The organism is Limimaricola hongkongensis DSM 17492 (assembly GCF_000600975.2).
Lineage (GTDB): Bacteria > Pseudomonadota > Alphaproteobacteria > Rhodobacterales > Rhodobacteraceae > Limimaricola > Limimaricola hongkongensis.
Window position 1 is genome coordinate 1 of sequence record NZ_KK088653.1, and the last position, 57,500, is coordinate 57,500.

Annotated in this window: 40 protein-coding genes, 1 tRNA gene, 1 rRNA gene and 6 pseudogenes (1 of these 48 running past the window's edge); 20 read left to right on the top strand and 28 right to left on the bottom strand. The window is 64.6% G+C overall.

Annotated elements, in window-relative coordinates:
• Together rrf and LOKHON_RS10555 are read left to right on the top strand one after the other, a co-directional pair.
• Positions 1 to 88 (top strand): 5S ribosomal RNA (gene rrf, locus LOKHON_RS10550); the annotation flags it as partial.
• 51 nt (positions 89 to 139) lie between these two features.
• A tRNA-Met gene (locus LOKHON_RS10555) sits at positions 140 to 216 on the top strand.
• A gap of 257 nt (positions 217 to 473) precedes the next feature.
• On the opposite strand, the gene LOKHON_RS10560 is transcribed toward LOKHON_RS10555, so the two are convergent.
• Positions 474 to 1,511, bottom strand: coding sequence for a calcium-binding protein (locus LOKHON_RS10560; RefSeq protein ID WP_017929902.1), 1,038 nt, complete (start codon positions 1,509 to 1,511; stop codon positions 474 to 476).
• 227 nt (positions 1,512 to 1,738) lie between these two features.
• Between LOKHON_RS10560 and LOKHON_RS10565 the strand changes: the two genes are divergently transcribed.
• The gene (locus tag LOKHON_RS10565) at positions 1,739 to 3,112 is read left to right on the top strand and encodes a DUF1800 domain-containing protein (RefSeq protein WP_026147637.1); all 1,374 of its coding nucleotides are present in this window, start codon (positions 1,739 to 1,741) and stop codon (positions 3,110 to 3,112) included.
• Positions 3,113 to 3,114: 2 nt separating this feature from the next.
• Entirely contained in the window at positions 3,115 to 4,299 is a 1,185-nt protein-coding gene (locus LOKHON_RS10570) for a DUF1501 domain-containing protein (RefSeq protein WP_017929904.1), read from the top strand.
• Between the two features lie 55 nt (positions 4,300 to 4,354).
• Here LOKHON_RS10570 and rfbA read toward each other — a convergent pair whose 3' ends face one another.
• From rfbA to LOKHON_RS10600, 6 genes are all read right to left on the bottom strand, one after another.
• Complete coding sequence (rfbA, locus tag LOKHON_RS10575; protein ID WP_017929905.1) at positions 4,355 to 5,251, bottom strand: glucose-1-phosphate thymidylyltransferase RfbA; 897 nt, start codon at positions 5,249 to 5,251, stop codon at positions 4,355 to 4,357.
• A gap of 37 nt (positions 5,252 to 5,288) precedes the next feature.
• Positions 5,289 to 5,846 (bottom strand): dTDP-4-dehydrorhamnose 3,5-epimerase, encoded by a 558-nt coding sequence (gene rfbC / locus LOKHON_RS10580; protein WP_017929906.1) that lies wholly within the window; start codon positions 5,844 to 5,846, stop codon positions 5,289 to 5,291.
• Positions 5,843 to 6,712 (bottom strand): dTDP-4-dehydrorhamnose reductase, encoded by an 870-nt coding sequence (gene rfbD, locus LOKHON_RS10585; RefSeq protein WP_017929907.1) that lies wholly within the window; start codon positions 6,710 to 6,712, stop codon positions 5,843 to 5,845. The genes rfbC and rfbD overlap by 4 nt, the downstream gene beginning before the upstream one ends.
• Complete coding sequence (gene rfbB / locus LOKHON_RS10590; protein ID WP_017929908.1) at positions 6,712 to 7,782, bottom strand: dTDP-glucose 4,6-dehydratase; 1,071 nt, start codon at positions 7,780 to 7,782, stop codon at positions 6,712 to 6,714. The genes rfbD and rfbB overlap by 1 nt, the downstream gene beginning before the upstream one ends.
• Before the next feature lie 599 nt (positions 7,783 to 8,381).
• Positions 8,382 to 8,963, bottom strand: coding sequence for an SMC-Scp complex subunit ScpB (gene scpB / locus LOKHON_RS10595; RefSeq protein WP_017929909.1), 582 nt, complete (start codon positions 8,961 to 8,963; stop codon positions 8,382 to 8,384).
• Between the two features lie 2 nt (positions 8,964 to 8,965).
• Complete coding sequence (locus LOKHON_RS10600) at positions 8,966 to 9,877, bottom strand: DUF1403 family protein (RefSeq protein WP_017929910.1); 912 nt, start codon at positions 9,875 to 9,877, stop codon at positions 8,966 to 8,968.
• A gap of 127 nt (positions 9,878 to 10,004) precedes the next feature.
• Between LOKHON_RS10600 and LOKHON_RS10605 the strand changes: the two genes are divergently transcribed.
• Both LOKHON_RS10605 and LOKHON_RS10615 read left to right on the top strand, forming a co-directional pair.
• Positions 10,005 to 11,039, top strand: a complete 1,035-nt coding sequence (locus LOKHON_RS10605; RefSeq protein WP_017929911.1) for a tyrosine-type recombinase/integrase — start codon at positions 10,005 to 10,007, stop codon at positions 11,037 to 11,039.
• 104 nt (positions 11,040 to 11,143) lie between these two features.
• Positions 11,144 to 12,321: pseudogene (locus tag LOKHON_RS10615) on the top strand (IS3 family transposase).
• 21 nt (positions 12,322 to 12,342) lie between these two features.
• Here the strand turns inward: LOKHON_RS10615 and LOKHON_RS15540 are convergent.
• The 6 genes and pseudogenes from LOKHON_RS15540 to LOKHON_RS10630 form a co-directional block, all read right to left on the bottom strand.
• A pseudogene (locus tag LOKHON_RS15540) lies at positions 12,343 to 13,043 on the bottom strand (transposase); the annotation flags it as partial.
• 73 nt (positions 13,044 to 13,116) lie between these two features.
• Positions 13,117 to 13,495: pseudogene (locus LOKHON_RS15700) on the bottom strand (transposase); the annotation flags it as partial.
• Between the two features lie 67 nt (positions 13,496 to 13,562).
• Positions 13,563 to 14,381, bottom strand: coding sequence for a class I SAM-dependent methyltransferase (locus LOKHON_RS16645; RefSeq protein ID WP_081610648.1), 819 nt, complete (start codon positions 14,379 to 14,381; stop codon positions 13,563 to 13,565).
• On the bottom strand, positions 14,308 to 16,242 hold the full coding sequence (locus LOKHON_RS15710; protein ID WP_162561790.1) for a polysaccharide pyruvyl transferase family protein: 1,935 nt from the start codon (positions 16,240 to 16,242) through the stop codon (positions 14,308 to 14,310). Before LOKHON_RS15710 ends, LOKHON_RS16645 begins: the two co-directional genes overlap by 74 nt.
• A 127-nt stretch (positions 16,243 to 16,369) precedes the next feature.
• Positions 16,370 to 19,426, bottom strand: coding sequence for a glycosyltransferase (locus LOKHON_RS15715; RefSeq protein WP_162561791.1), 3,057 nt, complete (start codon positions 19,424 to 19,426; stop codon positions 16,370 to 16,372).
• 157 nt (positions 19,427 to 19,583) lie between these two features.
• A pseudogene (locus LOKHON_RS10630) lies at positions 19,584 to 19,808 on the bottom strand (transposase); the annotation flags it as partial.
• 216 nt (positions 19,809 to 20,024) lie between these two features.
• Here LOKHON_RS10630 and LOKHON_RS10640 point away from each other — a divergent pair.
• A pseudogene (locus tag LOKHON_RS10640) lies at positions 20,025 to 21,180 on the top strand (IS3 family transposase); the annotation flags it as partial.
• Between the two features lie 30 nt (positions 21,181 to 21,210).
• Positions 21,211 to 22,080, top strand: a pseudogene (locus LOKHON_RS10645) (IS481 family transposase); the annotation flags it as partial.
• 62 nt (positions 22,081 to 22,142) lie between these two features.
• Here LOKHON_RS10645 and LOKHON_RS16185 read toward each other — a convergent pair.
• Positions 22,143 to 22,853 (bottom strand): hypothetical protein, encoded by a 711-nt coding sequence (locus LOKHON_RS16185; protein WP_162561792.1) that lies wholly within the window; start codon positions 22,851 to 22,853, stop codon positions 22,143 to 22,145.
• Positions 22,854 to 23,234: 381 nt separating this feature from the next.
• Positions 23,235 to 25,178, bottom strand: a complete 1,944-nt coding sequence (locus LOKHON_RS10650) for a glycosyltransferase family 2 protein (protein ID WP_017929921.1) — start codon at positions 25,176 to 25,178, stop codon at positions 23,235 to 23,237.
• A 293-nt stretch (positions 25,179 to 25,471) separates the two neighbouring features.
• Between LOKHON_RS10650 and LOKHON_RS10655 the strand changes: the two genes are divergently transcribed.
• From LOKHON_RS10655 to LOKHON_RS10695, 9 genes are all read left to right on the top strand, one after another.
• Positions 25,472 to 25,939 (top strand): hypothetical protein, encoded by a 468-nt coding sequence (locus tag LOKHON_RS10655; RefSeq protein WP_017929922.1) that lies wholly within the window; start codon positions 25,472 to 25,474, stop codon positions 25,937 to 25,939.
• A gap of 473 nt (positions 25,940 to 26,412) precedes the next feature.
• Positions 26,413 to 27,786, top strand: a complete 1,374-nt coding sequence (locus LOKHON_RS16585) for a calcium-binding protein (protein WP_017929923.1) — start codon at positions 26,413 to 26,415, stop codon at positions 27,784 to 27,786.
• Positions 27,787 to 27,979: 193 nt separating this feature from the next.
• A complete protein-coding gene (locus tag LOKHON_RS10665; RefSeq protein WP_017929924.1) occupies positions 27,980 to 28,882 on the top strand; it encodes a calcium-binding protein in 903 nt (300 codons plus the stop codon).
• Positions 28,883 to 29,211: 329 nt separating this feature from the next.
• Positions 29,212 to 29,739, top strand: a complete 528-nt coding sequence (locus LOKHON_RS10670; RefSeq protein WP_017929925.1) for a hypothetical protein — start codon at positions 29,212 to 29,214, stop codon at positions 29,737 to 29,739.
• Positions 29,736 to 30,752: a glycosyltransferase family 2 protein gene (locus tag LOKHON_RS10675; protein WP_017929926.1), complete on the top strand. Its 1,017-nt coding sequence runs from the start codon at positions 29,736 to 29,738 to the stop codon at positions 30,750 to 30,752. The genes LOKHON_RS10670 and LOKHON_RS10675 overlap by 4 nt, the downstream gene beginning before the upstream one ends.
• Complete coding sequence (locus LOKHON_RS10680) at positions 30,749 to 31,918, top strand: glycosyltransferase family 2 protein (protein ID WP_017929927.1); 1,170 nt, start codon at positions 30,749 to 30,751, stop codon at positions 31,916 to 31,918. The genes LOKHON_RS10675 and LOKHON_RS10680 overlap by 4 nt, the downstream gene beginning before the upstream one ends.
• 113 nt (positions 31,919 to 32,031) lie before the next feature.
• Positions 32,032 to 32,889, top strand: coding sequence for a hypothetical protein (locus LOKHON_RS10685; RefSeq protein WP_162561793.1), 858 nt, complete (start codon positions 32,032 to 32,034; stop codon positions 32,887 to 32,889).
• 134 nt (positions 32,890 to 33,023) lie between these two features.
• Positions 33,024 to 34,412 carry an AAA family ATPase gene (locus tag LOKHON_RS10690; protein ID WP_017929929.1) on the top strand — a complete coding sequence of 463 codons (1,389 nt, stop codon included), beginning with the start codon at positions 33,024 to 33,026 and terminating at the stop codon, positions 34,410 to 34,412.
• Positions 34,413 to 34,547: 135 nt separating this feature from the next.
• Positions 34,548 to 35,594: a ParB/RepB/Spo0J family partition protein gene (locus LOKHON_RS10695; protein ID WP_017929930.1), complete on the top strand. Its 1,047-nt coding sequence runs from the start codon at positions 34,548 to 34,550 to the stop codon at positions 35,592 to 35,594.
• Between the two features lie 60 nt (positions 35,595 to 35,654).
• Here the strand turns inward: LOKHON_RS10695 and LOKHON_RS10700 are convergent, their stop codons facing one another.
• The 4 genes from LOKHON_RS10700 to LOKHON_RS10715 are packed head-to-tail and all read right to left on the bottom strand — an operon-like array spanning position 35,655 to position 39,863.
• The gene (locus tag LOKHON_RS10700; RefSeq protein WP_017929931.1) at positions 35,655 to 36,323 is read right to left on the bottom strand and encodes an ABC transporter ATP-binding protein; all 669 of its coding nucleotides are present in this window, start codon (positions 36,321 to 36,323) and stop codon (positions 35,655 to 35,657) included.
• Between the two features lie 10 nt (positions 36,324 to 36,333).
• Positions 36,334 to 37,698, bottom strand: coding sequence for a KpsE/RkpR family capsule polysaccharide export protein (locus LOKHON_RS10705; RefSeq protein WP_017929932.1), 1,365 nt, complete (start codon positions 37,696 to 37,698; stop codon positions 36,334 to 36,336).
• A gap of 35 nt (positions 37,699 to 37,733) precedes the next feature.
• Positions 37,734 to 38,708: a glycosyltransferase gene (locus LOKHON_RS10710; protein WP_017929933.1), complete on the bottom strand. Its 975-nt coding sequence runs from the start codon at positions 38,706 to 38,708 to the stop codon at positions 37,734 to 37,736.
• A 3-nt stretch (positions 38,709 to 38,711) separates the two neighbouring features.
• A complete protein-coding gene (locus LOKHON_RS10715) occupies positions 38,712 to 39,863 on the bottom strand; it encodes a UDP-galactopyranose/dTDP-fucopyranose mutase family protein (RefSeq protein ID WP_017929934.1) in 1,152 nt (383 codons plus the stop codon).
• A 193-nt stretch (positions 39,864 to 40,056) separates the two neighbouring features.
• Here LOKHON_RS10715 and LOKHON_RS10720 point away from each other — a divergent pair, with 193 nt between their 5' ends.
• Both LOKHON_RS10720 and LOKHON_RS10725 read left to right on the top strand, forming a co-directional pair.
• Complete coding sequence (locus tag LOKHON_RS10720) at positions 40,057 to 42,195, top strand: ELWxxDGT repeat protein (protein WP_162561794.1); 2,139 nt, start codon at positions 40,057 to 40,059, stop codon at positions 42,193 to 42,195.
• 158 nt (positions 42,196 to 42,353) lie between these two features.
• On the top strand, positions 42,354 to 43,451 hold the full coding sequence (locus tag LOKHON_RS10725; protein WP_017929936.1) for a calcium-binding protein: 1,098 nt from the start codon (positions 42,354 to 42,356) through the stop codon (positions 43,449 to 43,451).
• Positions 43,452 to 43,457: 6 nt separating this feature from the next.
• Here LOKHON_RS10725 and LOKHON_RS10730 read toward each other — a convergent pair whose 3' ends face one another.
• On the bottom strand, positions 43,458 to 45,548 hold the full coding sequence (locus LOKHON_RS10730) for a calcium-binding protein (protein WP_017929937.1): 2,091 nt from the start codon (positions 45,546 to 45,548) through the stop codon (positions 43,458 to 43,460).
• 263 nt (positions 45,549 to 45,811) lie between these two features.
• Here LOKHON_RS10730 and LOKHON_RS10735 point away from each other — a divergent pair, with 263 nt between their 5' ends.
• The gene (locus LOKHON_RS10735) at positions 45,812 to 46,978 is read left to right on the top strand and encodes a nucleotide sugar dehydrogenase (protein ID WP_017929938.1); all 1,167 of its coding nucleotides are present in this window, start codon (positions 45,812 to 45,814) and stop codon (positions 46,976 to 46,978) included.
• A gap of 39 nt (positions 46,979 to 47,017) precedes the next feature.
• Here the strand turns inward: LOKHON_RS10735 and LOKHON_RS10740 are convergent, their stop codons facing one another.
• The 8 genes from LOKHON_RS10740 to rarD form a co-directional block, all read right to left on the bottom strand.
• Positions 47,018 to 48,247 (bottom strand): hypothetical protein, encoded by a 1,230-nt coding sequence (locus tag LOKHON_RS10740; RefSeq protein ID WP_017929939.1) that lies wholly within the window; start codon positions 48,245 to 48,247, stop codon positions 47,018 to 47,020.
• Positions 48,248 to 48,328: 81 nt separating this feature from the next.
• A complete protein-coding gene (locus tag LOKHON_RS10745; protein ID WP_017929940.1) occupies positions 48,329 to 50,182 on the bottom strand; it encodes a glycosyltransferase family protein in 1,854 nt (617 codons plus the stop codon).
• Between the two features lie 76 nt (positions 50,183 to 50,258).
• Positions 50,259 to 51,050 (bottom strand): ABC transporter permease, encoded by a 792-nt coding sequence (locus LOKHON_RS10750; RefSeq protein ID WP_017929941.1) that lies wholly within the window; start codon positions 51,048 to 51,050, stop codon positions 50,259 to 50,261.
• 25 nt (positions 51,051 to 51,075) lie between these two features.
• Positions 51,076 to 52,089 (bottom strand): hypothetical protein, encoded by a 1,014-nt coding sequence (locus tag LOKHON_RS10755; RefSeq protein WP_017929942.1) that lies wholly within the window; start codon positions 52,087 to 52,089, stop codon positions 51,076 to 51,078.
• A gap of 109 nt (positions 52,090 to 52,198) precedes the next feature.
• On the bottom strand, positions 52,199 to 54,019 hold the full coding sequence (locus LOKHON_RS10760) for a M10 family metallopeptidase (protein ID WP_017929943.1): 1,821 nt from the start codon (positions 54,017 to 54,019) through the stop codon (positions 52,199 to 52,201).
• Between the two features lie 246 nt (positions 54,020 to 54,265).
• Positions 54,266 to 54,958, bottom strand: a complete 693-nt coding sequence (locus LOKHON_RS10765) for a hypothetical protein (RefSeq protein ID WP_017929944.1) — start codon at positions 54,956 to 54,958, stop codon at positions 54,266 to 54,268.
• A gap of 29 nt (positions 54,959 to 54,987) precedes the next feature.
• A complete protein-coding gene (locus LOKHON_RS10770; RefSeq protein ID WP_017929945.1) occupies positions 54,988 to 56,052 on the bottom strand; it encodes a replication initiator protein A in 1,065 nt (354 codons plus the stop codon).
• Between the two features lie 714 nt (positions 56,053 to 56,766).
• Positions 56,767 to 57,500: the 3' portion of an EamA family transporter RarD gene (gene rarD, locus LOKHON_RS10775; protein ID WP_017929946.1), read on the bottom strand. It continues 163 nt past the right edge of the window; only the last 734 of its 897 coding nucleotides appear in the window; the start codon falls outside the window, past its right edge; it ends in the stop codon at positions 56,767 to 56,769.

Genomic DNA, 57,500 nt, shown 5'->3' on the forward strand with positions numbered 1-57,500 from the left:
CCCGATCCCATTCCGAACTCGGCCGTTAAGCGCCGTCGCGCTGATGGTACTGCGTCTCAAGACGTGGGAGAGTAAGTCACCGCCAGACCTAGAAAAGAACATCACAAACATTCTCTCTGAACGATGCAAAACATCCTGTCGCGGGATGGAGCAGCCCGGTAGCTCGTCAGGCTCATAACCTGAAGGTCGCAGGTTCAAATCCTGCTCCCGCAACCAATACCCCCACATCGACACCGCGCTCGTCAGGCTCATAACCTGAAGGGCCAAGGCCGTCTCGGAAACGCTCCAGTGGAGCGGTTCAGGCCGTGGCGGGCGGAGCCCAGGCGCAGGGGCCAATCGGCATTCCGCGACCAGTCCCCACACCGCCGCAATCCGACAAGACGCCGCCATGGCGGTTTTCTGCATTGGCCCGTGCCTCGTGCACAAAGGCGTACAGGACCACGGGCCGCCCCGACGAGCGGCCCGGCGCCGGGTCAGATGAAGGCGATGTCGTCGGCCAGCCCGCGAAGACCGTCCACGTCCTCGAGCAGGATCGAGCCCTTGCGGCCGAAATCGAACAGGACGCCCTCCTCGGTCACATCGGCAAAGCGCCGGATCACCTGGTTCTCCGACAGATCGCCCCGCCACAGATTGTCGTTGAGCACGAGCGTGTCGCGGCCTTCGAAGTCGCGGATGACGTCGTCGCCGTCCCGGCGGCCGAACACGAAACGATCGGCGCCGCCGCCGCCCTCGAGCAGGTCGTCGCCCCGGTTGCCGCGCAGCATGTCGCGCCCGGCCCCGCCGCGCAGCTCGTCATCGCCGCCCTGGCCCCAGATCCGGTCATTGCCGTCATGGCCGTTGAGGAAATCGCCGCCGCCGCCGCCCTTGACCTTGTCGTTGCCAAGACCGGCAAGAACGGTGTCCGCGCCGCCGCGGCCGATCAGCGTGTCGTTGCCGCCCAGGCCCGCGATCAGCTCGGCATTGCCGTCGCCCCTGAGCGTGTTGCGGCCATCGCCGCCCTGGATCAGCTCGCCGCCGGTGGCGTCGGTGAACAGGTCGGCCACCTTGATACGGCCCGGCTGCAGCGGGCCTTCGTCGATCACGCGGTCGCGGACCGGCTCGTCGATGACGGTCGAGAAGAACTCCTCGAACAGCGCGGTGTTGTTCTGCCCGGCGACGAAATCGGGCAGCGTGTCCCCCCCGAGCGGCAGCACGAACCCATCGTCGCCGTCGAGGATCTGGGTCTCGCGGCCGGCGCCCCAGCGCAGCGTGCCGAGATAGACATCCGCCTCGCCGTCATCGTCGTCGAACTCTTCCGACGGGTCCTCATGCGCCATCATGTCCTCGCCGTTCGCGAGGAAATGATAGGGCATGGGCATGTTGTCGATATCCGCGCCGGGCAGGATGTCGTCCTTGCGGGTCGAGGCGATCCTGTAGGAGGTAGAGGTGGCCGATACCCCCACCTCGATATGGATCGGGGCGACCTTGCCGCGGCCGATGAAGGCAAAGCCGTCATTTTCGTAGATGGGCATGCTCGAACTCTCGGTTGTGTTTGTTATTTCGAGTAAACTCCAAGTTTAAGATTGCGCAATATTAATGGCATGACCTTGTCGTTTTTTGGCATTCGCCCCGGCGCATGCGCCTTGCCGGGGCGGGCGGCGCGGACAGGGCCGAAAACCGCCGCCCGCCGCTGATGGCCCTGACATGCGCCGGCGACCGCCCCTATATTGCGGCCAACGCATCAAGGGAGCCCGACCGCGTGGCCTTCGATCCCACCCGCGCCGCCATCCGGTTCGGCACCGGCCTGTCGCCGCGCCTGCCGGCGCCAGACAGCACCGCCGCGATGCTGGCCGAGCTGCTGGCGCCGGACGAGATGGCGCGCCGCCATCCGATCCCGGCCTTTGCCGCCGCGCGGCCCGGTCTCGCCGAGTGGCGCGCGGCGCAGCGCGCGTTTCGGCAAGGCCGCGGCAAGCCGGGCGAGGCGGCGGCGCGCGGGGCCTATGACGCGCTGCGCCGCGATGCGGCCGCGCTGGGGCGGCGCGGCTTCATGGCCAGCCTCGCGCGCGGCATCGAGGCGCCGCAGGGCGGGCTGCGCGAGCGGCTGAGCTGGTTCTGGGCCGATCACTTCACGGTCCGGTCGCGCCAGCCCGCGACCCGGCACCTCGTCACCCCCTATGTCGAGGAGGCGATCCGCCCGCATGTTTCGGGGCGGTTCGAAACGATGCTGATCGCGGTGACGACGCATCCGATGATGCTTGGCTATCTCGACCAGAGCGGATCGGTCGGGCCGGGCAGCAAGGCCGCGCAACCGGGCGACGGGCTGAACGAGAACCTCGCGCGCGAGCTTCTGGAGCTGCACACGGTGGGGGTGGGCGGCCCCTATGCGCAGGCCGATGTGCGCGAGCTGGCCGAGCTTCTGACCGGGCTTGGCGCGGGGCCGCGCGGGATGCGCTATCGCCGCGACCGGGCCGAGCCGGGGGCCGAGACGGTGCTGGGCACGCGGTTCGACGCGGCGCCCCGGCTCGGGACGATCCACGACGCCCTGCGGATGCTGGCCCGGCACCCGGCCACGGCGGCGCATCTGGCGCGCAAGATCGCCGTGCATTTCGTGGCCGACGATCCCGACCCGGCGCTGGTCGCGGCGCTCGAGGCGGCATGGCGCGACAGCGATGGCGATCTCGGCGTGGTGACCGGCGCGCTGCTGGCGCATCCCGCCGCCTGGTCCTCCGCGCCGGGCAAGGTCAAGCCACCCTTCGATTTCGTGGTGTCGGGCCTGCGCGCGCTCGGCCTGCCGTCCGCGGCGCTGCGCGCCGACCGGCCACGGTGGATGAACCGGGTGTTGCGAGCGCCGCTGGAGCGGATGGGGCAGGGCTGGGAGCAGCCGCCCGGCCCCGATGGCTGGCCCGAGACGGCGGCGGCCTGGATCACGCCGCCGGGCATGGCCGGGCGGATCGACTGGGCGATGACCGCGCCGGAGGCGCTGATGGACCGGCTGCCGGACCCGCGCGATTTCGCGCGCGCGGCGCTCGGGGAGACGCTGCCCGAACCGGTCGCCTTCGCCGCCCGCGCCGCCGAAAGCCGGGCCGAGGCGATCGGCGTGGTGCTTTCGGCCCCCGCCTTCCAGAGGAGATGAGCATGACAGGCATCGATCGGCGCGGCGTGCTGCGCGGCGGGCTGGCGCTGGGATGTTCGGCGGCGGCGAGCCCGCTGATGACGCCGGTGGCCTTCGCGCGGGCGCCTTGGGACAACCGGCTCGTGGTGATCGTGCTGCGCGGCGCGATGGACGGGATCGACGCGATCCGCCCGGTCGGCGATCCGGCCTATGCCGCGCTGCGCCCGACCCTGTTGCGGGGCGGCGCGGCCACGGGGCCGGGGTTCTTCGCGCTGCACCCCGCGCTCGACCGGCTCGGGCCGATGTGGGCGCGCGGCGAATTCGGCGCGGTGCATGCCGTCTCCACCCCCTACCGCGACAAGCGCAGCCATTTCGACGGGCAGGACATCCTCGAGGCCGGCCTGCCGGGGCTGGGGGGCGGCACCGATGGCTGGCTCAACCGGATGCTGCAGGCGGTGCCGGGGCTGGGGGGCGAAACCGCCTATGCGGTCGGGCGCGAGCGGATGCTGATCCTGTCGGGCACCGCAACGGTGCAGCGCTGGTCGCCCGAGGCGCGGATGCGGCTGACCCCGCAGGGCCGCCGCCTGCTCGAGCTCGTCACCCATGACGACCCGCTGTTTCGCGACGCCACCGCCCGCGCCGCCGATCTGGTCGAGGTGCTGGCCCGCGAGACGGAAACGGACGGCCCGGCCATGCAGGGCGCCAGGCGGGTCGACGACCACGTGCAGCTGGCCCAGTTCGCCGCCGCCCGGCTGCGCGGCGACACCCGGATCGCCAGCTTTTCGATCAATGGCTGGGACACGCATGACCGGCAGGCGGCGGACCTGTCAAAGGCGCTGGAGCGTCTGGCCGACACGCTTCTGGCGCTGGAGTCGGGGCTTGGCGCGGCCTGGGGCAAGACGGCGGTGCTCTGCGTCACCGAGTTCGGCCGCACCGCGCGCGAGAACGGCACCGGCGGGACCGATCACGGCACCGGCGGCGCGATGCTGTTCGCCGGCGGCGCGCTGCGCGGGGGCCGTGTGCTGGGCGACTGGCCGGGCCTGTCGGAGGCCGATCTCTACGACCGCCGCGACCTGATGCCGACCCGCGACGTGCGCGCCCATGCGGGCTGGGTCATGCGCGGGCTGTTCGGGCTCGAGCGCGGGGTGATCGAGGGATCGGTGTTTCCGGGGCTCGACATGGGGGGCGATCCGGGGCTGGTGGCGTAGGGCGGCTGGGGAAACCGCGAGAGAGCGGGGGATCTTCCCGCACTTTTTACCGCTGTCAGATCAGGTCCAGCAAATACCGCCCATAGGCGTTCTTGCCGAACAGCGCGGCGCGGTCGCGCAGCGCGCTGGCGTCGATCCAGCCCTGCCCGTAGGCGACCTCGTCGGGGCTGCCGGTCTGCAGGCCCTGACGGCGCTCCAGCGTGCGCACGAAATTGCCCGCGTCGAGCAGGCTGTCATGCGTGCCGGTGTCGAGCCAGGCATAGCCGCGGCCCATCCGTTTGACCTGAAGCGCATCCTCGCCGAGATACATCTCCAGAAGCGAGGTGATCTCCAGCTCGCCGCGGGCCGAAGGCTCGACCCGGCGGGCGCGCTCGGGCGCGCTGCCATCGAGGAAATACAACCCCGTGACGGCATAGTTCGACGGCGGAACGGCGGGTTTCTCGATGATCGACCGGGCCCGGCCACCCTCGTCGAAATCGACCACGCCATAGCGCTCGGGATCGGCGACGTGATAGCCGAAGACGGTGCCGCCCGACGGCGCCGCATCGGCCTCGGCCAGAAGCTCGGGCAGGCCATGGCCGAAGAAGATGTTGTCGCCCAGGACCATCGCCGAGGCCGCGCCCGCGAGGAAATCCTCGGCCAGGATATAGGCCTGCGCCAGGCCGTCGGGGCTGGGCTGTTCGATATAGGTGAGCGCGATGCCCCACTGGCTGCCATCGCCCAGCATCCGCTCGAACTGGGCCCGGTCGTCGGGGGTGGTGATCATCGCGATCTCGCGGATGCCTGCCAGCATCAGCACGGTGATCGGGTAGTAGATCATCGGCTTGTCGAAGATCGGCAGAAGCTGCTTCGACACCCCTTGGGTGATCGGGTAGAGCCGCGTGCCCGAGCCGCCGGCGAGGATGATGCCCTTGCGGGCGCTGGTCCGGGTGGGAAGGGCGGCTGCGTTCATGAAAACCTCGGAATCGTCTCTGAATTGGGGGTATGGATCAGGCGCTGAAGGGGCTGGTCCAGTCGGCAAGGCGCGGGGCCACGGCGTCCTTGGCCGAGAGTGTCTCCTCGCCCGGCGCGACGCCCCAGTCGATGCCCAGATCGGGATCGTCCCAGGCCACGGCGCCGTCGCAGTCGGGCGCGTAGACGTCCGAGCATTTGTAGAGCAGCTCGACATCCGGCGTCAGCGTCGCAAAGCCGTGCAAGAAGCCCGCCGGGACCAGAAGCTGGCGGCCGTTCTCGGCCGAGAGGTCCACCGCGACATGCCGCCCATAGGTCGTCGATCCGCGCCGCGCATCGACCGCCACGTCGCGCACCGTGCCGCGCCCGACCCGGACCAGCTTGGCCTGCGCATGCGGCGGGCTCTGGTAATGCAGGCCGCGCACCGTGCCCCTCTGGGCCGAATAGGAATGGTTGTCCTGCACGAAGTCGATCTCGATGCCGTGGCCGCGCAGCGTCTCGCGGTTCCAGCTTTCCATGAACCAGCCGCGATCGTCGCCGAAGCGGCGCGGCTCGAGGATCAGCACGCCGGGCAGCGCGGTCTCGGTGATCTTCATGCGGTCTCTCCCAGATCGGTCAGAACCGCATCCAGCCCGGCGCGCCAGTCGGGGCGCGCGATGCCGAAGGCGGCGTGAATGGCGGCGCAATCGAGCCGCGAATTGAGCGGGCGCGGCGCGGGCGTCGGCCAGTCGGCGGTGGGGATCTCGCCGATCTCGCAACCGCGCCCGCCGCGCGCCATGATCTCGCGCGCAAAGCCCGCCCAGCTGGTGTCCGGCGCGCCCGCGAAGTGGAACGTGCCGCCCGGGGCGCCCTCGGCCATGGCGCGCGCCATCTTCAGCAATGCGGCGGCGATGTCGGCGGCGGGGGTCGGGCCGCCGATCTGGTCGGCCACGACGTTGAGGCGCGCGCGCTCGGCCCCGAGCCGCAGCATGGTCTTGGCGAAATTCGCGCCATGCGCCGAGAACACCCACGAGGTGCGCAGGATCGCGTGGCGCCCGCCTGCCGCGCGCACCGCCTCTTCGCCGTCGCGCTTGGTGCGCCCATAGGCCGAGAGCGGCGCGGTCGGGGCCGCCTCATCGCGCGCCGTCTCGCCGGAGCCGTCGAAGACGTAATCGGTCGAGACATGCAAAAACGGCAGCCCCGCCTTCGCGCAGAGCCGCGCCATTTCGTCCGGCGCCACGGCGTTGACGGCGCGCGCCGTCTCTTCCTCGGCCTCGGCGGCATCCACGGCGGTCCAGGCGGTGGCGTTGATCACCGCCTCCGCGCCCGCGATCCGCTCTGCCAGCGCCGGGGCGACGCTGGCCGGGTCCGACAGATCGGCCACCGCGCGGTCGATCACGTCGAGCTTGACGCCCGCCGCCTCCGCCTGCCGCGCGATCTCGGTGGCGACCTGACCCGAGCGTCCGAACAGCACGATCCGCATCAGCGCGCCCCCGACATCGTCTTCGTATCGGTTCCGAGCCTCTCGCCGACGCCATGGCGCGCCTGCAGCGGCCGCCACCAATCCTCGTTGTCGAGATACCATTCGACGGTGCGGCGCAGCCCCTCCTCGACCGTCACCGAAGGCCGCCAGCCCAGTTCGTCACGGATGCGGGTGGGGTCGATCGCGTAGCGTGCGTCATGGCCGGGGCGGTCGGCGACGAAGGCGATCTGGTCGACATAGGTGCCGCTGGCCTTGGGCCGGATCTCGTCCATGAGGCCGCAGATCATGCGCACCAGGTCGAGATTGGTCCGCTCGTTCTCGCCGCCGATATTGTAGCTGCGCCCCGGCGCGCCGCGCTCCAGAACGCATAGCAGCGCGTCGGCGTGATCCTCGACATAGAGCCAGTCGCGGATGTTCTCGCCCGCGCCGTAGATCGGCAGTTCCTTGCCCGCCAGCGCGTTGAGGATCACCACCGGCACCAGCTTTTCGGGAAAGTGGTAGGGGCCGTAATTGTTCGAGCAGTTGGTGAGCACCACCGGCAGGCCATAGGTCTCGTGCCAGGCGCGCACCAGGTGGTCGGAGGCCGCCTTCGACGCCGAATAGGGCGAGCGCGGATCGTAGGGCGTGGCTTCGGTGAACTTCACCTGCGGGTCCATCGGCAGCGAGCCGAACACCTCGTCGGTCGAGATGTGATGGAAGCGGAAGCTTTCGGGACGGCCCCGCCCGACCCAGTGGGCCCGCGCGGCTTCGAGCATGTTGTAGGTGCCGGTGATGTTGGTCTCGACGAAATCGCCCGGCCCGTCGATCGAGCGGTCGACATGGCTTTCGGCGGCGAGATGCATCACCGCGTCGGGCGCATGTTCGGCAAAGATCCGGTCGAGCGCCGCGCGGTCGCGGATATCGGCCTCTTCGAAGGCATAGAGCGGGCTGTTCGACACCTGCGCCACGTTGTCGAGACAGGCGGCATAGGTCAGCACGTCGAGATTGACGACCGAATGCCCCCGCGCGACGGCGAGCCGCACCACCGCCGAACCGATGAACCCGGCGCCGCCGGTGACGAGGAGTTTCATGTTTCGTCTGTGCCAGCCGGGACACCACGGCGGCCGCAAAAGCCGGGGATTGCGGCATTGTCCATGGACGACGCCGCTCCGTGCCGGCCCGGCGATCGGTAGCTGACGGGGCCCACGGTCCGGCAGGGACCGCGCGTGATCGGCGTCGGGCCGCCACGCCCGGGGTTCTCCATTCGCATCTGTCTTTTCCTCTTGTCCGGCCGTTCCTTTTGAATCGGCTGTAATCAGGGCTTTCCAGTTTTCGAACCCAAAGCATAAGGACCACTGCCAAGGCGATGGCCGAAAGGAACACCATCGGCCGACGCGCCGCCATTGTGTTGCGGGTGGGTTTTATGCCGGTCTGATCACTGATCTGACCGCCGGGTCCGGCCGTCTTGGCTGTCGCCCAGATATCCTTCGACCGCTTGAATATTGACGCGCATTTCTGGGTGCCAATCCAAAAGGTTCTCCCGCTTGCGAAGTTTCAAGATGGTGGCCGTGCGATCTTTGAGCATTGAGCCGTGCAACAGGTTCAAGAAAGCCCAAATTTCTTCAGACGCGCGGGGCGGCGGTCATCAGCAACTGCGCAAGTACATCGTGGAGTTTTGCCGAAACGCTACCTACCCCGGCGCCAGACCGGCATCGCGCAGCGCTTCGGCATCGGGCAGGTCGCGCAGATCCTCGAGGTCGAAGGTGGCGAGAAAGCCCGGCGTGGTGACGTAGCTGTGGGGCGCGCCGCGGCGCGGCGCCCGCGGCCCCGGCGCGATCAGATCCCGCGCCGCCAGCCGGCCGATCAGATCGCGGGACACCTCGTGCCCGAAGATCTCCCCGAGCCCGTCACGCGTGATCGGCTGGTGATAGGCGATGGCGGCGAGCACCGAAAGATCGCGGTCCGACAGGCCGATCTCCCGGTCCCCGACACCGGCGGCGGCGCGGATCGCCGCCCCGTAGGCGGGCCGGGTGCGCAGCATCCAGGCCCCGCCCACCCGCGTCACCTCATAGGGCCGGTCGGCCAGCTCCGCGGCGAGATCGTCGATCAGCAGGTCGATCGGCGCCCCCTGCCCCACGACGCGCGCCAGATCGGCGCGCGGCACCGGCTTGGCGCTGGCGAACAGCACCGCCTCGATCCGCCGCATCCATTCGCGCCAGCGCAGCTCGCGCGGCAGCTCGGACAGCTCGCGGTCGATGCCGTCCCGCGCCATGCTCAGAGCCCGTAAAGCCGGAAACTGTCGCGCCCGGTCAGCTCGCGCAGCGCGCCCAAGCTCACCAGCCGGTCGCAAAGCCGCCGCGCCGCGCGATCCGACATCATCGGGCGCAGCGCGGCGGGCGCCAGCGCGTCATGGGTCAGGAACAGCGCGACCGCCTCCCCGGCCCGCCGCGCCCGCAGCTTCGGCGCCACGGCGCGCAGCCGCGCGGCGCCGCGCGTCAGCTCCTGCGCCAGACCGGCCGCCCGCGCGGCCGCCAGCGCCACCGCCCGGTGGCAGGCATGCCGCAGCTCCTCGCCGTCGCGGCGCAGGTCGCGCGGCGCCAGCTCCGTCGCCAGCAGCGGCACGATCCGGTCCCAGCCAAGCGCCCTGGCCAGCGCCGCATCGGCGAGGATCAGCGCCGCCGTCTCGGCGCGGGGGGCCTCGGTGAGCACCGTCTCCAGCATCCCCGCCGCCCGCGCCACGGGCGGCCCCGACCGCATCAGCCCCGGCGCGACCACATCCGACGCGGCCCCGGGCAGCCCGGGCAGCCCGGGCGCCAGCGCGCGCAGCGTCAGCGGCCGTGTCACCGCGCGCCGCCAGGCCCGGTAGATTTCGCCGGCGGGGCCGGGCCGGTCGCCCGGCCGCGCCAGATGCAGCGCGTCGCGCAGATCCGGCAGACCCTCCCTGCGCCCCGAGATCCCGGCATTCGCCGTGGCCGCCCCGAGCGCCAGCCGGTCGCGCCACAGCGCCAGTGGCAGGTCGGGCCGGGCCATCACCATGTGCAGATGCGCCAGCGCCGCCCCGGCCCGAAACGCCGCCTCCTCGGCGGTCGCGTCATCGCCCCCGCCCTTCCCTGCGCCCCCGCCCGCCCAGCCGGGCGCGGCGGGCCAGTCGAAGGCGGAAAGATCGGAAGGCAAAGGCGCGGGCATGCCCCGAGCGCTATGCCGGGGCGGCGCTTTTGTCCAGATCGGAGCGCCTTGACCGCCGCGCTGTCCGGCGCCCCACCGCGTCCGATAATCTTGGCTTATCGGACGCGGTGGCGTTACACCGGGCCGCATGTCGAACCCGCCCGACCCCCCCGCCCCGATTGCCCTGCCCGCCGAACTCGCGGGCTCGGGCACGCTCGACCGGCTCGTCGACCGCGCGCGCGGCTATGCCGACCACGCCGTCTCCGGCAACACCCGCCTCGCCTATGGCCGCGACTGGGCCGCCTTTGCCCGCTGGTGCCGGATCAAGGGCGCCGACCCGCTGCCGCCCTCGCCCGAGCTGGTCGGGCTCTACATCGCCGATCTCGCGGCGCCGTCGGGCAAGACCCGCGCCCTCTCGGTCGCCTCGATCGAACGCCGCCTGGCGGGGCTGTGCTGGAACTATGCGCAGCGCGGGGACCGGCTCGACCGGCGCGACCGGCACATCGCGTCGGTTCTCGCGGGCATCCGCCGCCGCCACGCCCGGCCGCCCATGCGCAAGGACGCGATCGGCCCCGACGATCTGCGCGCGATGCTCGCCACGCTCGGCCACGACCTGCGGGGCCTGCGCGACCGGGCGATGCTGCTGACGGGGTTCGCGGGCGCGTTGCGGCGTTCGGAGGTCGTCGGTCTGGACCGGGACCGGGACGACACCATCGACGGCGCCGGCTGGATCGAGCTTCTCGACCAAGGCGCGCTGGTGACCCTGCGCGGCAAGACCGGCTGGCGCGAGATCGAGATCGCGCGCGGCTCGAGCGACCGGACCTGCCCGGTGCACGCGCTCGAACAATGGCTGCACTTCGCAAAGATCGAAACCGGCCCGCTGTTCACCGGCATCTCGCGCGATGGCCGCCGCGCGCTGCCGCGCCGTCTCAACGACCGTCACGTCGCGCGGCTGGTGCAGCGCACGGCGCTGGCCGCCGGGCTTCGGCCCGAGCTGCCCGAGGCCGAGCGCCGGGCGCTGTTCGCCGGCCATTCGCTGCGCGCGGGTCTGGCGACCTCGGCGGAGATCGACGAGCGCCACGTGCAAAAGCACCTGGGCCACGCCTCCGCCGAGATGACCCGGCGCTACCAGCGCAGTCGGGACCGGTTCAAAGTGAACCTGACCAAGGCGGCGGGGTTGTGAGACCTTGCTGAAAGCTTCGACGTCTTGGAAATCCAAGAGGCTCACTGAATAGCCCCGTGTCTTGTGGACGCCTTCTTCGCTAATTTTGAGGCAAGGAGGCCATGATGAGCAGCAGCAAGTTCAGCGACGAGTTCAAGCGGGACGCGGTCGCGCAGATCACCGAGCGAGGCTACCCGGTCAGGGAGGTGTCGCAGCGGCTTGGGGTCAGCCCGTATTCGCTCTACGCTTGGAAGAAGAAGTTCGCGAAGAACTCTTCGGGCGAGGTGGAGAAGGACACCGAGATCCGGCGCCTCAAGAAGGAGCTGGCGCGGATTTCGGAGGAGCGCGACATCTTAAAAAAGGGCGAGCCATTGTCCGCCATCGGTCCGAGGACGATGGCGAGCGCGTATTTCGCCAGGGATGCAAAGTGAGATACGCGTTCGTGGCCGAGCATCGCAGCCAGTTCTCCGTGTGGGCGATGTGTCGGTGCCTGCGCATCCAGCCGAGCGGCTTCTATGCTTGGCTGAAGGCGCCGTTGAGCAAACGCGCTCGGGAGGACAAACGGCAGATTGAGCTTCGGAAGGAAGCGTGGGTCGAGAGCGGTAAGGTCTATGGGCAGCGGAAGTTGCACGATGACTTGGTCGAACAGGGCGAAAGCATCTGCCTGAACCGCGTCTCCCGCCTGACCAAGCTGGCCGGGATTTCGGCGCAGATCGGCTACAAGCGCCGCCCTGGCAAGTATGGCGGCAAGCCGTCGATCGTGGTCGACAACACCCTGGATCGGCAATTTGATGTCGAGGCTCCAGATACGGTCTGGGTCACCGACATCACCTACATCCGGACGCAGGAAGGCTTCGCTTACCTCGCTGTGGTGATTGATCTCTTCTCTCGGCGCGTGGTCGGATGGTCCATGCAGTCGCGCCAGGCGACCGACGTCGTCCTCCAGGCTCTGCTCATGGCCATATGGCGGAGGAAGCCGAAGGCTAAGGTGCTGATCCACTCCGATCAGGGAAGTCAGTTCACCAGCATGGACTGGGCCGCTTTCCTAAAAGCCCACGACCTTGAGCATTCCATGAGCCGTCGAGGCAACTGCCATGACAATGCCGTCGCAGAGAGCTTCTTCAACCTGCTCAAGCGCGAGCGGATCAGGCGCCGGACCTACCGGACGCGCGAGGAAGCCCGCCGGGACGTGTTCGACTAAATCGAGATGTTCTACAACCCGAAGCGCAAGCACGCGCGGAACGGAATGCTGTCGCCCCTCGACTTCGAGTGGCAGCAGAAACTGAGGCACGAGGGCGTCTAAGAAACGCGGGGCTATTCACTCCATGAGCGTTCCGCTGACGTATTCCGGGCCGCTGTCGACTTGAATTACCATGGGTGCGCCGCGCCATTCGATGATCTGGTTCAGCGCGCGCACGACCCGTTCAGCCGGTAGCGAAAAGTCCACCTCTATGCCCAGACCCTCTCGGTTAGAATCATCCAAGACTTTCAGTAGCCGGAACTAGCGGCCGTCCTCCAGACGATCCGCCATGAAATCCATCGACCAGACCTCGTTTGGCACTTCTAAAACCGCCAGTTCGTCCGGCTTCTCCCGCTTCAGACGCTTGCGTGGCTTTATACGCAGGTTCAGCTCCAGCTCGCAGTAGATCCAGTAGACACGCTTGTGGTTCAAGGGTGGCCTTGGACATTGCGCAGATACAGAAAGCATAGGCCGAAGCCCTAGGTCTTCTTCGCTGTCGTCAGCCCAAGGAGCAGGTCGGATCACTTTTTTCCGAGCGCCTCCTTCAGCAGGTCGTTCTGCATGCTGACGTCCGCGTACATGCGATTCAGCCGCCGGTTCTCCTCGGCCATCGCCTTCATCTCGCTGATAAGGTTGGCGTCCATGCCGCCATACTTCGCCCACCACTTGTACAGCGTAGCGCTGCTCATCCCGTGCTCGCGGCACAGCTAGGACACCGACACACCGCCCTCCATCTGGCGCAGTACACCCAGGATCTGGACCTCAGTGAATCGTGTCTTCTTCATCGGAATCTCCTCGTTCATCCTGCCGAGAAAATTCTACTTCCGCATCCCCTTAAGATCGGGGGGATTACCCCATGCCACTCACCCTCACCTTGATGCCGGTGCTGTCGATCAGTAGATTCAGCGGCCCTTCGACCCGCGGCAAGAGATGTCCACAGCGAGAATCCTCTGCCGCCAGCCAAGCGTGCTGAAATCCGGTACGGTCCAGTCGAGGTCAACCAGACGCAGAAGGCTTTCCACGAAGCCTGTTGTCTACCAGAGGGCCAAGCCGAACAGAACTTTCAGTGCCAAACACGCCTGGATCGCGGCGTCGTTGAATTGCGGTTGCCAGTAGGCGGCGGCACCCAGACCATATTCGGACCGAACCAGACCGTAAGGTAGCCCCGCTGCTTCAAGGCTTCGTTGTAGATCGGCCAGTTTCTTGACTTGTAGCTCGGCGGAATAGGGCTGCTCATGCGCCCCGGCTACCATGCTGGATTTACGAGATGAATACTATCACAGCCTTCGCGCAATAAATCCTATCTAATATGCCAAAACACCAAGTCTTCCATTTACACTGGCTGCAAATCCAAACTCTTCATCCCGAACAAGCTTCCGCCAAGCATACTTGGAGGATTCAGAATATGAAATATCATCCACCACGATCATAGCTTTGGAGCTTAGCCACCCTTTCAGGTTCTTGTGCCCCCTAAGAATACTGTCCGCATCATGCTTGGCATCTATAAAAGCAAAGTCGACATTAGAGTCAGCGCTCAGGTGCGAATTGAAGTAATTAAAATCAGCATTTATTACTCGGCTTTTCGGACATATTAATGAAACCGAATCCCTAGCAATATCTGCATACTGAGCGATTTCAAAAGAAAAAAGAATCCCGCCGCAACTTCGAGCAGCGGCGGCGAGATACATAGACGATACTCCAAACCCGGAGCCAGCTTCCACAAGCAAGTGTGCCTTCGACATGGAGGCAAGAAGGTAAAGGACTTTTCCGTAAGAAGGGGGTAATGAAATTATCTTTGATCGAACAGATTTTGGACCGCCCCCCCCACTTTTTGCTTGGTAAGAGGAATGCAAATTTTGGGCTGGCATATCATTTAGTTCAGAGCGCCGCCTCGATATTTCGGGCAAGAGAGGGTTCTTAGGTGATCCATGAATAGCATCAATAAATTTAGATCGACTCCACCTCTCCGATCGGCACCTATTAAAAAATACATCAAACTTTGCGTCGACCGATTTATTCATACCCCCTCCTGCGCGCTTGAAATATAGCCTACGTTTTTTTGACCTTCCCCCTGAATTCAGGCAGAATTTCGAAGGGCGCAGCCTCCAAAATGGCGCCCACATCTACTTCCCCTACTGGAGTAAAGTCATCTGGATTGAATGACTCATGGTTAACCTTCGAAAGATTGCTGAGGTCGACTGGCACAGGGGGATTATTAACTCCGACAGATGCATAATAATCGGCAAACTTCACTCCATCACCGTGTATTTGCCGATCGGCCTGACTGACCGTAGCCAAACAAGCTGGAATACCATAGGCATTTGCGATAATGACCCCATGCAGAGAGGTAGATACGATACGCTCACAAGAAAGCATTTCATCAATAAATTCCTCAATTTCAGAGTACCCAACCCTCTTGATGGGAATTAATTTAATACCCGGATCAACATCCAAATCAGACTCCTCATGTGTGAAATGAAGAATTAGTCCTGTCCGAAACTTCTTTGAAACAGTGGGGGCGTAGATAAGGGGGAGAATCCAAGCAGCATCTCCGTAAACTTCCGGACAAGTTCCACCGTTTTGAAGGACTAAGTTTCTAGTATGGGGCCCTCTAACACTATGATAATGTGCCTGTGGATGGAGCGCATCACTACTATGAGGAGATCCGCTTCCCCAAACCGGTGTTCCTTCTCGGGCGAACTTGATAACCGAGCCGATCGCACACATTCCATCACCAGCAGGCGCATACATCGGAGGTTTTCCGGTCAATTTCTCTACAATATAGGGGTTAATTATATCCCCCAAGTTTCCTGGGTAAGGCTCTTCCCACCAGAAGAGTTTGACACGATCCTCATCTGGTACGCCCGCCGCCTCCGCCCGGCGATCCAAGTCGTACCTAAAACATCTGCTTTTGAAAAAAGCTATAAGCTTTTCGTCGCCACTGCTCAAAACTTCCTGAAAAATTTCATCTGCCCGCTTCCACTTTCGCTCTTCTAAAGCCCTCAATAGCTTGAAGCGCAGAACTTGAGACGCGAGATAATCACTCTCCGATCCACGCTTCAATTCCGCCTTGAGCTGCGCCTCTTCGCCATACTTCTTCAAAAGATTCAGAAGCTTTGCATAGCTTTCCACATCCTTAGGGTTTATCGCAACAAGATGCCGCAGAAGAAATATGACTTGCTCCTTTTTTCCTTGACGAGCGGCTTTTGAAATTAGTTCACGAAGAACTGTTTTTTGTGTCTCCGACTCCAGTGCACGCGGCTGATGCTGAAGAACCTTACGCTTAAATTCTTTAACGTTCCCGCTATCTCCATGTCTAAAAAGAGCTTCGGGTTTCTTCTCGTCACCTGGCTTAGCAATATCCTGCGGTGACAGAAGAAGCAGCCTTGGCATAGCCGAGGATGTTCGAAAAGCTTCTTCAAGTACGAAATCATCAGTAAATTCACCTTCCGTACCTCTCTCAATTTTCACAGCATCGTCTAGAAAATGTATTGTGGTAGAGGTATACTTAAAGAGAAGATATCCGGGATGAAAACTACGAGAAAGGCTGCTTGAATTGAATTGAGGAAGATACTTGAAATTCCTCATAAAGAGGGCAATGTCAAAATCGCCAACAGCAAGGCCGTTGATATTCTTCAGCAAATCCGTATCCACATCCACCCACATGATAGATGATTTATGTTTCTCCAGCATTTCACGGTAGAAAGATATTTTTCTTCTACAAATAGAAGACCAGCTCTCGCCTTCCTGCGTTTCAATCCGCACGATATCATGAGCTACCCCCAGACTATCGCATTTCTCACGCAACTCACCCGCTTTTTCTTCGTAGTAGGCAGCCCCTCCATAATAGCTTACTAGCGTAAGTTTTTCACCCCCATGAGGGGATCCAGAGCCATAGGCATTTCTTTTGACAGGAGTACTTTTCTTGTAGATCTTTCCGCCAATCTCCCTCCTAAAAAAGTCATATTTCTTTTTAATTTCCATCATACATCCACCATCCAGATCATTTATATCTTCAATCGAACTTCTCATCAAATAACACAATCTCTTACAGGCATTTCAGCCGATGATTGCGCCATACAGATCTAAAATCGAGCGGCCACGCATCGAATTATAGGTATTTTTCTTGCACACGAAACGGCGCAGAACTTATCAACTTCTCACAATCTACAGGTCGCGCTGGATTATGCGTGCATCTAGAAAAAAGAGACGCATCTATTTCACTTTCGGATGCCAAGTTCAATGGAGAAATTTTCTCGATGCCAACACTCATGGCGTAATCCATAAACTTCATTCCGTCACCATGAATTTGCTGCGGCGAGTTGGTGTCTATAGCCCAGCAAGCAGGAATTCCATATGCGTTAGCTATTATAAGCCCATGAAGTGACGTTGAGACAATGGCCTCGCAAGAGTTCACTTCATCCAGAAATCTTTCAACTTCGCCAATCGACCCACGGATAATATCTATCTCTCGCACCCCCGGCCCAACACTTATACGCCTAGATGCATGAGCAAAATGTCGTATTATTCCAACTTTATGAGTCTTACCCAAGTTCTTGCCGGGATATATTTTTGGCAGAATCCAAGCCGGGTCGCCATACACTTCTGGGCAGTCTGCTCCAGCTTGAAGTACAAGTCGCCGAGTTAATGGCCCTCTGACTGCACGAAAGTCGCAGCTAGTATCAATCCTCTGGCTGGCTGCCGCTGCTCCTGCCCCCCACACCGTATCACCTTGGCGCGCAAATTTAATAATAGATCCCACCGACAGAACACGCGGAGATTTCTTGGTATAGCGAGGTGGCACACCTGTAAGAGCTCGAACTATGTAGGGACCAATGATATCCCCCAAGTTGCCTGGGAAAGGTTGCTCCCACCACATCATTGGAACCCGCTCATCCGCGCTGCATCCTAAGAGAAGAGCCTCACGATCAAATCCATATCTGTATTCTCGACTTTTTATAAAAGAAACATCATCAGAGCCACCTTCACTCAGAATCTTTGCGGATATTGACGCTGCTGCATCAAACTCTCCATTTGAACTACGCCTATCAAACTCAGAGCGAAGAGCGGCCATTCTCAAGTTAGGATTCTTTTTTGCTAAGTCGAAATGATAGAGAAACTTCTTATTCTCTCCGAGACGTGCATAGAGTGACAGAAGACGAACTAACGAATCAGCGTCATCAGGCATGACTTGCCTAATACGCTTATAGAATGAGGTTGCGTCTCGTAGTTCACCGCGTTTCATCGCGGCTTTGGCTGCCTCTTGTAGAACTGGAAGCTGACGGCTAGCTTCCAGTGTCCGCGCTTGATGTTGGTCTACCACCTGACTTACGCTAGACACGTGGCCACTATCTAGATGTTGAAAAAATTTTCCCTTTACAACCCTCGAGGACCCTCTTGAATCAATTGCGTCTGGAGGGAAAATTTGGAAGGAGAGATTCTCAGGAAAGGTGAGTAAACTTTCCTGAAGGACATAGTCGTCTGTGGCATTTTGAGACGTTTCAGAATCTACACGGAGCATATGCGCAATGAAGCGGCTGGTCTTTTCTGTTTTTCCTAACAACAAGTACCCTGGATGCAATAGCCTTGAGTACTTTAATGGATCAAACTCCGGGAGATAAGAAAAGTTTCGCAAGAAAGCGCCTAGGTCCACATTTGAGCCAAGCATAGAACTCGGATCTTCAAGAACTACGCTATCCGCATCTATCCAGAAAATTGGGCGATCATGCCGATAGTATTGAGCCGCATAGTAAGAAATTTTCTTCCGACACACATTCTTCCAGTCCATATCTTCTTCTGGAAGAAACTCGCAGATTTGGTAATCTAAACCCAATTCGGAAAGTTTTTGCGCCAGCCTCTCTGCGCACTCTTTATAATAAACAGGTCCAGAAAAGAAACTGACATAAATGGGAGATTTCTTACAGGTAAGTTTTGAAAATGCCGGCACAAATCTACCAGCGAAAGTCATAGAATCACTCCAACTGGAGTTCACATCAGAGAGCTTGTGGGGTCGAGACCAATCAAGATGATTCAAACCAATAACGCCTGAAGAATCCCTGAATATCTCGTACTCTGCCAAAACAGCATTACCCTGCTTGAGCGAGGTAATTCGCAACATACTCGCCCCTTGCATGTAAGCAGACAATATATTTGAAACGGGCATCTCATAGCCACCCGGCTTTTCTATAAAATTATCTAACTGATAAGTGGCATCTCCCTCAGGACTCACCCAATCTCCACCTATGATAACTGCATCAGGCTCTTCCAGTAGAACTCTACTTTCCCCTTTGGGGAGAGATCGAGTGAGTTCAGAAGAAACACCTTCACCGGCCGGGTTTTGAAGAGACGCGTCACCTCGTGCAGCCTCCAAAGAAAACTTGGATATGTAGGAAAGCCACTTTCTTTGAAATTCAGCCTGCGCATCGACCCCAGCATCAGACAGCACTTCACCGTTTTTTCTCAGAACCTTGCGATTGGCGTCAGCCACTTCATCTCGAAAAGATTTATCGAAAGACTGAAAGTACAATACATCTTCTGCGCGGGTCCATTCAGAGGTAAGAACTTGACCTCTTTGCGCCAAGAATCTTAGTAGAAAATCAAAGTCCTCGGCCCAGTTGAGACCCGTATCAAATCCGGTATTTCGAAAGCTCTCTACTGGACCAGCGAGGGATTGCAGCTGAATAGTACGAGGGCCCTCGAGCTCATTGTACAGGTCAGAAATGGAATCAATTCTTCGACCTCTGAAAACTCTTTTTACGTGAATTCTGGACACTTGACATGCCGTGTAAGGAGTAGAAATGAGCCAAGGCCTTGATGCCTGGGATGTCTCTAGCTCCGCCAATGCCATATTCAGATTATATATCCGACCTGGACCATATAAGTCATCTATATCTAGCCACGTAACATATCGTGTATCGACCACCTCTAAAGCTGCTTGGCGGGCCGCGCCACGACCTTTGTTCACGTCATGATCGACAATTTTGCAAACTACACCTATAGCCTCAAAACGGCTGCATGCTTCGCAAAGGTGTTTTCCTGTCTCATCAGTAGAGCCGTCATTGACGAATATAACGGCATTAGGCCTTTCAGTCTGACTTAGTATACACTCTACAAATTGCCGGACCAGCATTTTACCGTTGAAAACGGGCGCAATGACGGAAATTGACATGTAAGACCTACAGGGATAGAGAATGGGCATCCGAACGCATTTGAAACCGATACTTCAAAGCACTGGGCTTCTCGTGGCAGAATCCTGCGCTGGTCGCAACTAGAACTCGACAACGCTCAGATTCTTGCACGGAGCTAGGCTCCCGACTCATTGAGTTTCAGATCCAGAAGATGACGGTTACTGCGAGAGTGACAGCGGACAGGAAGACTTCGGGACATCTATCGTAGCGAGTGGCGACGCGTCTCCAGTCCTTGAGCCTGCCGAACATGATCTCGATGCGGTTGCGACGCTTGTCGTGTTTCGCCAATGTGTCACGGGACTTCCGGCCCGGGATGCAGGGCTTGATACCCTTGTCCTTCAGGGCTTCGCGAAACCAGCTGGCGTAATTGTATAGCCCCACAAAGAGGCGGTACGATATCTTCTGCTGAAATGGAGACGGTATGGGGCAGGTTCTACACAGCAGCGCCCGAACGACAGCGGCAGTTCGTCGAGCAATCCAAGGTAGTGAAGAGAGCGTAAGGCAGCCTCCCCGGTGAGCTGCTCCCCTCGCGATCCCTCAGTCTGATGTAGAGTTTGCTCAATTGCGAAGGAGCAGACGATGCGAAAGAGCCGCTTCACCGAGGCGCAGATCATTGGGATGATCAAGGAGCAGGAAGCCGGGATGCCAACTGCCGAAGTCTGTCGCCGTCATGGGCTCAGCCCGGCGACGTTCTACAAGCTGAAGGCCCGGTATGGCGGCATGGAAGTGTCCGAGGCCGCGAAGCTGAAGGCGCTGGCGGATGAGAATGCCAAGCTCAAGCGCCTGCTGGCCGATACCATGCTGGACAACGTGGTTCTGAAAGACCTGCTGGGAAAGAACTGACGACATTGACCAGGCGGCGAGAAGCAGCGCTGCGGGCGATGCGGGATCACAAGATCTCGCAACGCCGTGCCTGCCAGCTTGTCGGTGTCGATCCCAAGACAGTCCGGCGCCCACGCCCCCCGGACTGCCTCGAGATCCGCAAGGAGATGCAGGAGATCGCCGGGAAGCGGCGTCGGTTCGGCTACCGCCGGATCGGCATCTTGCTGGAACGCAAAGGCACGATCATGAACCACAAGAAGCTGTATCGGCTCTACCGCGAGGAAGGGCTGTCGGTGAAGCGACGATGTGGCCGCAAGCGGGCTCGAGGCACGCGCACGCCGAGGCCGGAGGCGGCGCATCCCAATGCCCGCTGGTCGCTCGACTTCCTGTCGGACAGCTTCGGCGCCTCACGCAAGTTCCGCATTCTCGCGGTGATCGACGATTGCTGCCGCGAGAACCTGTGCCTGATCGCCGACACCAGCATCTCGGGTGCCCGTGTGGCCCGCGAGCTGGACGCGCTGGTGCGGATCTACGGGAAGCCCGCTTGCATTGTCAGCGACAACGGAACGGAGTTCACCAGCCGGGCCATTCTGAAATGGGCCGATCAGAACGCGGTGCCCTGGCACTATATCGACCCCGGAAAGCCGCAGCAGAATGCCTTCATCGAGTCATGCAACGGCAGCGTGCGCGACGAGCTGCTGAACGAGGAGATCTTCGACACCCTGGACGATGCCCGGCGAAAGCTGGCCCTCTGGCGCTACGACTACAACGCCGTCAGGCCGCACTCCTCACTCGGGAACCAGACGCCGCTGGAAGCGCGCCGGGCGCTTGAGCAATTTGAAGGCGCCGCCCCAGGTACGCTTGCCCGAACGACCAGTCCAACTACCAATCTCAAACCCGCAAACTCTCGTTATGACCGAGGGACCGGCGGGGAGCAACTCACCGGCGCTACGGGATCAATCCGACGACGGTGCAGAAAGAGCGCAAGCGCTCCTCCACGGCCGACCTGCCGATGGGGCCCTCGGATCCCCGCTCGACGGTACTGACCCCTGAGGACGAAGCGATTATCGTCGCCTTCCGGCGGCATTCTCTGCTGCCCCTCGATGATTGCCTCTATGCCTTGCAGCCGACCATTCCGCAGCTGACGCGCTCTTCGCTGCACCGTTGCTTGCAGCGGCATGGCGTCAGCCGCCTACCCGACATGGAGAGTGACAAGCCGAAACGGCAGAAGTTCAAGCAATACCGGATCGGCTTCTTCCACATGGACATTGCCGAGCTACGGACCGCCGAAGGAAAGCTATACCTCTTCGTAGCCATTGATCGAACCAGCAAGTTCGTGGTGGCCCGGCTCTTCACTGAGGCCAGTAGGAAAACCGCTTGGGAGTTTCTGGAGTTGCTTCTTTCGGCGGTGCCTTACCGTATTCATACGATCCTCACCGATAACGGCATCCAGTTCGCTGACCAGCCTCGCAATCGCAACACCGCCACCTCCCGGCTCATGCGGTTCGACATGATCTGCCAAGCCAACGGAATAGAGCACCGGCTGACCAAACCGAACCACCCCTGGACCAACGGACGGGTCGAACGAATGAACCGGACCATCAAGAACGCCACGGTGAAACGCTTCCACTACGATGATCACGCGCAGCTCGAGCGCCACCTCGCTCTGTTCGTCGAGGCCTACAACACCGCGCGGCGTCTGAAGACGCTCAAGGGGCTAACGCCGACGCAATTTATCTGGCGAGAATGGCAGACCGATCCCGACCTGTTTCACCGAGAGCCGTGTCACTTGACCTCGGGACCATACACCTAGAAAACCCTACTATAGAAAATCACCCTGCTCTTGGATCCAGAAACAGGTTGAGAATCGCAGCGTCAATCATTCAGATTCGACATGGCGCATTCAAAAGCCTCCCTGCTTTCAGCCTTTGAGTGGCCAGCTCTATCTGAAAAAATTATAGAACTAAAGCCATCTTTATTAATACTGGAGGCAATCCTACTGCCATTCAAACCACAAGGATGGAGTGGGATCACTCCCATGGCCAAACAAAATGGCACATAGTGCTTATCGTAATGATGGCGATCCATTTCATTTTGTATGTACATTATTCGACGCCCCAACATACTACCCGAATGATGTATAAGATTTACTCTCTCAGGAAAATCCTTCATGATTTGCTTTCTTGACCTGCCGCCGAAGCAAGTGCTCAGGAACTTTCCCACAGATCCATTATTGTATGCGGTTACATCAGTTTGTGGGTTGATGCAGACAGCGCTCGCTTCTGGCATGAAAGTAAGAATCCTGAGGGCCGCAAATCCACCGCCACTAGACCCATACGTATAAACACTACCTAATTTCACCCCGAGGCTTCTGGAAAATCCGGAAATTGTATCCGAGATAACACTCAAAGGATCAAACTCTTCAGTACCTGCATACCATGCCAAGCCAAGGGAATCATCAACCTGCAATGTAGGATCAGATATATACAAACAGCTTCCCGGAAAAAATTCGCTCCAAGTCCACCTCTGAAATACAGGAGGGGTGAATTTCTGCCTAGGAGCATCTCCAGAGAAGAAAACGAACAAGCGATCGCTCCCAGGTTTGGGAGAGAGAAGATAGTCATACCGCATCCCCATACGGACATCCGTATACAAGCAAGGATATCCTTTCAAAGGCGCGGATAAGTTCAAAGGCATACGCGGAATTTCAGCCAGGCTCTCAAGCCCAGACTTTCCAGTGTACTTAGGTATATAGGCACTTTTACGCCTCACACCCCCCCCTTTTCCTGTTCAGGACTTCCACCAGAACGGTGAGATACGATTTCCCCGAAGGAAACAGGTATTTTAGAAGCTTTCTGCATCGAAATCCTCTGAAAACTGCCCCCCTGATTCAATTACATTCAGAACTATGCGTTTCTTTTCCGAGGCAAGCGCGCGCTATATTTTTGACCAAACCATATCCTCTACTCAGATCATACCATTTACATTGGGCATGTATCTTTGCTGGAAATTTATGGACTTGTCGCTTATATGCAAAACCTCTTTAGCCGACGCGCAGTCGCCATATACAATTGCCACCACATTTTCCCCGTCAATTAAGTCTCGAACAGCATGCACCATTCTTTTCTCTTTCAAGTTCACATCAAAGGAATGCTGTTCAACCAAACCGATGCGCCGTCCTTCATCCTTCATACGCGATATTTGCTCCACCAACGCGGCCACCTCTTCTGTCATGACTCGGAAGTCACCGACGAAGATCGTGTCGAACCTGTGATGATCTTCTCCGAAGGCTGCCTTTTGTGGCTGCATCATGACAGGCACGGGAAAAGGCCTGCTCTCGATGTGGTTTTGGTATTTCAACGACTTCCCCGAAGCGTGATGATGCATCTGGGCGTCGAAATACTCCTTTCGAACACCGAAATAAAAGCCATTCATGCCTTTGATATCGTCCGTGATCACAGAGGTTTCGCTGTCGCGCTGAAACGATAGCGGGCCGGTCGGCAGGGGCACCACCGCCCCCTTGCCGAACACCTGCGTGACGCGGCGTATGAACTCGCTGTCGGCCGCGAAGCGTACCGTGTCCCAGTAGCCCAGCTCCGCGCGGACTGGCGCGCGCCGGAACATGAACGAAGAGGTGTTCTGGATCACGAGCCGTCCCTGACCAGTCCAGCGGCGGAAGCTTAGGTCGCTCTGGGCCCGCGCTTGTTCGGATGTGCACCCCACGACCGAGGAGTTCGCCTGAAGATAGCGCACCTGCGTCTCGATCTTCACGGGGTGCGACCAGTCATCGGCATCGTGGATCGTGACGAATTCGCCCGTCGCCGCATCGAGGCCGTGGTTCCGCGCGACATAGGCCCCGCCATTGCGGTGCATCCGGATCAGTCGGATGCGCGGATCACCGGCTGCGACATGCTCGACCTTAGCACAGGTGGCACCATCGTCGGGGCTGCAGTCGTCGATCACGATGATCTCGAGGTTACGCCAGCTCTGCGCTTGGAGCGAGCGCAGCGCGGTGCCGATCACGTCAGCGGCGTCATAGGCAGCCAAAAGAACCGTGACCCTCGGCCCGTCATCGATATCGAGCGGCAGATCCCTGGTAGCCAATCGGTCGTAAGGAAGCTGATCTTCTCCCGGCAGGAGCCGAAGCGCCGGAATCCGATATCGGCGCAGCACTTGGTTGATCCAGAAACAGCGCGCCTGCGGCGTGATCTCGAAATTGCCCCGCGCCAGCATGGCGTCCGCACCGGCCTCGCCGTTCAGCGCGCCTTGCTCATAACAGGCCAGCCCGGAAGAGTCCTGACCCAGCGCAAAATGACACAGAAGCTCGGCCGTGGTCAGCCTCTTTCGAAATTCGAGATCATGGGCGCCCGGCCGGGCCTCGGCAATGTACGCCAGCGCCGCCCGATAGCCGTCGTCGGTCTTCTGGCGCATGTGCCAAAGTGCCAGTTCGCGGGCGGCTGCGGCGCAAGCAGCCGGCTCCGCGCTGTCTGCAACCATGGTCTCCAGCGCGGCCAGCGGCGGCTCGGTAAAGCCGAGCGTCAGCAGATGGGTCCGCAAAGCGGCCACTTCGCGATTGGCCTGCCGAACCGGATCACTGCAGCCCGGAAGAGGGCTGTACCCTTTTTCCTGTCCCTCTAGGACAAAGTGCAAAAGCGGGTTCATGCCGCGCTCAGCAACTTCGGGATAGGCCTCGAGATAGCACTTGGTGCTGAAATTCTTTCCTGGATTTCGCCCGAGCGCCGCTCCGTACCGCACGAAGTGCTCAACAGGCGAAAGCCCGGTCTTGGCCACATCGGGATAGCGCTGGCGATACCAGCTGCTATGAACATATCCAGACTTCTTCAGGATCTTACGAACGGTCTTGTCGTCAATTCCGGTCATACTGTCTTCCTGCGCGACCTTCTGCCGCATGCCTCTTTTGGGTCCCGGCTCTAGGATGGCATCTTCTGCTTGCCTTGCCCGATGCCCGTGATCAAAGGATCATGTGCCCCATTCCCGCCGAGACGAAAACGGCCTGTCTCTAAAAGGGTTCACGTTACCATGTCGCCTATTTCGCAGGTCCTGCCCCCCCTCTCAAGCTGCTTCGTCCGCATCTTTGAAAACTGACCAAGGGTCACACCGAGCCATGGCCGAGATAGGGTGTCGTGCCGCCCCCGCCCTAGTGCTACACCCCCCCCATCCAAACATCGCCGGAGTTTCGCCTCATGACCAAAGCTTGGCTCTTGCCACAAGACACGCCCGACCCCGACGAGTTCGAAGATCTTTCTTTTTTTCGGGAACCGCGCAAAGCGCCTAGGGCTGATAATCAGCCGCTCCACAGGTCAGCCGCCCTGCACGAGAAAACCCTCGAACTTTTGGCTCACCGGGATGTCAGAATTGCAGAACTGGTGGCCGCACTTGAGCGCGAGCGGCTGGCTCATCAGGAGACGAGGCAGGAAGTCGCTCCCCGTATCGAGGAGATCGCGCAGCTCACGCTTCGGACGTATGAGAACGAAACCGAGCTCCAAGCGGTCCGGACCCAGCTTGACGAGGCCACCACCGAACGCGACACGCTGCGTGCCAAGTGCGATGAGCTACAGGCCGAGCGCGATGCCTTACGCACCAGCACCTCTTGGAAACTGACAGCTCCGGTTCGATGGGTCAGGCTCCGCTTCCAGACCCATCAAGACTGATCCACGCAGCGGAACTGGCGCCGAAATATCGAACGAACCGCCTGCTCGCTGCACAACAGGCCCTTCGGTCCTATGACTGGGTTAAAGCCCGCACCATCGCGGGCTGCCCTCCATGTGGCAACGGATCGCATAGTTTTCCGGCCGGTTCGACCTGTCCGATTCGACTTGAGCTGTACATTCAGCTGAGGTCATCACGAAGCGCCAAGTAAGGGTCTTTTCGCGCGGCAAAGCCATATTCGCCCAAGACACACCGAATGGCTCCTTAACTGCGCCACGGCATTTATTCGCGCAACCACTTGTTTATGAAGGAAATTCAAACTATCAACCCGGTCATCTCGAACAATCTTTAATAGATTCGAAACCTGTGTTAATCTCCGGGCAGGGCAGCACTTGAACGTGCGAATAACCGACTGACTGACGCACCTTCAGGGCATAGGCCCATGTGAAGTTAACCATTTTATCAGGTGGTCGTAATGTCATTCATTACCAGCGACGTATGCGAAGAAGTCGAGATTTGCGACGAAAACGAAATCGTGCAGGATTGCCTGCCCTCCGGTGACGATCTCGTCTGCGAATACACAATCACCCTTTATATCAAGGACTATGCCGACGGAAACTTGTTGAACAAGTACATGTCGGAAGGCCAGGGCGCGTCCTGGATGGGATGGCCCGTCGCCTACCAGTTCAAGAAAATGGTCAATACCGATGGCAGTGAATACTGGCACGCCATCGCCAATGGCACGAACGGCGACGATCTCATCAGCGGCCTCGGCCTTCTGAACGATCTCGAGCATGACAGCGCCGCCACCAAGCCCTACCCCTCGGTCTATGTCGGCGACCTGGTGCATTTCGACATCAACGGCCATGGCGGCGATGACAAGATCGAAGGCGCCCACAATGCCGACGTGCTGAAGGGCGGCTCGGGTGACGACCACATCAAGGCCCATGGCGGCGACGACATGGTCTATGGCGGCACCGGCGACGACGAAATCGAGGCCGGCGACGGCAACGACCTCGTCTGGGGCAACGAAGGCAACGACACGATCGATGGCGGCGCCGGGCACGACCAGCTCGACGGGGCCGACGGAAATGACGATGTCTCCGGCGGCGACGGCAACGACAACATCACCGGCGGCGCCGGCAACGACCTGCTCAAGGGCGACGCCGGCAACGACCACATGCTCGGCAACAGCGGCAATGACGAGATGTATGGCGGCGACGGCGATGACTGCATGGCCGGCGGCGACGACAACGATCGCATGTACGGTGATGGCGGCAACGACCTCATGACCGGCAATCTCGGCAATGACGTCATGTATGGCGGCGACGGCAACGACAAGCTCGACGGCAACGAGGGCAATGACTGGGTCCACGGCGACGGCGGCAACGATCTCGTGGTCGGTGGCGCCGGTGACGACCATGTCTATGGCGGCGACGGTGACGACATCGTCCGCGGTGGTATCGGCGACGACGAAATGTGGGGCGGCGAAGGCTGCGACCAGTTCGTCTTCTGCGAGGTCGACTTCAACTGCTCCGACATCATCTGGGACTTCGACACCCGGCCGCGGGGCGACCAGATCGATCTCACGCAGATCGACATCGACACGGTCCGGGTCCAGACGAGCGGGCTTGGCAATGTGGTCGGACTGGATCTCATCGTCGATGGCGAAACGGTCCAGCAGATCGAGGTCAACGCGTACAACATGCGGGCCAACATCGAATCCGTGTTCGAGCGCGACAGCACCTTCGGCACCGACGAAGGCGCGATGGTCCAGATCGGCGCGGGCGTCCGGGTCGACCTGCCGTCCGTTTCGGTTCTGCACACCGATGGCGGAATGTTCTTCTGAAACGGTCGTGGTGCCGGCGCCCCGCGTCGGCACCACGGTGCATTCCACGGGCAGACGCAGCATCCGCGACGCAGCCCGGCCACGGGTCTCGCACACCCGAATTCAAATGATATCGAAAAGATACGACGCGCTCGCCCCACTCCCGACACGTCACGTATCGATTGGTGAATCGCTCTGAGAGCAGGGAGTATTCATGGCCAGCCTGATCTTCAACGCAACCGCGTCCTTTTCCTTCTACGACATGAAACAGGCGCGAAAGGATTTCATTCCGCTCGTCAACAGCTACAGCGAAGCGCTGCTGACGCCTTCGGCGATAACGGTGAAGGACAACGACATCAATCTCACCAAGATCAGCGGAACGAATTTCACCTATACGACGAAAGACGGAAAGCTCGTCATTACCGGCGGGGAAGTCACCGATGTCGAAATTCGGATCGACAATGCGACGCCCGTTATCGAGATAACGGGTCTGGAAATAGACGCCGGCAAATTCGGCGGATTCCTGAGCTCCGGCTCGCGCAAGGCCTATGACCTTCTGTTCGAGGGCGACGACACCGTGTCCGGTGGAAAGAAGGACGATCTTCTCAAGGGATATCAGGGCGACGACATCCTGAACGGCTACCGGGGGAACGACACGCTTCTGGGCGGCGGCGGCGATGACAGGCTGTTCGGCGCCACCGGTCAGGACAGGCTGGTCGGCGGCGGCGGCAACGACGTCCTGCTGGGCGGCGGCGGAGACGACATTCTGCTGGGCGGCGGCGGCGATGACACCCTCATCGGCGGCGGCGGCGGCGACACCCTCGCCGGGGGCGGCGGCAACGACACGCTCAATGGCGGCGGCGGTGACGACGAGGTGAAGGGCGGCGGCGGGGCCGATACCTTTGTCTTCGACAAGGGAAGCGACAGGCTGGTCGGCGGCAAGGGCAACGACACGGTCCAGTTCAACGGCGATTTCGCCGATTACGACGTGAATTTCGGCAAAAGGGTGATCGTGGAAAGCGGCGGAGATCGCGACGTGCTGCTCGGCATGGAGCGGCTGGAATTCGACGACACGGTGTATGCGCGCCAGGGCGGCGACTGGGTCGAACTCGGATAGGCTGTGTTGCGCAGGCTCCTGTCACGGGGGCCACCGCCCAGATCGACCGGCGCCGTGCCGCGGCGGTTTTTGACCCAGCCTGCGGGCTGGGTCTTTTTTTGCGCGCCCCCCGAGCGTGTCCGTGACCGCCCCGTCACGCCGGCGACGGCCCGGCCCGCGCGGTGTGGACACATGCAGGCAGATCGGTAATGGAAGATCTGCCAATGTGAGAGGTGGGGGCACCACCGGGCCGGTCCCGCGCGATACGCCCCTGCAGGGCTGGCAGGAACCGGGCTCGGGACGCGCCGCGCGCCTTTTGCCGCCCGACACACACCGAGACCTGACCGCATATGACCGACACGCCGCCCGCCACGCTGACCCGCGAGAGCCTCGACATGCTGCGTTCGAGCAGCCTGTCGGGCGAGATCGTGCCCGAGGCCGAGATCGTGCCCGGCCTGCGCTTCGTGCCCGACCCCGATGCCGGCATGCGCGGGCGCTTTTCGAGCCCGGCGGGGCGGCTGCTCGAGATCGAGCTGACCCATGAACGCCCCGCCCGCTGGTGCGGGCTGCACATCCGCCTCGACGTGGGCGATCTGTCCGGTCTCGGCATCGTCGGCCTGTCGGCGCGCTTTGCCGCGCCGCACGCGATCGCCGTCGCGCCCTGCCTGCGCTCGGGCACCGAGACCGGCTTTGCCGATTGTTTCTTCGCGAAACAGGTGGCCGCCCTGCCGCGCCCGCTTTTGCATCTCGACGCGCTCGAAACCGACGGGCGGCACGACGCCCTGCCGCCCGCCGCGCCCTGGCGCGAGATCGTGCTGTTCCTGCCGACCGGCGATGTCCGGCTCGACCTGCACGACCTGCGGATTTTCGCGGCATGAGCGAGGCGGCCGCCAAGGGGCCCGCCCCGGATCTTGCCCCGGATCTCGCCGTCGTCATCCCGGTCTGGAACGACACCGACGGGCTCGACCGGCTGCTCGGGCAGATCGCCGGGATCGAGGCCGTGAGCCAGGTGGTGGTGGTCGACGACGCCTCGGACATCCCGGCCGACCCCGCGCGCCGCGGCTGGAGCGCCGCGCGGCTTGGCGCCGACCTGGTCTTCGCGCGCAACGCGCAGCAGCGCGGCGCCGGCTACGCGCGCAACCGCGGCCTGCAAAAGGTCACCGCCGGGCGGGTGATCTTCTTCGACAGCGACGACCGGTTCACGCCGGAATTCGCCCGGCTGATGGAAGAGCTGCCGCGGGACGGGTTCGATTTCGGCCTGTTCGCCCATGCCGACAGCCGCGTCGCGCAGGCCGGCGGCTGGGGGCCGCTGGCGGGCGACGAACGCATCTGGGAACGGGTCGGCATCATCGGCGCGCTGGCCGAGCTGCCCGCCGGGAAGATCCCCGAGCTGATCCAGCTCTCCGCCTATCCGTGGAACAAGGTCTATCGCACCGGTTTCCTGCGCGAGACCGGCATCCGCTGCACCGAGATCATGGTGCATAACGACATCGAGCTGCACTGGCTCAGCTTCCTGCGCGCGCGGCGCATCCTCGTCTCGGACCGGGTCGCGGCGCTCCATGTCGTGCAGCGCAACGGCGCAAGGCTGACCAACCGCAGCGGCGCCGAGCGGCTGGAGATGTTTCGCGCGCTCGACCCGGTGGCGCAGGAGATCGCCGGAACGGGCCCCGCCTTCACCCTGCCCTTCGCGAAATTCGTGATGGCGCTGTTCCACTGGGCCATGGGCCAGCTCGCGCCCGAGCATCACGACATCTTCCGGGCGCGCATCCGCGGCTTTCTCGCCCGCCATCTCGATGCCGCCGCCTTCGCCCGGATCGCGCGGGCCGAGCCCGAGCTGGCCGCGCGGATCAACGACCACCTGGCCTGGCAGCCCCGCGCGGTGCCGGCATGAGCACGCTGAGCCTGATCGTCACCGGCTTCGACGTGGGGCCGTGGATCTCGGCGGCGCTCGACAGCGCGGCGCGGGTGCTGCGCCCGGGCGACGAGCTGATCGTGGTCGACGACGCCTCGCGCGATGACGGCCCGGCCAAGATCCGCGCCTTCGGCGCGTCGGGGCGCCTGGCGCCCGGCGTCGCCTTCCGGCCGATCCTTCTGGGCCGCAACACGCCGGGCGGCGTCGGCCCCGCCGCCAATATCGGCATGGCCGCCGCGCGCGGCGACATCGTCGCCTTTCTCGATGGCGACGACTGGATCGAGGCGGCGGGTTTCGACGCCGCGAGGGACCGCTTCGCGGCGGAGCTGGCCGAAGAGAGCCCGGCCGATGTCCTGATCGCCAACTACCTCGAATGGCACGAGATCGACGGCCATGACCGCCGGCCCGCCGATGCCGGCCGCTGGGCCGGCGCCGAGACGCTGGAGGGGCCGCAGGCGCGCGATCTCGCCCTGTCGCTGATCGCCGTGCCCTGGCGCAAGCTCTATCGGCGCGGGTTTCTCGACGCCCACGGGCTGCGCTTTCCCGAGGGCGATTTCTTCTTCGAGGACAACCCGTTTCACTGGTCGGTGCTGCGCGCGGCGCGGCGCATCCTGTTCTGCGACCGGGTGATCTGTCGCCACCGCATCGCCCGGCCCGGCCAGACCATGACCTCGCGCGGGACCGAGCTTCTGGCCTTCTTCACCCATTACGACACGATCACCGCCGATCTGGGCCGGGGCGATCGCGCGCTCCGGGTTCAGGCGATGCGCTGGCTGGTGGGCAACATGACCTGGCACATGGAGCGGCTGTCGCCCGCGGCCATCGCGCCCTGGCTCGCGGCGGCGCAGCCTGCGCTGTCCGGCTTTTCCCGGCGCGCCTGGGCCCAGGAGGTGCGGCCCACGATCAGCCCTTGGGTGGCCGAGATCATGGATGCGATCCGGGCTGGCGACCTGACCCGGGCGGAGCTGCGGCTCCTGACCAGGGCCACGGCGCGGCAGGAGGCGCATCTGGAGCGCCAGCTGGGCAAGCTGCGGGGCGATCTGGACGCGCTGCGCGCGGCGCGTGGCGAAACGACGATACCGGAGGCCCGCTTGCAGGAGCTGACCTCCGCCTTCGCGGCCCTGTCCGTGGCGGCAAGGACCTGACCATGCCCTCCCACCAGGACGCGCCAAGCGGCTTTCCCGCCCCGCCTGCGCGTATCGCCGCGACACGTCGCGGACGCATGACACCACCGGCTACGACAAGGTAGGAGACCAGCGTGACAGCACATGAAGCACCGATCTACTGGCTCGGGGTGCACAAGACGGGCACCACCTTCCTGCAGGCCTGCCTCGAGGCCTCCCGCCCGGCGTTGGACCAGCACGGCGTGCAGTACCAGGCGCTCGATGCGTTTCGCGCGGCCCATACACGGCCGCTTCTGGACCATGACGGCACGCCCGAACCGGTCCCCGCGGCCCGCCCCGGCCGGCAGCTGGTCTTCGACGAGAACATCCTCGGCCTGGTGCAGCACGTGGCCGCCCCCGACGGGCTTTACCCCGAGGGCGCCTGGCGCGCCGACGAGATGGCCGACCATCTCGGCCTCGCGGCGCCGCGGCTGGTCCTGGGCCTGCGCGGTTTCGCGGGCTTCCTGCCCTCGCTTTACTGCGAGACCCTGAAATCGACCCGGTTCCTGCCGTTTCGGGCCTTTCTGCGCACCCCGACGGAGCGGCTGAGCTGGCAGCCGCTGGTCGCCGGGCTGCTCGATGCCTTTCCCGGCGCCTCGATCACGATCTACGAGGCAGAGAAGCTGCGCGGCCACGAGACCCGGCTGCTGTCGGCGCTTCTCGGGATTCCGATGGCGGCGCTGAAGCGGGCCGATCATTCCGAGCGGCCCGGCTTTTCGCAGCAGGCGGTCGACGCGATGCTGCGCCGGCACGAAGCGGGCGGCATCGACCGGGCCGGGGTGCAGGAGCTGATCAAGGCCCATCCCCGCGGCCCCGGCGCGCCGGGCTTCGACCCCTGGTCGCCCCAGGAACGCGCCCGGCTCGACGCGCTCTACGCCACCGATCTCGACGCCCTGTCCGGCTGGTCGCGGGTGCGCCTGATCGACCCCGCAAGCCCCGGCATCGCCGTCTGATCGCCGTTTGCTATGGCCCGCGCGCGACAACCGCGCGCTATTCGCCCGTCGCATCCCCTTCACCCCCACTCTTTCCTTCCATGTGCCACGTTTCCCGCTATCCATGGGAAAACACCGCACATCGAAGGGCGCCCATGAGCCGCGAGCCGCTGCCACCTTATTTCCGCATCGATCCCGACACCGCCCTGGCCGAGCTGGGCAACCCCACCGACACCCGTGGGTTCGCCGCGATCGCCGAGGCCTGCGCCCGCGGGCGGGCCGATCTCGCCTCGCGCGGCCTTGGCGAAGATGGCGCGCGCCGCCTGCGCCCTTTCTCGACATGGGAGATCACCCGCTACCTGATCCCGGTCGCGCCCGCGCATTTCCGCCGCGTGCTCAAATCCAACCCCGCGCTGCCGCAGGGCCGATCCGAGACCGAGGGCGGGGCGAAATGGTTCACGCTCGACGAGGTGCTGCGCCTGCGCGCGCATTTCGGCGCCGAAGGCTCGAAATCCAAACCCTACCTGCCCTATCGGCCCGAGGGCCTGCCCGCCAAGATGGTCGCGGTCGCCAACTTCAAGGGCGGCGTCGGCAAGACCTCGACCGCGGCGCATCTGGCGATGTCGGCGGCGCTCGACGGCTACAAGGTGCTGGTGCTCGATCTCGACAGCCAGGGCTCGATGACCTCGATCTTCGGCGGCCGCGTCGCCGATGAATGGCAAAGCGTCTACCCGCTGATCGCGCGGCATTACGCCGAGCACCTGGAGGCCGAGACCGCGCGGCGCGTGTCGCGCGGCGAAACGGCGCTGCCGCTCGACGACACGCTGACCGAGGCGCTGGGGATCGGCGCGGGCGATCTGGTGCAAAAGACGCATTGGCCGAACATCGACCTGATCGGCGCGCAGCTGAACCTCTACTGGGCCGAGTTCCAGATCCCGGTCTGGCGCATGCAGGCGCGCGGCTGGAAGCTGTGGGACGCGTTGACCGAGGTGCTGGAGCGCGACGGGCTGCTCGATGCCTATGACCTCGTCTTCATCGACACGCCCCCGGCGCTTGGCTACCTGACCATCAACGGCCTGGCGGCGGCGGATATCCTGCTGGTGCCGATGGGGGCGTCGTTTCTCGAATTCGACAGCACGGGCCGTTTCTTCGACATGCTGCACACCACCTTCGCCTCGATCGAAGAGGGCGAGAACACCGCCGCGCGGGCGCTGGGGCGCGACGAGACGGCGTTTCAATGGGACGCGGTGCGCACCATCGTCACGCGCTATGACGGCGCGCAGCAGGGCGAGCTGGCGGCGCTGATGCAGGCCTATCTCGGCCCGGTGATGAGCCCGCACCGGCAGGATTTCACGGCGCTGATCGGGCAGGCGGGCGAACAGGTGCAGGGCATCTACGAGGCCGATTACCGCGATTTCAACCGCGAAACCTATGCTCGCGGCCGCGAGACCTTCGACGAGACCTATGCCGCCTTCAAGAAGCTGCTGCTGGGGATCTGGCGGCGCGAGGAGCTGGAGGCGCGGGACGCGCAGGCGGCGCAGTGACCCCTTGGATGTTTCGCGCGCGAAACGGTCAATAGTGCTGACCGTTTCGCGCGCGAAACATCACCGGCCCCCTCCTTTACCCGATCTCAAGATTCCTGCCCCCATCCTGACGCGACACCTGCAAGGAGCCTGACCATGGCCAAGCGCAAGCGCCTCTCCCCGCCCCGCCTCGACGCCGCGCCCGGCGGCGCGCCCGAAACCAAGTCCGCCTTCCCGAGCTACCCGCTCGGGATCGCGCCGACCCGGCAGATGCCGATCGCCTCCGTGGCGCGGGAAACGGCGGACAAGGCCGCGCTCGACGAGCTGGGCCGGACGCTGGGCGCGGCGCGCGAGGAAGGGCGGCTCATTCAGTGGTTGCCGCTCGACCAGGTCGATGCCGGTCATCTCGTGCGCGACCGCATGGAAAGCTGCGAAGAGGAGATGCAGGCGCTGATCGACAGCCTGCGCGAGCGCGGCCAGCAGACCGCGATCGAGGTGGCCGATCTCGGGCCGGGGCGGTCGCCGCGCTGGGGGCTGATCTCGGGCTGGCGGCGGCTCACGGCGCTGCGGCGGATCGCCGACGAAGATGGCACGCCGGGGCGCGTCCTGGCCCTCCCGCGCACGCCGCGCAACGCCGCCGAAGCCTATCGCGCCATGGTCGAAGAAAACGAGATCCGCGTCGGGCTGAGCCATTACGAGCGCGCCCGCATCGTCGCCCGTGCCACCGATGCCGATGTCTATGACAGCGACACCGACGCGCTGCGCGGCCTGTTCGGCGCCGCCACCCGTTCGCGCCGTTCGAAGATCAAGAGCTTCGTGCGGGTGGTGCGGGCGCTCGACGACGCGCTGCGTTTTCCGACGCAGATCGGCGAGCGGCTGGGCCTGGAGCTGGCGCGCGGGCTCGATGACGATCCGGCGCTGGCCGAACGGCTGCGGTTGCGGCTGGACGACGCGGCCCCGGCCGAGGCGGCGGCAGAGGCCGGGATCATCGAGGCGGAACTGTTTCGCACCGATACACCGCCCGCATTCGGCCAGCCCGACGCCCGCCCCCGGCCCGCGCCGCGCGCCGCCCCGGTCGAGCTGCGCCCCGGCCTGACCTGCCGCGACACCGCGAAGGGCCTGTTGATTTCTGGCGATTTTCTGGAACAGGACGGGGTCCGAGACCGCATTCTCGCGCTGCTGCGCGACGGGATGACCGGCTGATGTTTCGCGCGCGAAACGGTCAACAATGCTGACCGTTTCGCGCGCGAAACATTCGCCCCGTCACTCGTCCTCGTCCGAGCCCATGTTTTCCTGGTGCCGGGTGATCGCCGCTTCGACATCCTCGAAATAGACCAGCTTGCCGTTTTCGAGCACCACCCCCGCCTGGCACAGCTTGCGCACCTGGTTCATCGAATGCGTCACCACCACGGCGCCCGCGCTCTTCATCCGCTCAAGAAACACCAGACGGCTCTTGCGCTTGAAATCGGCGTCGCCGACGCTGGTCACCTCGTCGACGAGATAGGTGTCGAAGGGAATGCCGATCGACACGCCAAAGGCCAGGCGCGACATCATCCCCGAGGAATAGGTGCGCACCGGCGAATGGAAATGCGGGCCCAGCTCGGCGAAATCCTCGACGAACTCCAGAAGCTCCTGCGTCTCGACGCCGTAGATGCGCGCCACGAAACGGGTGTTCTGCGCGCCGGTCATGTCGCGGTGAAAGCTTCCCTTGAACCCCACCGGCCAGGACACCGTGCCCGAGCTGACGATGCGGCCGCCGGTCGGCTGGATGGTGCCGCCGATCATCCCCATCAGGGTCGACTTGCCCGCGCCGTTGCGCGCCAGAAGCGCCACCGACACGCCCGAGGGAAAGGTGACCGACGCGTTGTCGATCACCACCTTGCGGCCCCAGCGGGTCTGGAAGCTCTTGCTCAGGTTCTCCAGCCGGATCACGCGGGCCGCCTCAGCGCCGGTCGTGCAGCGAGTAATAGACGAGGCTGCCGATCGCCCAGGCGAGAAAGCCGAACAGCGCCACGAGACCGATCATCATCCCGCGCTGCGGGAATTGCGACCGCTCCGACAGGGTGGGGCGGATATAGGTGGCGAGATAGCGGCTCTGCCGCTCGGCCTCGGCGCGGGCCGCGTCATAGGCGGCCAGCGCGGCGGTATAGGCGGTTTCCGCGAATTCGCGCTCCACGCTCAGCCGCTCGAACTCCGAAATCGTGGTGGCATAGCTCTCTCCCGCCGGGCCCTGCCCGTTGGCGCCGAACTTCTCGCGCTCCTGCGCGATGCGGGCCCGGATCACCTCGATCCGGCGCTGCGCCTGCGCCGCGCGCGGATCGCCCTCGCCGACGCTGTCGCCCAGAAGATCGAGATCGATCAGCGCCGCGGCAAGCTGCCCCTGCAGCGTGTTCAACAGCCCCATCTGGCCCTGGATGTCGGCGGTCGGATCGACGATCTGGTTTTCGACGCGAAACGCGGTCAGCGCCTCGCGCGCTTCCTTCAGCCGCTCCTGCGCGAGATCGAGATCCTCGCGCGCGTAGCGGGTCGCGTCCTCGCGCGCCACCGCCGACAGCTCGTTCACCGTGGCGCTGCTCTCGCGATAGATCTCCTGCGCGATCGCCTGCGCCTCGGCCGGATCGAAGGCCAGCACCCGCATCTCGATCAGCCCCGAGCCGCTGTCATAGGAGATCCGCAGCATCCGCTCCCAGTATTCGACCAGATCCTCGATCGTGCCGTCGGGATCGAAGGACAGCAGCGGGTCGGTCGCGTGGTGGCGCGCATAAAGCGCGCGCAGGTCGAGCTTGTCGTCGATCCGGCGGACGATCTCCTGGCTGCGGATGTATTCGTAGAGGATCTCGGCGTCGTTGTTGGCGCCGCCGCCAAGGCTCGACCCGAGCCCGCCAAGCAGGTCGGAGGCGCTGGAGATGTCCTCGCTGCGCACCGTGAAGCCGAGCGTCGAGGCGTATTGATCGACGGCGCGGCTATGCAGGTACCAGCTCGCGGCCCCCGCCGGGGCCAGCACCATCAGACCAAAGGACAGAACCAGGCCCCAATGCCGTTTGCGGACCTTGGCCGGACGGGCGAGCGGGCGCACCACCACCGGATCGGCCTCGGCCTCGGCGCGGGCCTTGTCGGCCTCGCGGCGGGCCTGGCGCGCCTCGCGGCGCAGCTCGCGCTTGGTCTTGGGGCCGCCGGGCGCATCGGTCAGCGCGCCCCCGCGCAGATCGGGCAGGTCGGGCACGGGGCGCAGGCGGTTTTCGTCGCGTGGGCTCGGCGCGTCGCGCTCCTCGGAGCTGTCGGTCGATCGGGTCCGGGGAGGGGCCATGCCGGGGTAACCTTCTGATCTGGCTGCGGCGCAGACTAGCCGCTCGCCGTCGCCTGTTCCAGTGAGGCGGCATGGATCGCGTCGTTGCGACCCGAGCGCCCGCGCAGGCCGTCGCGCAACCCCGCGCGCAGCATCCGCCGGTACAGCCCGCGCTCCGCCGCCGGGTAACGGCGCGACCGCCGCATCCAGGCCAGCGCGTAGAAGCCGACCGCGAAGGGCCACAGCACCGGCCCCGTGGCCAGGCGGCAGACCTCGATGTTGTTGCGCGCGAGATAATAGATCTTCCAGATCGGGCGCAGCGCCATGTCGGTGCCGAGGCTGCCGCAGGCATGTTCGAACCGCAGCCTGGGGTCGAGAAGCAGCCCCATCCCGGCCCGGCGCAGCCGCAGCGAATAGCTCACGTCGTCGCCATAGATGAACATGCCGCCATCGGGCAGGCCGACCCGTTCCAGCGCGGCGCGCGACAGGAAGAACCCCACGAAGCTCGCCACGTCGACCGGCTGCGCCGCCGCGCCGCGCAGCTCGGCATCGGTCAGGTGAAAGGCATGGGTGCCGCCGCGCAGCGTCGCCCAGAACAGCTTGCGGTCCCAGAACGGGTTGCGGGTCGGGCGGTTCATCTCGCAGACCGCGCCGTCCGGCAGAAACACCGCCGCCGCCACGGCGCCGGTGTCGTCGGGCAGGGTCGGCAGCGTCTCGCCGCGAAACGCCGCGATGGCGCCGGGTGCGGGGCGCGCATCGTCATCCATCAGCACGGTCCAGTCCGGGTCGAACCGCGCGGCGGCGTCGCGCAGGCCCATCTCGAACCCGCCGGCGCCGCCGAGATTGCTCTCGGGGCGCAACACCACGAGCCGCGGGTCGGACTGCGTCGCCAGCCAGTCGCCGGTGCCGTCGGTCGACCCGTTCTCGACCACGATCACGTGGTCGAGCGGCTCGGACAGCAGCCGGTTCAGGGTCTCCTGCAGGGCCGGCAGGCGGTTATAGGTGACGACGACCGCCGCGATGCGCGTCATGGATCAGGCCGGATCGACGGTGAAGGCGGGCATGGGCCGGGCGTCGGCGCGGGCCGCGAGAAAGGTCTCGGCCGCGGTCATCGCCTCGCGGATCGTCACGTCCATGTCGAGATAGCGATAGGTCCCGAGACGGCCCACGAAGGTCACCTTCGTCTCGGCGCGGGCGCGCGCCACGTAATCGTTCAGCAGCGCTTTTTCCTCGACCAGCCGGATCGGGTAATAGGGGATGTCGTCCGGCCCGCATTCGCGCGAGGTTTCGCGGTAGAGCACCGAGCCCTCGTGCTCTTCCCAGGGTGAGAAATGCTTGTGCTCGGTGATCCGGGTCTGCGGCACGTCGGCGTCGCCGTAATTCATCACCGCGCAGCCCTGCCAGTCGCCCATGGCCCGGAACCGCTCGAAATCGAGCGTGCGGTAGCCCAGACGGCCCAGATCGAAGCCATAGAAACCGTCGAGCGGGCCGGACCAGAACACGTGGTCCCACTCTTCCGCCTGCGCGGGTTCGAACCGCGTGTCGAGATGCACGGTGATGCCCGGATGGTCGAGAATGCGCTCGACCATGGCGGTGTAGCCGTGCTCGGGCATGCCCTGGAAGCGGTGGAAGAAATAGTTGTCGTCGTAGTTGAACCGCACCGGCAGCCGTTTCAGGATGCTCGCGGGCAGCTCGGTCGGCGAGCAGCCCCACTGCTTTTCGGTGTAGCCCTTGAAGAAGGCCTCGTAGAGATCGCGGCCGACGAAGGCGAGCGCCTGCTCCTCGAAGCTCTGCGGATCGGTGATGCTCTTGTCGGCCTGCGTGGCGATGAAATCGCGGGCCTCGTCGGGGCGCATGGTGCGCCCGTAGAACTGGTTGATGGTGTGCAGGTTGATCGGCAGCGAGAACACCTGCCCCTGCGTGGTCGATTTCACCCGGTTCTTGTAGGGCAGGAAATTGGCGAAGCGGTTGACGTAATCCCAGACGCCCTCGTCATCGGTGTGGAAGATGTGCGGCCCGTAGACATGCATCATCACCCCGGTTTCGGCGTCGCGCTCGGTGTGGCAGTTGCCGGCGACATGGGGCCGCGCATCCATCACCGTGACCGCGTGCCCGGCCTCGGCCAGCCTGCGCCCGATCACGGCGCCCGAAAGCCCCGCGCCCACCATCAAAACCCTGTCGCCCATGCGTCTCGTCCTCTTGCCCGGTCCGTCGGCGCTTTAACGGGAAATGCGCCGCGCGACTAGCTTGGAGATGGCCGCGGGGCCGGGCACCGGGCGGTTTATGGCCGGTTTGCACGTGGCTTGTGGTAGGATTGCCGCCGGGGAAGACGGGCGGCCTTCCCGGTTTTGCGTTTTGCATGTTCAGGAGGGACCGGCCATGACTGAAGTCCTCGTTTTGTCGGCCAATAACGGCACACTGGGCCAAGAGCCCTATCTCGTGAATTCCGACGGCAGCGGCGTCAGCCTGCTGGCCGATATCAACCCGGCGGGCGGCGGCAGCTTTGCCGAGCCCGGCGCGAGACTGAACGGCCTGTTCGTGTTCGGCGCCAGCGACGGCACCTCCGGCGAAGAGCTGTGGATCACCGACGGCACCACCGACGGCACCACGCGGCTCAAGGACATCGTGTTCGGCCCCGGATCCTCCTCCCCGGAGGATTTCTACGCGGTGAACAACCAGGTCTTCTTCACCGCCACCACCGCGGCCTTCGGAAACGAGCCCTGGGTCACCGACGGCACGAATGGCGGCACGATGCAGGTGCGTGACATCTTTCCCGGCGCCACCGGCTCGTTTCTCGACGAGGCGATCGTCTTCGACGGCGCGCTTCTGTTCACCGCCAATGACGGGGTGACCGGCTACAAGCTGTTCCGCTCGGATGGCACCGAGCTGGGCACCACCATCGTCCAGGATTTCGCGCCGAACCTGAGCTCCAATGAAATCGAGCTCGATCCCGATGCCGTCCTGGGGGGGTTCAGCTTCTTCGCGGCCACCACCACGGATGAGGGCGAGGAGCTGTGGAAGACCGACGGCACCACGGCAGGCACCACGCTGGTGCGCGACATCTTTCCCGGCAGCAGCGACTCCTTTCCCGACAACATGACCCTGTTCAAGGGGCGGATCTATTTCGACGCCAATGACGGCACGAATGGCGAAGAGCTCTGGGCCTCCGACGGCAGCTTCGGCGGCACGCAGATCCTCAAGGACATCAATTTCGGCGCCAGCAGCAGCGACCCCGACGATCTCACCGTGCTGGGCGACCTGATGATCTTCAGCGCAAGGGACGGTACCAATGGCGACGAGCTCTGGGCCACCAACGGCACCGGGGCGGGCACCTCCATGGTGGTGGACATCAACCCCGGCGGATCGTCGAGCAACCCGTCCAACTTCATCCCGGTCGGGGATGGCAGCCGGGCGGTCTTTGCCGCCAACAATGGCAGCCTTGGCAGAGAGCTGTGGATCACCGACGGCACCGCGGTCGGCACCGCGCTGCTCAAGGACATCAACCCCGGTGCGAGCAGCTCGGGCATCGGCAACCTGACCGCGGTGGGCGGGCGGGCCTATTTCACCGCCAATGACGGCACCAATGGCCAGGAGCTCTGGGTCAGCGACGGCACGGCGGCGGGCACCGAGCTGGTCGCGGATATCCGGCCCGGCGCGCCAAGCTCGAACATCGACATCCTCGGCGTCATGGACGTCAACGGCGCGCCGACCGGTCTCGGGCTGTCGACCGCGCAGGTGACCGAGAACGCCGCCGCCGGCACGGTGGTGGGCACGCTGTCGGCCACCGATCCCGACGGCGACGCGCTCGGTTTTGCGCTGAGCGACAATGCGGGCGGGCGCTTCGCGATCTCGGGCAACACTCTCGTGGTGGCGGGCGCGATCGACTTCGAAGCGACCGAGGAACTCGGCATCACCGTGGTCGTCAGCGATCCCGACGGCGCCACCCAGACCGAGAGCTTCACCATCGAGGTGCTCGACGTCGCGGATGCCACGGCGGGGCCGGACCGGCTGTTTGGCGGGCCGGGCAACGACCGGATCGACGGTCTGGCGGGCAATGACCGGATCGATGGCCGCAAGGGCAATGACGACCTGATCGGCGGCAGGGGCAACGATCGGCTGCTCGGCAAGGCCGGGTCCGACGACCTGTCCGGCGGCAAGGGCAACGACACGCTGCTCGGTGGCGGCGGGGCCGACGATATCGGTGGCGGGCGCGGGCGCGACACCATCCGTGGCGGCGACGGCAACGACACGATCAATGGCGGGCTCGGGCGCGACATGATGACCGGCAATGCCGGGCGCGACAGCTTCGTGATCAAGGGCCGGGCGCAGGGCGATCACATCACCGATTTCCAGCGCAACCGCGACACCATCGACCTGTCGTCGGAGGGGGTCGATTTCAACGACATCACGGCGCTCGCCCGCGGCGACGACACGCTGCTGCGGATCGACGGGGTCGGGCGGCTCTTTCTCGATGACTTTGCCCCGGCGCGGGTGATCGAGGAGATGTTCGACTTCTGAAGATGCGGCCTCCGCCCCCGGGCGGGGGCCGCGACACGGGGCAGGACAGGGCAGGCCAAGGCAGAGCAGGGCAGGGCCATGATTTGCCATGACATCGCCGCGAATATCGCTACTCAGGGATGATCCATACGGGAATACGTCATCCAAGGGTTTAACAGATGCCGACTTACAAGGCTTCCGCGACGCTGTTCGAGCTGAACACCGACACCTTCACCTACGATATCACGAACGGCACCTTCGCGGTCCGGTTCGACAACAGCCGCTTTTCCTATGACGTGCTGCAGCACCAGGGCGGATCCATACCGGCGATCGAGGTGGGCGGCAGCGTCACGCCGCATGCGATGTCCTTCGACGGGCGTGCCATCATGGAAAACGGCATGAGAGTGACCGATGTCGCCCTGGGCGACCTGCATTGGGGTGCGGGGCGCGAAACGCGGGTGATGTCCCTGACGATGACCGATTTCGTGTTCGACGACATCGATCAGGACTTCGATTTCGACTTCGAAGGCATGCAATTCCAGATGGTGGTGATACCCATTTCGGGCGACGTCATGCCCGATCTGACCAGGGGCGGCTTCGGCCCCCTCGACGAGATGGGCGTGCTCGTCGACATGACAGCCGATGCCCAGATCAGCGAGGGGCCCATGGCGGCCGGGCGCAGCTTCGACACCGCCCTGCTTTTCGCCGACGATACCTCCGGCCTCTTGCGCCAGGGCGGTGACGGCGGCGACCGTCTCATGGGCAAGCGCAGCGACGATCTGCTGGTCGGCGCGCAGGGCAACGATTTGCTCAAGGGCAAGGGCGGCGCCGACACGATGATGGCCGGGGCCGGTCATGACAAGCTGCTCGGTGGCAACGGGCATGACGCGCTGTCGGGCTGGTTCGGGCGCGACCGGCTGCTGGGGCAGGGCGGCGACGACACGATGTTCGGCGGCGCCGGGAATGACCGGCTCGTCGGCGGGCGCGGCGACGATCTGCTTTCGGGCGATGGCGGGGCCGACGCCTTCGTCTTCGGCAAGCGGCATGGCGACGACACGATCTCTGATTTCGACACGACCGAGGACCGTCTCGTGCTCGATGACAGGCTCTGGCGCGGCACCCGCGACGCCGAGGCGGTGGTCGATCGCTTTGCCGAGAGCACCGATGCGGGCACGCTGCTCGATTTCGGGCGCAAGGGCTCGGTGCTGCTCGAGGATGTGTGGATCGACGGGCGGGCCGACCGCGCGGCGTTGATCGAGGCGATCGACATCGCCTGACGGCGGTCAGACCAGATCGATCTGGTCGATCAGCGTGGCGGGGCGCGCGACATCCTCGATCCTGAGACGGTCGTGACCGCCGAAATCGAACAGCGTGTCTTCGCCGCGTGTCGTGGCGAAGCGCGCCACGACATCGCGCGGGGACAGATCGCCGCGCCACAGCGCCGTATCGAGCGCGATCCGGTCGCGCGGCTGCAGGTCGGTGATCCGGTTGCGCCCGGTCTCGAACACGAAGCGGTCGGCACCGCCGCCGCCCGACAGGAGATCGTTGCCCTTGCCGCCGCGCAGCGTGTCGGCGCCCTTGCCGCCGCGCAGCGTATCGGGGCCGCCGCCGCCGATCAGCCGATCCGCGCCGCCGCCGCCGCGCAGCCCGTCCGGCCCGGCCCCGCCCCAGAGCCGGTCATGACCGGCATGACCCCAGAGCAGATCCGCCCCCGCGCCGCCCCGCAGCCCGTCATCGCCGCCACGCCCCCAAAGCCGGTCGTCGCCGCCCCTGCCGAGGAGCCTGTCGTCACCGGCGCCGCCGCGCAGCCGGTCGGGCCCCGCGCCCCCGCGCAGCGGCGGGACGGGCGGGACGTCCCCGGCGCCCCCTGTAACCGGGCGCGGCGGCGCCAGGGGGGTGTCCGGGGCGGGTCCGCTTTCGCCGGCGATCGCCACCAGCGGCAGATGCGTCCCGCCGATCAGATCGCGCGCGGTCAGGCGCGCGGGCTCCGGCGCCCGGCCCGCCGCCCCGTGCAGCAGCAGCACTTCGTCCCCGTATTCGAGCCGCAGCGCCGTCCCCTCGACCCGCATCGCCAGCTGCGAGACGTCGCGCAGCATCGGCCAGGCCGACAGATCGAGCCGGTCCCGCCCCTGTTCGAAATCGATGATCGTGTCGGGGCGGCCATCGGCGTCGAGCACGAAGAGATCGGCCCCCGCCCCGCCAGAGAGCCTGTCGCGGCCCGCGCCGTCGCGCAGGATGTCGTCGCCCGCGCCGCCCGACAGGGTGTCGTCCGCGCCGGTGCCGAGCTGCAGAGCGCCGCCGCGCAGGTCGAGCCGCAGCCGCGTCAGCCCCGGCGCGCCGGCCGCGGCGACGAAGATGTCGAGCCCGTCGCCCGCGCCCCGGACCGCAAGCGCCGAGGTGTCGCCAAGCCCCAGACCGACGCCATCGGCCAGATGCGCCAGCGCCACCAGCCGCCCGCCCGGCAGCAATTCATGCACCGAGACCCCGTCATCGGCGCCGCCCGAGATCACGAAGCCGCGGCCATGATGGCCGATCGTGGCGAGGGCCGTGATCCCGCCGAAGCGGCTGTCGCGGTCGTCGATCAGGTGGTCGGTGACGCGCAGGCCGCCATCGGCGCCGATTTGCATCACGCTGAGCGAGCCGCTGCCCGCCGCGCCGAGCACGAGATGGGGCGTGTTGCCCAGTGTCAGGGTCTCGAGCGCGGTGGGGGCCGCGATCCACAGCCCCGCGTCAGGGCCGATCGCCCCGCGCGCCGAGAGACCGCCATCCCGCGCGATCGACAGCGTGGTGACGGCAGGATCCGGCCCGTCGCCCGCGGCAAAGAGAAAGCGGCGATCGCCGATCTCGGCCGAAGCGAGCGCGGTCACGCTTTCGAGCCGGGTGGCGGGGCCGTCCGGGGTGACGCCCGACGACAGGACCGCGCCGTCCTCCGAAAGCCGCAACCGGGCGATGCCGGGACGATCCGACAGCCCGCCATAGACCGCCTGCCCGCCGCCCGGCAGCGTCACCGTTTCCACATCGACCGGGGCCGAGACGCCCCAGCCGGGCAGCGGCAGCGCCCGGCCCGCGCCGATCGTGCCGCTGCCCGGCAATGCGTGCAGCCTTGGCGCGCCAAGGCCGGTCGCCAGCAGCACCGGACCCGAGGCGAGATCGAGAAACGCCAGATCCGGCGTCGCCCCGGCCCGCGCCGCGCCGTCGAGATCGCGCCCGTGGCGGGGGGCGAGACCGCTGGCGGGCGTGTCCCAGGCTTCGATCCGCCCGCCGCTTCGGGTGATGGAATAGAGCGCCCCGTCATCGGCCCGCGCGACCAGCGCGGTGATGCCCGGCATCGCCGCATCGCCGGGGCTGCGCGCCCTGAACTCCAACCCGGCCATCCCGCTCTCCCGGCATCCCACACCAAGCCGTGACGCGGCGCCGCGCCACGGGGCGGGCAGCGGCGGGGCAAGGCGGCGACCTTTGTGCCGGTTTAGGGACGAATGCGCGGCAACCGGCGCGGGTCATGCGGCTCGGCGCTTCCTTCCTGCGGCTCGGCGCTTCCTTCCTGCGGCGAAAACTGAGAAGAGCAGATCCAATCGAGACCACAAGCACGTCCTCGACGAAATCGACACGGCAGGTCGCCAGAGAAAAGGATGTCTTCATGAAGATCGCAGTTGCAGGGCTTGGCTATGTCGGCCTGTCGAACGCGGCGCTGCTGGCGCGGCATCACCCGGTGGTCGCGGTCGATATCTCCGACCGGCGCGTGCGGATGGTCAACGCCCGCGAGGCGCCGATCGCGGATGCCGAGCTGGAGCGCTGCTTTGCAAAGGACGATCTCGATCTCGGCGCCACGACAGACGCCGCCGAGGCCTATCGGCGGGCCGACTGGGTCATCATCGCCACCCCGACCAATTACGACCCCGACACCAACGCCTTCGACACCTCGTCGGTCGAGGCGGTGATCGCGCAGGTGCTGGCCGCCTCGGCGCATGCGGTGATCGTGGTGAAATCGACCGTGCCGGTGGGCTTCGTGACCCAGATGCGCGCGCGCTTCGCGACCGACCGGATCCTGTTCTCGCCCGAGTTCCTGCGCGAGGGAAAGGCGCTTTACGACAACCTGCACCCGTCGCGCATCGTGGTCGGCGAACGCTCGGACCGGGGCCGGGCCTTCGCGGAGCTGCTGGCGGGCGCGGCGCTGGACCGGGACGTGCCGGTCCTGCTCACCGACCCGGACGAGGCCGAGGCGATCAAGCTCTTTGCCAACACCTATCTCGCGATGCGGGTGGCCTATTTCAACGAGCTCGACAGCTATGCGATGGGGCATGGCATGGACAGCCGCCAGATCATCGAGGGCGTGGGGTTCGATCCGCGCATCGGCGCGCATTACAACAACCCCTCCTTCGGCTATGGCGGTTACTGCCTGCCCAAGGACACGCGCCAGCTGCTCGCCAATTACAGCGAGGTGCCGCAGAACCTGATCCGCGCCATCGTCGACGCCAACGCCACCCGCAAGGATTTCCTCGCCGACCGGATCATCGCGCGCGCGCCGCGCCGGGTCGGCGTCTACCGGCTGGTGATGAAGACCGGATCGGACAATTTCCGCGACAGCTCGATCCAGGGGATCATGAAGCGGATCAAGGCCAAGGGCATCCCGGTGACGCTCTACGAGCCCGAGCTGGCCGCCGAGAGCTTCTTCAATTCACCGGTGGAGCGCGACCTTGCCGCGTTCAAGCGCGACTGCGACCTGATCCTCGCCAACCGCCGCGCGCCGGAGCTCGACGACGTGGCCGAGAAGATCTTCACGCGCGACCTGTTCGGGAACGATTGAGGGGCGGGCCGTCACGCGCCCTGCCGGGGCGCGTGATCTTCACGACAGGTGGCGCCGCAGCGGCGACAGCTTGCGGCGCAGACCCTTGGGCAGACGACGGGCCACCTGGGCGACGACGCCGGTGCTTGGGGTTTGCGTGACCTCTCCAGCTTTGCGCTTGCCCGATTTCTTTTTTGCGACCGCGCCCTTTGCCTTGCGCTTGCCATCTGGGTCCCAGTTCTTGGCACGCAACTGCTTCGGACGCATCGCCGTCGACATCGTGTCGGGCGCGGCCGCAATCATTCTCACCAAGAGCTGTCCCAGCCCTTCGATCAGGCGCAGGGCGTCTGGCCCAAAATAGCTCGCAGCATCGATTGGCTGGACAGTTTCGCGCGCCTTTCCGGGAGCGGCTTCAAGCGATTTGGACAAGGGCGAACCCTCGAAATAAAGCCGGTCCACCTCGGCAGCGTCATCGCGGTATGCCTTGACCAAAGTCTCCGCAAGACTGCGATGCAGCTGAGGTTTTTCAGTATTCTTGGGCCGCGGCAGAGCCGAAATCAGCTGGGCGAGGTTCCAGCCCAGAGTTTTCTGGGCATCGCGCATTCGCGCCTGTTTCGGAAAAGTCGCATGAATAGCGCGCAACGCCGCGAGATCGGCAGCTGTCAGGCTTTCATTTGCACCGGCGACCGCCTGAGGCTTCACCGGATCGCCATGAAACACGAAATTGAGGAAATCCTCGACCACGTCGCCGCCGCGCAATTCGGAGCGGATCATCGGTCGCACCGTGTAGGCATCACCCCATTGCGCCTTCCAACGGGCGATACGCGGCGCGTACATCAACAGTCCAGAATCAAGCAGACGTTCGTGCATTTCCTCAAGCCGGCCTAGAAACAAGCCCTGCTTGGATCGCTCAGCATAGGTCGAGACGACTCTCTCGGCATGGGGACGCAGATAGGTAATGAAGCGGATCCGGCCCTGCCATTCGCCCAGATACTGGCGCACCATCTCGGCGAATTCATCAGGGTCGCTAAACTCAAAACCTTCAGCCGAGACCACCGCAATATCGGCATCCGAACGTTCGAGATCGGATCTCAGCGCGGTCCAGCGCTTCTTGGCAAATGGCTTGTCCTTGGGGCGATTAATCGTATGCGCCAACGGGATGTGGTTAACACGCGCATTGTACAACAAGGTCTTCGAGGCCCCGGTCCAGGCCTGCGCCACCAGGGTCTGCTGGATAGAGGTGGAGCCGGTCTTGCTGTCGCCCAGATGAAATACGATCTCGCCTACCATGTGGTCCTGCCTCGGTTGTCGCCTGGCGACCTTCTTACGCGGTCGCCCGATTTTGGGAAAGTCGGATCCGGGCGGGCCGGATCACTCGGCGGCCCGGGTGGCCTCGGCCGGGGGTCGGGCGGGCGTGAAACGCGCCTCCCAGAACGGGCGGGACGCCATCTCGGCATAGCCCGCGCGATGGGCGTCGCGCAGCGCCGGATAGGCGCGCCGCCAGCGATGCGCCAGCCCCAGCGCGCGCCGCATGATCCGCGCGAAACGCGCCTTGTCGTGGCGCACCTCGTAGCCGCGCCGCCCGGTGCCGTCGTAGAACCGCGCCGCGCGCCGGCCCCAGACCGGCCAGATCAGCCCGCGCTCGCGCGCCGGGACCGCGGTTTCACCGCCCAGCCGGGAGAAGAAGGGGAGCAGGTGGCCGTTCAGGGTGAACTTCATCAGCTGCGTCCTGATCCGGCCGGGGCGGGCCGGCGCGCCCGGACCCAGGGGCGCCATCTCGCGCCAGGCCTCGTCGCGCGCCAGCGCCGAGATCTGCGGGCGGCGCACCGACATGTCGGCGTTCTCGGCAAAGAAGCCGGGGCCGCGCATCACGTCCTCCCAGGCCTCGAGCTGCGCCTCGGCGCTGTCGTAATGCATGCGCACGACCGAGCGCAGGATGAAGCGCATCGCCACCTTGATCGTGCCCATGGCGCCGATCTCGAGACCGGGATGCACGAGATGCTGGTGCAGGTGGTTGCGCAGGTCGAGATAGAGCGTGAGCGGGCTTTCCTTGGCCGAGAAATCCTCCTGGAACGACACCACGCCGCTCAGCGTCACGGTGTCGAATTCATGCGCGAGCGAAAACGAGATGTCGTCGCCGCGCACGAAGAAGGGAAACGGGAAGGCCCGTGTTTCGGCCACCGGAAAGGCGAAGAACCACCAGCCGGCATAGAAACCCTTCGGCTTGGGCCGGGCGGCTGCGAGCTCCATCTCGGCCACGGCATGGGGGTGGCGCAGGTCGGTGCCGACGAATTGCGGGCGGCAGACCTGGTGGAAGACCGAACCGTTTTCCCACATCCGCCACTTGCAGGCCTCGGACACCATGGCGCCGGACACGGCGGCGCGGTCGGACCGGGCGAGCCGCAAGAAGGCGATGGTCCGGGTCAGGTTCTCCATCTGGAACGAGGCGTCGTCATCCATGAACAGGCAGTGCGAAAAGCCGCCATCCTGCGCCAGCGCCAGGCCGCGGGCAAAACCGCCCGCACCGCCCAGGTTGGGGTTCTCGATCCGGGTGACGCGCGGATGATCGGGGATCACCGCCGTGCCGCCATTGTCGATCACGTGCAGCTGCACCCGCGCGCCCAAATCATCGCCCGCGCGGTCGAGAAAGGCGGCCATGCGCGCGGCGGTGGCCGCGACCTCGGCCTCGCGCCGGAAGGTGGTGATGGCGACGCCGAGCGAGACGTCGCGCGCGGGCGCCGTGTCGGTGGCGACATAGGCGCCGCCGGTCAGCACCGCGTTTTCCTGCGCCACCAGCCGCAGCTTCAACAGACCGTCCATCTCGGGCAGCCCGTGCTCTGGCGTGCCGCCCAAGGGCTGCGTCAGGTCGATCCGGCCACCATCCGGATCGAGCGTCACCAGCCGTTCGACCAGGATCTCGATATCGCCGATTTGGCGTTCACGCGTGACCTGCAGCGCCACCCGGCCTTCGCCGACAAGCCGCAGCGCCAGGCCGCCCAGATGGCAGGCGCGGGTCCAGACCCCGAGATTGAACAGCGTCATGTAGCCGTCGAACCAGGCGGTGCCGCCTTCGAGGAAATGCAGCGCCCCGGCGTCGAGATCGAGCGCCACGCCGCTGTCGCGGTGCAGGTAGATGTCGCTTTCGCCGCAGATCGCCGGATCCGGCAGGGTCAGGGTCTGCAGCAGGATATCGGCCGGGCGGGGCTGATCGGCGAAAGAGGGCATTCTGGGATCCGGCTGTCGTGACGAAGGAGACGTTGCGGTCGTGTATGCGGAGCGGCGGCCCGTGGCGCAAGCGGGCTCAGTTCTCCAGCACCCGCTTGTGGTGGCGGCGCAGCAAGACGAGAGCGAGCAGGATCAGCGTGGCGCCGAGCCCGTAGCCATAGGTGAGCGAGACATAGGAGGCCTCGTAGGTCGGGTAGAAACCGCGCCGCATCACGCCGACGGCGTGCAGGATCGGGTTCCACCAGAGAATGTCCTGCGCGAATTGCGGCATGTCTTCGTAAAGAAAGATGACGCCCGAGGCGAGGAACAGCGGCGCGGTGAGGATGCCCCAGATGTTGCTCCAGATCGGGACCAGCCCGTTGAGCAGGCAGTTCATCATGCCGACGCCCAGACCGATGCAGGCGCTGAGCGCGACGGCGTTGAGGATCGGGCCGATATCGAGAGAGGCGCGGGTGTCGACCAGCGCGAGAATCCCGGCAAAGACGATGCAGCCCACCGTCACCTTGGTCAGCACCGCGAGGATCAGCCGCGCGAGGATCGTGTCGATCCAGGTCACGCGCGGATAGGCCAGAAGCGCCTTGGAAAAGCGCAGCGCATTCGAGACCTTGCCCTGGATCTCGCCATAGCCGCTGAACGGCAGGTAGCCGGTGGCGTAGAACAGGATGAAGCTGGTGCCGAGCGAGGGCGATCGCAGCACCGCCGAGAAGGCGAGCGACATGATCGCCAGCACCCCGATCGGCTGCAGGATCGCCCAGACATAGCCGCCCGGCGAGCGGCCATAGGTGGTGCCCATCTCGCGCAGGACCAGCGCGAGGATGGCGCGGAGCGCCTGGAAGCGCGGCGGCTCGAACCGGGGAAGCGTGCTCATTTGCGGTCTCCTGAGGAGCGTCGGCCTATTTCCGTTCGGCCGCCGCCGCCGCCGCTGCTTCCTCGGCCCGCACCAGCGCCATGGCGCGCACGAAATCGGCGACGTAGTCCTGCATCACCGCGTAGCCCTCGGCGGGCAGGCGCATTTCCGCCAGCGGCGCATCACGCGCCGGAAGCGGGTCGAGAAACAGCGTCTCGCGGCCGAAATGGCGCGCGGCCACCGCGGCGTTGCCGGCGGCGTAGAGGTCGAGCACGCGCGCGCGCGTGTCGGCATCCATCAGCAGGTTGCTCTGGCGGCCATGCTTCTGGGTGCGGGTTTCGTCGACCTGGGCGCAGGCGCGCTCGAAGAACTTGCGCTGCACGGGCGGCACCTCGTCAAGCGGCAGCACCCGCATGAATTCCGACATCGCGGGCGACATCGAGGTGTTGGTGTGCGGCGCGGGCGCCAGCGTGTCGCGCGCGGTCAGGCCGATCCTGTCGCAGAAGGCCGCGACCGGGCCGTCGGGCATCTGCGCCTTGTCGAAGGCGTAGACCAGCACGTTGTCGCGGCCGAACAGCTCTTCGACATGGCGCAGATAGGCGTCGTAATGGATCCAGGCGAAGTCTTCGCGCCGCTCGAGGAACTCGGCGAAGGTCAGATGCGCGAGGCTCGGGTTCCACTGCCATTTGACGTTCTGCAGGTACCAGCTTTCGAGCCAGAGATCCTGGCGGCGCAGCGCGAAGACGATCTTCACGTCGAAATGCGCGCGAAACTGCGCCAGCACCGACAGGTCGGGGCGCATGCAGATGTCCTCGTCGCTGAGGATCACCGAATGCAGATCATGCGCCTTGCCGTCGGCCCGCGCGGTGATGTCGGCGGCGACGTCGGCGACCTGCGCCTCGCCCGAGAAGATCCGGTTCATCAGCGCGACGTGGCGGCCGGCGTTGAAGGGATGGAAATAGCCCAGGCGTTGCAGGTTGACGAAGTTCGCCTGCAGGAATTTCTGGACCGAGGTCGTCGCCGTGCGATGGGCCCCGATATGGATGTAGAGTGTTCTCATGGATGCCGACTGCCGCTGAAAGCCTTTGAACCCTCCTTGCATGACGGGGCCGCGGGGTCCAGCGGACGGGCGCCCCGGCGTCCTTTCAGGCGGAAGCCGGGGCACGGGATCAGACGATGACGAAGCTGTCGGCCGAAAGCTCGTTCCCCGCGAGACCGGTGAGCCGCAGCCGGTTGCCGTCGTCGAAGTTGAACATCAGGTCGCCCTCGTCGGTGTCGCGGCCCCGCGCCGCGGCGCTTTCGGCGGTCAGGCCCGGCATGAGACCGGCCTGAAGCTCGATCAGGTCCTCGCCGATGACGAAATCGCCGATCGTCTCGGTGCCGTAGCCCCGCCGCAGCACGAAGCTGTCCGCGCCCGCGCCGCCGAACAGCGCATCGGGGGCGTCCCCGCCATCGAGCCGGTCGTTGCCGGCGCCGCCATACAGCGTGTCGAGACCGTGGCCGCCGATCAGCGTGTCGTTGCCGGCGCCGCCGATCAGCAGGTCGCCGGCCTCGCCGCCATCGAGATGATCATGACCGCCATCGCCCCTGAGCGTGTCCTGGTTGTCGCCGCCCCACAGGCTGTCGCGCCCGCCGCCGCCGACCAGCGTGTCGCCGCCCGCATCGCCCCAGATCCGGTCGTTGCCGCCCTGGCCGTCGAGCAGATCGACATGATCGCCGCCGCGCAGCTTGTCGCGCCCGGCGCCGCCCATGATCCGGTCCTGGCCCGCATCGCCCCACAGCCGGTCATGGCCGCCCTGGCCCCGAAGCAGGTCGTCGTGATCGCCGCCATGCAGCTGGTCGCGCCCGGCGCCGCCCATGACCCGGTCGCGGCCCGCATCGCCCCAGAGCCGGTCGTTGCCGCCCTGGCCCCGAAGCAGGTCGTCATGGTCGCCGCCGCGCAGCTGGTCGCGGCCGCCGCCGCCGATGATCCGGTCCTGGCCCGCATCGCCCCACAGCCTGTCGTTGCCGCCCAGCCCCTTGAGCAGGTCGTCGCGGCCGCCGCCCCACAGGCTGTTGGCGGCGCCGTTGCCGGTGATCCTGTCATTGCCGTCGCCGGAGACGAATTCCTCGATCAGCGTGTCCTCGGAGAGCAGCATGTTGTTGCGCTGGTCGCCCAGCACGCTGGAGACGGCGCCGGGGGCCAGGTCGACGATCTGGTCCATCCCGGCATGGCTGAAATTGATCCGGTCGCGGCCGCCATGATCCTCGATGTAGAGGGTGATGGGTTGCAGGTCATAGGCGTCGGACGTGGTGTGATCGGCCATGCCGCGGAACATGTCGCCGAGATAGATCTCGAGCTTGGAGCCGATGCCCCAGACGGTGTCGCCATCGGCGAAATGCGTCTCGGGCGCGCCCCAGATGTCGCGGATCGCGATCAGGTCGGCCTGCATCGGCGTCACGTTGCCGCCGCGGCTGGCGTCGATGTTGGGATTCTCGTCCTGCCCCAGATAGGACATCACCGACAGCTGCCAGCTGTCGTTCTTGAAGATCGCGTCGCCGTAATCGGCGTGGCCGTTATAGGGGCCGGCATGGCCGAGCCCGAGCACGTGGCCGATCTCGTGCATGTAGGTGCGGAAGGTATAGCTGTCGACGCCGGCGCCGTGCTTGGCGATCCAGCCGTCATCGACGTTGATCGTGGCCTTGGTGATGGTGCCGTCGGCATTGGCGTAGGTCTTGGCATAGGCGCCGCTGCCATTGTCCTGAAAGCTCAGCGCCGCGCCGCCGGAGACTTCCGCGAAATGGACATCCGCCACGCATTCCCACGCATCCATCGCCCAGCGGGCAAGCTGCCGCCCCTCGGCGTCGAGACCGCCGAGATCGACGGTGATCGGGCCCGCCGCCTTGGGATCGAAGAAGGTGTAGGGGATCCTGGTGCTCTCGTTGTAGCCGCCGGTCAGGTAATCGGCGATCTCGTGGGGGGTCGCGTGACGGGGCAAGGCGTTCTCCATGGCGGCGGCTGACGGCGGATCGATCGGCCACGCCGGTCATTCGGCCGCGGCACCCATAGCCCTTGTCCTACAATCCCGAGGCGAACAGGCTAATCTTTCATGAGGGAAGGGGCGTTTCCGCTCCGCCCTGTGGCGCGACATACGCAGGTCGCACGGCGCAGGCATGGCGCGAAGATGGCGTGGATATGACCGGCGCTCCGGCCAGAAGCGCCCGGGCCGGAGGGCGGCGATGGACCGGCCGGGGTCTCAGCCCTCCGCCGCGCGGTCGAGCACCAGCCCGAAGGGCCCGCTTCTGGCGGCGATCCGCAGCAGCCGCCAGTCGCCCGAGCCGGTGTCGTAGGTCAGCTCCACCGACAGCCGCGACACGCCCAGCGGTTCGAGATATCCCGGCCCGGCGGTGACGCGGTAGCCGGCGCGGCAGGTGATCCGCGTGCCCTCGCGCCGGGCCTGTTCGAGCGTCAGAAGCCCGACCCGCCGCCCGTCATAGATCCGCAGCCCGTCGGGGCAGGCGCCGGTTTCCAGCAGCCGCCCGAAGGCGTCCACCGGGTCGAGCACGGGGCCGCTGACGGCGTCGGCGTCGGTGAGCGCGGTGCGCTCGGCCTCGGGCGACAGCGTCACCGCGCGCAGCTCTCCGCGCTCGGTCCGCATCGAGACGTCGCGCGATTTGCGGGTGGAGCGGGTGCGGCCCGAATGGCGCGCCACCGGGCCCGTGGTCACGGTGCGGCCCGCATAGCTGCCGTCGAACACCCCGAACGGCGTGCTGTCGAGCAGCAGCGTCAGGTCGCGCGTGCTGCCCTGTGCCGCGTGGGTGATCCGCCCCAGCCGGTCGCCGCCGAGCGCGATCTCGAACCGGGTGTCGGCCTGCGCGGCGAGCGCGGCCTGGGACAGGCACAGGCCAAGGCCCAGGCACGAAAACAGGCGCGGCAGGCAGAACGGCATCGGGGGGCTTTCGCGAGGCAGGCGGCCGGTCAGATCAGCCGGTCCTGGCGGTTGCGGCAGAAGCCGAGAAAGGCGGCGGCGCTGTCGCGCGGCGCCTCGGTGATCCAGTCGCGCCATTCGCGTTCGACCACCGCGATGTCGGCGCCGGGCAGGATGCCGCGCGCTTCGTCGCGCACCGCCTCCGACAGCGGCGGCAGGGCCGGGCTTTCCATTTCGGGCGTCACCGTGCCGCGGTTGCGAAACACCACCATGTCGCTCTCGTCGTCATAGGCGACGTGGTAATCGGGCAAATGATCGCTCTGCGCCATTTCCTTCATCGTGTGGCGGAAGCGCTTGAGCTCGGAGCGCGCGCCGGTGCGCATCAACAGCTTCTCCAGCCCGATCTGCCAGCGCGGCTGCGCGCCGCACAGCTTGCGCGCGATCTCGTAGACGCGGCGTTCGATCGGCTTGCGCAGGCGGAAATAATCGCGGTGCAGCGTCAGCACGGATTTGCGGCGGATCGAGTTGAAGACCCATTCGGAGAGCTGGATCTCGGCATGCATGATCCGGCCGGTTTCCTCGTCGCCCTTGCGCACCACGGTGGCGCGTTCGACGAGGTGGAACCAGCCGCGCGCCTCTTCCTCGCTCAACGGCATGTCGCCGCCATTGGCGCGGGTGGTGATGTTGGTCTTGATGACGGTGCCCATCAGCCGGTCGAGCGCCTCGCAGAAGGCGTCGTAATCCTTGCCGCCGGTGCCGCGGTTGACGAAGATCAGCAGGTCGCGCGGGTTGAAGCGCAGCACCCGGTCGACCCGGTCGCCGCGGTTGAGCTTGTTCATGATCTGGCTGACGGCGTAGATCAGGATGTCCTTGTCGTAGATCGTCGCCTGCCCCTTGGCCGAGGGGATGATCTCGACCCAGTTCGGCCCGTGCTCGTAGCGGCGGATCGACATGTCGGGCTTTTTCGACAGCGCGTAGAACGGATGCTCCATCGACGGCACGAGATCCTTGAGCACGGCTTCCGCTACGTCGCAGATGCTGTAGTCGATCTGCGGATGGCGCTCGGGCAGCAGATGGTCGATGGCGGACCCGAAATCCTGCGCGTGCTCTGGCATCCCGGTCTCCTTGGGCAAGACGGCTTCGGCCGGGCCGAGACATCTGGTTCGACGGCCCATGATTCGTGGAATCAGGAACTTCGACGGGAAACAGCCCCGTAATCTTCGGGGTATCGGGGACGTCGGGGGATTTCAACCCGGAATTTGCGCGTTGTCTTCGGGGAAACGGGAACAGTCGATCTTTGGAAAAAGGCGGCTCCGCTGGGGGCGTCGATTCGATTCGGGGTATCCGGAACGTCGGCTCACAGATGTCGGGACAAGTCAAACAGTTCGGGGTATCGCGAACGAATTTCCGCCATGCGGTTCTCTTGGCCCGGCGCGAGAGGGCCGCCAGCGGGCGATGTCCGGTCGGCGCCGGGAGGCCCATCTATAGTGTTATATAGTGTTATATAGTGTTACGGGTCCGAAAATGGCCTGTAAGCCTATGTTTTAAATAGTGAATTTCGAACGCCCGGTTCCTAATGTCCGCGAAATGGTTCCTAATGTCCGCGAAATGGTTCCTAATGTCCGCAAACGAAGGGCGGGTTATCCACGGCTTATCCACATAGTTATCCACAGGGTTTCGGAGCGGTTCCCGATGTCCGCGAAACCGGCCCGGTTCCCGATGTCCGCGAAATTCGGTTCCTGATGTCCGCAAACCCCGGTTCCTAATGTCCGCGAACGCGGTTCCCGATGTCCGCAAAGGTCCGGTTCCCGATGTCCGCGAACGCCGCTTCAGCCGGTGGCCGGGCGCTTGGGGCGCCGCAGCATCGACCCGGTATAGATCACCAGCGCCAGCCAGATCATCGGGAAGGCGACGCGCCGTGCCGGATCGAACGCTTCGCCAAAGACCAGCACGGCGGTGAGAAAGATCATGGTCGGCGCGATGTATTGCAGGATGCCGATGGTCGAGAGCCGCAGCAGCTTGGCGCCGTTGGCGTAGATCATCAGCGGCACCGCCGTCACCGCGCCGCAGCCCAGGAGCAGCCCGACATCGCCCGCCGCCCCGTCCCCGAACAGCGCGTCGCCGCTCAGCACCGTCCAGCCCAGATAGGCGATCGCCGGTGGCGTCAGGATCAGCACTTCCAGCAGGAAGCCCTGGTTGGGACCGATCGGCAGCGATTTCTTGCAGAACGCATAGGCGCCCCAGCTGAAGGTCAGCCCCAGCGCCACCACCGGGATGCGCCCCGAGGCCAGCGTCAGGATCAGCACCGCCGCGCCGGCGAGCGCGACCGCCAGCAGCTGCAACCGGCTGAGCCGTTCGCCCAGGAGCACCGCGCCGAGAAAGATCGAGAAGAGCGGGTTGATGTAATACCCGAGTGCGGCGTCGAGCGCCTGTCCCGCGGCGATCGCCCAGACATAGATGCCCCAGTTCACCGAGATCAGCGCCGCGGTGATCACCGCCATGCCGAGCATGCGCGGCGTGCGCAGCGCGTGGCGCAGATCCGCCAGCCGCCGCGTCCACAGCA

What these genes read in the sequence shown, in the direction of transcription:
- LOKHON_RS10560 (WP_017929902.1), bottom strand. Translation starts at nt 1,511, where the DNA reads ATGCCCATCTACGAAAATGACGGCTTTGCCTTCATCGGCCGCGGCAAG.
- LOKHON_RS10570 (WP_017929904.1), top strand. Translation starts at nt 3,115, where the DNA reads ATGACAGGCATCGATCGGCGCGGCGTGCTGCGCGGCGGGCTGGCGCTG.
- rfbA (WP_017929905.1), bottom strand. Translation starts at nt 5,251, where the DNA reads ATGAACGCAGCCGCCCTTCCCACCCGGACCAGCGCCCGCAAGGGCATC.
- rfbC (WP_017929906.1), bottom strand. Translation starts at nt 5,846, where the DNA reads ATGAAGATCACCGAGACCGCGCTGCCCGGCGTGCTGATCCTCGAGCCG.
- rfbD (WP_017929907.1), bottom strand. Translation starts at nt 6,712, where the DNA reads ATGCGGATCGTGCTGTTCGGACGCTCGGGTCAGGTCGCCACCGAGATC.
- rfbB (WP_017929908.1), bottom strand. Translation starts at nt 7,782, where the DNA reads ATGAAACTCCTCGTCACCGGCGGCGCCGGGTTCATCGGTTCGGCGGTG.
- scpB (WP_017929909.1), bottom strand. Translation starts at nt 8,963, where the DNA reads ATGGCGCGGGACGGCATCGACCGCGAGCTGTCCGAGCTGCCGCGCGAG.
- LOKHON_RS10600 (WP_017929910.1), bottom strand. Translation starts at nt 9,877, where the DNA reads ATGCCCGCGCCTTTGCCTTCCGATCTTTCCGCCTTCGACTGGCCCGCC.
- LOKHON_RS10605 (WP_017929911.1), top strand. Translation starts at nt 10,005, where the DNA reads ATGTCGAACCCGCCCGACCCCCCCGCCCCGATTGCCCTGCCCGCCGAA.
- LOKHON_RS16645 (WP_081610648.1), bottom strand. Translation starts at nt 14,381, where the DNA reads ATGTGGGCGCCATTTTGGAGGCTGCGCCCTTCGAAATTCTGCCTGAAT.
- LOKHON_RS15710 (WP_162561790.1), bottom strand. Translation starts at nt 16,242, where the DNA reads ATGGAAATTAAAAAGAAATATGACTTTTTTAGGAGGGAGATTGGCGGA.
- LOKHON_RS15715 (WP_162561791.1), bottom strand. Translation starts at nt 19,426, where the DNA reads ATGTCAATTTCCGTCATTGCGCCCGTTTTCAACGGTAAAATGCTGGTC.
- LOKHON_RS10650 (WP_017929921.1), bottom strand. Translation starts at nt 25,178, where the DNA reads ATGCGGCAGAAGGTCGCGCAGGAAGACAGTATGACCGGAATTGACGAC.
- LOKHON_RS10655 (WP_017929922.1), top strand. Translation starts at nt 25,472, where the DNA reads ATGACCAAAGCTTGGCTCTTGCCACAAGACACGCCCGACCCCGACGAG.
- LOKHON_RS16585 (WP_017929923.1), top strand. Translation starts at nt 26,413, where the DNA reads ATGTCATTCATTACCAGCGACGTATGCGAAGAAGTCGAGATTTGCGAC.
- LOKHON_RS10665 (WP_017929924.1), top strand. Translation starts at nt 27,980, where the DNA reads ATGGCCAGCCTGATCTTCAACGCAACCGCGTCCTTTTCCTTCTACGAC.
- LOKHON_RS10670 (WP_017929925.1), top strand. Translation starts at nt 29,212, where the DNA reads ATGACCGACACGCCGCCCGCCACGCTGACCCGCGAGAGCCTCGACATG.
- LOKHON_RS10675 (WP_017929926.1), top strand. Translation starts at nt 29,736, where the DNA reads ATGAGCGAGGCGGCCGCCAAGGGGCCCGCCCCGGATCTTGCCCCGGAT.
- LOKHON_RS10680 (WP_017929927.1), top strand. Translation starts at nt 30,749, where the DNA reads ATGAGCACGCTGAGCCTGATCGTCACCGGCTTCGACGTGGGGCCGTGG.
- LOKHON_RS10690 (WP_017929929.1), top strand. Translation starts at nt 33,024, where the DNA reads ATGAGCCGCGAGCCGCTGCCACCTTATTTCCGCATCGATCCCGACACC.
- LOKHON_RS10695 (WP_017929930.1), top strand. Translation starts at nt 34,548, where the DNA reads ATGGCCAAGCGCAAGCGCCTCTCCCCGCCCCGCCTCGACGCCGCGCCC.
- LOKHON_RS10705 (WP_017929932.1), bottom strand. Translation starts at nt 37,698, where the DNA reads ATGGCCCCTCCCCGGACCCGATCGACCGACAGCTCCGAGGAGCGCGAC.
- LOKHON_RS10710 (WP_017929933.1), bottom strand. Translation starts at nt 38,708, where the DNA reads ATGACGCGCATCGCGGCGGTCGTCGTCACCTATAACCGCCTGCCGGCC.
- LOKHON_RS10715 (WP_017929934.1), bottom strand. Translation starts at nt 39,863, where the DNA reads ATGGGCGACAGGGTTTTGATGGTGGGCGCGGGGCTTTCGGGCGCCGTG.
- LOKHON_RS10720 (WP_162561794.1), top strand. Translation starts at nt 40,057, where the DNA reads ATGACTGAAGTCCTCGTTTTGTCGGCCAATAACGGCACACTGGGCCAA.
- LOKHON_RS10725 (WP_017929936.1), top strand. Translation starts at nt 42,354, where the DNA reads ATGCCGACTTACAAGGCTTCCGCGACGCTGTTCGAGCTGAACACCGAC.
- LOKHON_RS10730 (WP_017929937.1), bottom strand. Translation starts at nt 45,548, where the DNA reads ATGGCCGGGTTGGAGTTCAGGGCGCGCAGCCCCGGCGATGCGGCGATG.
- LOKHON_RS10735 (WP_017929938.1), top strand. Translation starts at nt 45,812, where the DNA reads ATGAAGATCGCAGTTGCAGGGCTTGGCTATGTCGGCCTGTCGAACGCG.
- LOKHON_RS10740 (WP_017929939.1), bottom strand. Translation starts at nt 48,247, where the DNA reads ATGGTAGGCGAGATCGTATTTCATCTGGGCGACAGCAAGACCGGCTCC.
- LOKHON_RS10745 (WP_017929940.1), bottom strand. Translation starts at nt 50,182, where the DNA reads ATGCCCTCTTTCGCCGATCAGCCCCGCCCGGCCGATATCCTGCTGCAG.
- LOKHON_RS10750 (WP_017929941.1), bottom strand. Translation starts at nt 51,050, where the DNA reads ATGAGCACGCTTCCCCGGTTCGAGCCGCCGCGCTTCCAGGCGCTCCGC.
- LOKHON_RS10755 (WP_017929942.1), bottom strand. Translation starts at nt 52,089, where the DNA reads ATGAGAACACTCTACATCCATATCGGGGCCCATCGCACGGCGACGACC.
- LOKHON_RS10760 (WP_017929943.1), bottom strand. Translation starts at nt 54,019, where the DNA reads ATGGAGAACGCCTTGCCCCGTCACGCGACCCCCCACGAGATCGCCGAT.
- LOKHON_RS10765 (WP_017929944.1), bottom strand. Translation starts at nt 54,958, where the DNA reads ATGCCGTTCTGCCTGCCGCGCCTGTTTTCGTGCCTGGGCCTTGGCCTG.
- LOKHON_RS10770 (WP_017929945.1), bottom strand. Translation starts at nt 56,052, where the DNA reads ATGCCAGAGCACGCGCAGGATTTCGGGTCCGCCATCGACCATCTGCTG.